The 57,012-nt window shown below is 68.2% G+C and carries 49 protein-coding genes and 1 tRNA gene (1 of these 50 running past the window's edge); 29 read left to right on the top strand and 21 right to left on the bottom strand.

The features are described from left to right. From E6G92_06045 to E6G92_06035, 3 genes are all read left to right on the top strand, one after another. Window positions 1-95: the 3' portion of an alpha/beta hydrolase gene (locus E6G92_06045; GenBank protein TMJ19350.1), read on the top strand. It extends 649 nt beyond the left edge of the window; the window shows 95 of its 744 coding nt (coding positions 650-744); its start codon lies beyond the left edge, outside the window; it ends in the stop codon at window positions 93-95. Between the two features lie 64 nt (window positions 96-159). Further along, window positions 160-2,028: a M2 family metallopeptidase gene (locus E6G92_06040; protein TMJ19349.1), complete on the top strand. Its 1,869-nt coding sequence runs from the start codon at window positions 160-162 to the stop codon at window positions 2,026-2,028. Next, window positions 1,794-2,534: a YbjN domain-containing protein gene (locus E6G92_06035; protein TMJ19348.1), complete on the top strand. Its 741-nt coding sequence runs from the start codon at window positions 1,794-1,796 to the stop codon at window positions 2,532-2,534. Before E6G92_06040 ends, E6G92_06035 begins: the two co-directional genes overlap by 235 nt. Window positions 2,535-2,689: 155 nt before the next feature. Here E6G92_06035 and E6G92_06030 read toward each other — a convergent pair whose 3' ends face one another. After that, a complete protein-coding gene (locus E6G92_06030) occupies window positions 2,690-3,172 on the bottom strand; it encodes a peroxiredoxin (protein ID TMJ19347.1) in 483 nt (160 codons plus the stop codon). Window positions 3,173-3,352: 180 nt separating this feature from the next. Here E6G92_06030 and E6G92_06025 point away from each other — a divergent pair, with 180 nt between their 5' ends. From E6G92_06025 to addB, 8 genes are all read left to right on the top strand, one after another. Further along, a complete protein-coding gene (locus E6G92_06025) occupies window positions 3,353-3,913 on the top strand; it encodes a hypothetical protein (GenBank protein ID TMJ19346.1) in 561 nt (186 codons plus the stop codon). A 63-nt stretch (window positions 3,914-3,976) separates the two neighbouring features. Further along, window positions 3,977-5,443 carry an adenosylhomocysteinase gene (locus tag E6G92_06020; GenBank protein ID TMJ19345.1) on the top strand — a complete coding sequence of 489 codons (1,467 nt, stop codon included), beginning with the start codon at window positions 3,977-3,979 and terminating at the stop codon, window positions 5,441-5,443. Window positions 5,444-5,707: 264 nt separating this feature from the next. Then, window positions 5,708-8,986 (top strand): TonB-dependent receptor, encoded by a 3,279-nt coding sequence (locus E6G92_06015; GenBank protein TMJ19344.1) that lies wholly within the window; start codon window positions 5,708-5,710, stop codon window positions 8,984-8,986. A gap of 149 nt (window positions 8,987-9,135) precedes the next feature. Beyond that, complete coding sequence (locus E6G92_06010; protein ID TMJ19343.1) at window positions 9,136-11,508, top strand: histidine kinase; 2,373 nt, start codon at window positions 9,136-9,138, stop codon at window positions 11,506-11,508. Continuing rightward, window positions 11,505-11,948: a tRNA (adenosine(37)-N6)-threonylcarbamoyltransferase complex ATPase subunit type 1 TsaE gene (gene tsaE, locus E6G92_06005; protein TMJ19342.1), complete on the top strand. Its 444-nt coding sequence runs from the start codon at window positions 11,505-11,507 to the stop codon at window positions 11,946-11,948. The genes E6G92_06010 and tsaE overlap by 4 nt, the downstream gene beginning before the upstream one ends. Further along, window positions 11,945-12,922, top strand: coding sequence for an aminoglycoside phosphotransferase (locus tag E6G92_06000; GenBank protein ID TMJ20731.1), 978 nt, complete (start codon window positions 11,945-11,947; stop codon window positions 12,920-12,922). The genes tsaE and E6G92_06000 overlap by 4 nt, the downstream gene beginning before the upstream one ends. After that, entirely contained in the window at window positions 12,919-13,683 is a 765-nt protein-coding gene (locus E6G92_05995) for a nucleotidyltransferase family protein (protein TMJ19341.1), read from the top strand. Before E6G92_06000 ends, E6G92_05995 begins: the two co-directional genes overlap by 4 nt. Window positions 13,684-13,750: 67 nt before the next feature. Further along, window positions 13,751-16,684: a double-strand break repair protein AddB gene (gene addB / locus E6G92_05990; GenBank protein ID TMJ19340.1), complete on the top strand. Its 2,934-nt coding sequence runs from the start codon at window positions 13,751-13,753 to the stop codon at window positions 16,682-16,684. Window positions 16,685-16,834: 150 nt separating this feature from the next. Here the strand turns inward: addB and E6G92_05985 are convergent, their stop codons facing one another. Continuing rightward, entirely contained in the window at window positions 16,835-17,557 is a 723-nt protein-coding gene (locus E6G92_05985) for a sulfite exporter TauE/SafE family protein (protein ID TMJ20730.1), read from the bottom strand. Window positions 17,558-17,788: 231 nt separating this feature from the next. Here E6G92_05985 and E6G92_05980 point away from each other — a divergent pair, with 231 nt between their 5' ends. Next, window positions 17,789-18,751, top strand: a complete 963-nt coding sequence (locus E6G92_05980) for a PilZ domain-containing protein (protein TMJ19339.1) — start codon at window positions 17,789-17,791, stop codon at window positions 18,749-18,751. On the opposite strand, the gene E6G92_05975 is transcribed toward E6G92_05980, so the two are convergent. After that, on the bottom strand, window positions 18,748-18,930 hold the full coding sequence (locus E6G92_05975; protein ID TMJ19338.1) for a hypothetical protein: 183 nt from the start codon (window positions 18,928-18,930) through the stop codon (window positions 18,748-18,750). The two genes, E6G92_05980 and E6G92_05975, sit on opposite strands and share 4 nt — an antisense overlap. Window positions 18,931-18,994: 64 nt before the next feature. Here E6G92_05975 and E6G92_05970 point away from each other — a divergent pair, with 64 nt between their 5' ends. The 6 genes from E6G92_05970 to secA all read left to right on the top strand — a co-directional run bounded on the left by E6G92_05970 (window position 18,995) and on the right by secA (window position 27,639). Beyond that, window positions 18,995-19,555, top strand: a complete 561-nt coding sequence (locus E6G92_05970; GenBank protein ID TMJ19337.1) for a methylated-DNA--[protein]-cysteine S-methyltransferase — start codon at window positions 18,995-18,997, stop codon at window positions 19,553-19,555. Window positions 19,556-19,731: 176 nt separating this feature from the next. Continuing rightward, window positions 19,732-23,115, top strand: a complete 3,384-nt coding sequence (gene addA, locus E6G92_05965) for a double-strand break repair helicase AddA (GenBank protein TMJ19336.1) — start codon at window positions 19,732-19,734, stop codon at window positions 23,113-23,115. A 52-nt stretch (window positions 23,116-23,167) separates the two neighbouring features. After that, on the top strand, window positions 23,168-23,488 hold the full coding sequence (trxA, locus tag E6G92_05960; protein ID TMJ19335.1) for a thioredoxin: 321 nt from the start codon (window positions 23,168-23,170) through the stop codon (window positions 23,486-23,488). Window positions 23,489-23,512: 24 nt separating this feature from the next. Continuing rightward, on the top strand, window positions 23,513-23,851 hold the full coding sequence (locus tag E6G92_05955) for a thiol reductase thioredoxin (GenBank protein TMJ19334.1): 339 nt from the start codon (window positions 23,513-23,515) through the stop codon (window positions 23,849-23,851). A gap of 615 nt (window positions 23,852-24,466) precedes the next feature. After that, complete coding sequence (locus tag E6G92_05950) at window positions 24,467-24,820, top strand: hypothetical protein (GenBank protein TMJ19333.1); 354 nt, start codon at window positions 24,467-24,469, stop codon at window positions 24,818-24,820. 92 nt (window positions 24,821-24,912) lie between these two features. Continuing rightward, the gene (secA, locus tag E6G92_05945; protein TMJ19332.1) at window positions 24,913-27,639 is read left to right on the top strand and encodes a preprotein translocase subunit SecA; all 2,727 of its coding nucleotides are present in this window, start codon (window positions 24,913-24,915) and stop codon (window positions 27,637-27,639) included. 27 nt (window positions 27,640-27,666) lie between these two features. Here the strand turns inward: secA and E6G92_05940 are convergent, their stop codons facing one another. Beyond that, a complete protein-coding gene (locus E6G92_05940; GenBank protein TMJ19331.1) occupies window positions 27,667-28,281 on the bottom strand; it encodes a hemerythrin domain-containing protein in 615 nt (204 codons plus the stop codon). A gap of 326 nt (window positions 28,282-28,607) precedes the next feature. On the opposite strand from E6G92_05940, the gene E6G92_05935 reads away from it, so the two are divergent. Then, window positions 28,608-29,075, top strand: coding sequence for a hypothetical protein (locus tag E6G92_05935; protein ID TMJ19330.1), 468 nt, complete (start codon window positions 28,608-28,610; stop codon window positions 29,073-29,075). A 27-nt stretch (window positions 29,076-29,102) separates the two neighbouring features. After that, the gene (locus E6G92_05930; protein ID TMJ19329.1) at window positions 29,103-30,395 is read left to right on the top strand and encodes a hypothetical protein; all 1,293 of its coding nucleotides are present in this window, start codon (window positions 29,103-29,105) and stop codon (window positions 30,393-30,395) included. A 99-nt stretch (window positions 30,396-30,494) separates the two neighbouring features. Here the strand turns inward: E6G92_05930 and E6G92_05925 are convergent. Together E6G92_05925 and E6G92_05920 are read right to left on the bottom strand one after the other, a co-directional pair. Then, a tRNA-Asn gene (locus E6G92_05925) sits at window positions 30,495-30,569 on the bottom strand. A gap of 66 nt (window positions 30,570-30,635) precedes the next feature. Further along, window positions 30,636-31,418: an NAD kinase gene (locus E6G92_05920; GenBank protein ID TMJ19328.1), complete on the bottom strand. Its 783-nt coding sequence runs from the start codon at window positions 31,416-31,418 to the stop codon at window positions 30,636-30,638. A 93-nt stretch (window positions 31,419-31,511) separates the two neighbouring features. On the opposite strand from E6G92_05920, the gene E6G92_05915 reads away from it, so the two are divergent. The 3 genes from E6G92_05915 to E6G92_05905 all read left to right on the top strand — a co-directional run bounded on the left by E6G92_05915 (window position 31,512) and on the right by E6G92_05905 (window position 34,214). Then, complete coding sequence (locus E6G92_05915; protein TMJ20729.1) at window positions 31,512-31,715, top strand: type II toxin-antitoxin system VapB family antitoxin; 204 nt, start codon at window positions 31,512-31,514, stop codon at window positions 31,713-31,715. Between the two features lie 10 nt (window positions 31,716-31,725). After that, the gene (locus tag E6G92_05910) at window positions 31,726-32,121 is read left to right on the top strand and encodes a PIN domain nuclease (GenBank protein ID TMJ19327.1); all 396 of its coding nucleotides are present in this window, start codon (window positions 31,726-31,728) and stop codon (window positions 32,119-32,121) included. 68 nt (window positions 32,122-32,189) lie between these two features. Next, window positions 32,190-34,214, top strand: coding sequence for an EAL domain-containing protein (locus E6G92_05905; protein ID TMJ19326.1), 2,025 nt, complete (start codon window positions 32,190-32,192; stop codon window positions 34,212-34,214). Between the two features lie 76 nt (window positions 34,215-34,290). On the opposite strand, the gene E6G92_05900 is transcribed toward E6G92_05905, so the two are convergent. The 3 genes from E6G92_05900 to E6G92_05890 all read right to left on the bottom strand — a co-directional run bounded on the left by E6G92_05900 (window position 34,291) and on the right by E6G92_05890 (window position 38,713). Then, the gene (locus E6G92_05900) at window positions 34,291-34,851 is read right to left on the bottom strand and encodes a CHAP domain-containing protein (protein TMJ19325.1); all 561 of its coding nucleotides are present in this window, start codon (window positions 34,849-34,851) and stop codon (window positions 34,291-34,293) included. Window positions 34,852-35,000: 149 nt separating this feature from the next. Beyond that, complete coding sequence (gene mfd, locus E6G92_05895; protein TMJ19324.1) at window positions 35,001-38,453, bottom strand: transcription-repair coupling factor; 3,453 nt, start codon at window positions 38,451-38,453, stop codon at window positions 35,001-35,003. Continuing rightward, on the bottom strand, window positions 38,450-38,713 hold the full coding sequence (locus tag E6G92_05890) for a succinate dehydrogenase assembly factor 2 (protein ID TMJ19323.1): 264 nt from the start codon (window positions 38,711-38,713) through the stop codon (window positions 38,450-38,452). The genes mfd and E6G92_05890 overlap by 4 nt, the downstream gene beginning before the upstream one ends. Before the next feature lie 247 nt (window positions 38,714-38,960). Here E6G92_05890 and recG point away from each other — a divergent pair, with 247 nt between their 5' ends. Continuing rightward, window positions 38,961-41,018 (top strand): ATP-dependent DNA helicase RecG, encoded by a 2,058-nt coding sequence (recG, locus tag E6G92_05885; protein ID TMJ19322.1) that lies wholly within the window; start codon window positions 38,961-38,963, stop codon window positions 41,016-41,018. Window positions 41,019-41,432: 414 nt separating this feature from the next. Here recG and E6G92_05880 read toward each other — a convergent pair whose 3' ends face one another. After that, window positions 41,433-42,665, bottom strand: a complete 1,233-nt coding sequence (locus E6G92_05880) for a tyrosine--tRNA ligase (GenBank protein TMJ19321.1) — start codon at window positions 42,663-42,665, stop codon at window positions 41,433-41,435. Between the two features lie 130 nt (window positions 42,666-42,795). Between E6G92_05880 and E6G92_05875 the strand changes: the two genes are divergently transcribed. Further along, window positions 42,796-43,329 (top strand): DOMON-like domain-containing protein, encoded by a 534-nt coding sequence (locus tag E6G92_05875; GenBank protein TMJ19320.1) that lies wholly within the window; start codon window positions 42,796-42,798, stop codon window positions 43,327-43,329. A 2-nt stretch (window positions 43,330-43,331) separates the two neighbouring features. Further along, the gene (locus E6G92_05870) at window positions 43,332-44,531 is read left to right on the top strand and encodes a DUF1343 domain-containing protein (protein TMJ19319.1); all 1,200 of its coding nucleotides are present in this window, start codon (window positions 43,332-43,334) and stop codon (window positions 44,529-44,531) included. 148 nt (window positions 44,532-44,679) lie between these two features. Here the strand turns inward: E6G92_05870 and galK are convergent, their stop codons facing one another. Genes galK through E6G92_05855 form a run of 3 tightly spaced genes read right to left on the bottom strand, consistent with a single transcriptional unit; the run spans window position 44,680 to window position 48,050 of the window. Then, complete coding sequence (gene galK / locus E6G92_05865; GenBank protein ID TMJ19318.1) at window positions 44,680-45,825, bottom strand: galactokinase; 1,146 nt, start codon at window positions 45,823-45,825, stop codon at window positions 44,680-44,682. Next, window positions 45,822-46,865: a UDP-glucose--hexose-1-phosphate uridylyltransferase gene (locus E6G92_05860; GenBank protein ID TMJ19317.1), complete on the bottom strand. Its 1,044-nt coding sequence runs from the start codon at window positions 46,863-46,865 to the stop codon at window positions 45,822-45,824. Before E6G92_05860 ends, galK begins: the two co-directional genes overlap by 4 nt. Window positions 46,866-46,919: 54 nt before the next feature. Further along, the gene (locus tag E6G92_05855; protein TMJ19316.1) at window positions 46,920-48,050 is read right to left on the bottom strand and encodes a 1,4-beta-xylanase; all 1,131 of its coding nucleotides are present in this window, start codon (window positions 48,048-48,050) and stop codon (window positions 46,920-46,922) included. 266 nt (window positions 48,051-48,316) lie between these two features. On the opposite strand from E6G92_05855, the gene E6G92_05850 reads away from it, so the two are divergent. Continuing rightward, window positions 48,317-49,054 (top strand): hypothetical protein, encoded by a 738-nt coding sequence (locus E6G92_05850; GenBank protein ID TMJ19315.1) that lies wholly within the window; start codon window positions 48,317-48,319, stop codon window positions 49,052-49,054. A gap of 17 nt (window positions 49,055-49,071) precedes the next feature. Here the strand turns inward: E6G92_05850 and E6G92_05845 are convergent, their stop codons facing one another. Together E6G92_05845 and E6G92_05840 are read right to left on the bottom strand one after the other, a co-directional pair. After that, window positions 49,072-50,250, bottom strand: a complete 1,179-nt coding sequence (locus E6G92_05845) for a VWA domain-containing protein (GenBank protein TMJ19314.1) — start codon at window positions 50,248-50,250, stop codon at window positions 49,072-49,074. 27 nt (window positions 50,251-50,277) lie between these two features. Then, on the bottom strand, window positions 50,278-50,562 hold the full coding sequence (locus E6G92_05840) for an osmoprotectant transporter permease (protein TMJ19313.1): 285 nt from the start codon (window positions 50,560-50,562) through the stop codon (window positions 50,278-50,280). Window positions 50,563-50,823: 261 nt separating this feature from the next. Here E6G92_05840 and E6G92_05835 point away from each other — a divergent pair, with 261 nt between their 5' ends. Next, window positions 50,824-52,092, top strand: coding sequence for a chemotaxis protein (locus E6G92_05835; protein TMJ20728.1), 1,269 nt, complete (start codon window positions 50,824-50,826; stop codon window positions 52,090-52,092). 57 nt (window positions 52,093-52,149) lie between these two features. Next, a complete protein-coding gene (locus E6G92_05830; GenBank protein TMJ19312.1) occupies window positions 52,150-52,710 on the top strand; it encodes a hypothetical protein in 561 nt (186 codons plus the stop codon). A gap of 11 nt (window positions 52,711-52,721) precedes the next feature. On the opposite strand, the gene E6G92_05825 is transcribed toward E6G92_05830, so the two are convergent. From E6G92_05825 to E6G92_05800, 6 genes are all read right to left on the bottom strand, one after another. Continuing rightward, the gene (locus tag E6G92_05825; GenBank protein ID TMJ20727.1) at window positions 52,722-53,630 is read right to left on the bottom strand and encodes a DUF817 domain-containing protein; all 909 of its coding nucleotides are present in this window, start codon (window positions 53,628-53,630) and stop codon (window positions 52,722-52,724) included. Beyond that, a complete protein-coding gene (locus tag E6G92_05820) occupies window positions 53,627-53,980 on the bottom strand; it encodes a DUF559 domain-containing protein (protein ID TMJ19311.1) in 354 nt (117 codons plus the stop codon). The genes E6G92_05825 and E6G92_05820 overlap by 4 nt, the downstream gene beginning before the upstream one ends. A 46-nt stretch (window positions 53,981-54,026) precedes the next feature. Then, window positions 54,027-54,872, bottom strand: coding sequence for a MoxR family ATPase (locus E6G92_05815; protein TMJ19310.1), 846 nt, complete (start codon window positions 54,870-54,872; stop codon window positions 54,027-54,029). Window positions 54,873-55,098: 226 nt separating this feature from the next. Beyond that, window positions 55,099-55,758: a hypothetical protein gene (locus E6G92_05810; protein TMJ19309.1), complete on the bottom strand. Its 660-nt coding sequence runs from the start codon at window positions 55,756-55,758 to the stop codon at window positions 55,099-55,101. Between the two features lie 275 nt (window positions 55,759-56,033). Beyond that, window positions 56,034-56,417, bottom strand: a complete 384-nt coding sequence (locus tag E6G92_05805) for a hypothetical protein (protein TMJ19308.1) — start codon at window positions 56,415-56,417, stop codon at window positions 56,034-56,036. A gap of 127 nt (window positions 56,418-56,544) precedes the next feature. Next, window positions 56,545-56,835, bottom strand: coding sequence for a PspC domain-containing protein (locus tag E6G92_05800; protein ID TMJ19307.1), 291 nt, complete (start codon window positions 56,833-56,835; stop codon window positions 56,545-56,547). Between the last annotated feature and the right edge of the window lie 177 nt (window positions 56,836-57,012).

The following is a 57,012-nucleotide window of genomic DNA, read 5'->3' as shown; positions in this document are numbered from 1 at the left end:
CGGCGGGCGAATATGTCGAGGTTCCCGGCAATCACATGAGCGCCGTCACGAAGCCGGAACTCGGGCAGGCGATCGCGGATTTTCTCGCCCGTTGACCCTGTGTTTTCGCAGGTCCATGAGCGCCGCACGCCAGATGACATTGCGAGGAGTGCCGACCCGATGAAAAGCAGCGTATCCCTGCTCGCCCTGACCCTTTCCGCCTGCCTCGCCGCCGGCTGCACGACGGCCGCGGCCGACCAGAGCGCAGCCGCCGGTGCGCCGCCCGCGGCAGCGTCCGCACCGGCGGCCGCTCCGACCGCCGCCGAGGCCGACGCGTTCATCGCCCGGGCGGAGCGGGAGCTCAGCGAATTCGGCGCCATTTCGGCCCGCGCGCAATGGGTCAACGCGACCTACATCACGCCGGACACCGACGCGCTCGCCGCGCATTTCGGAACGATCGGGACGGAGATGGGCGTTCGCTACGCGACCGAGGCGGCGCGCTACGCCAACGTCCCCGGCCTCAGCCCGGACACGCGGCGCAAGCTCAACATCCTTCGCAACGGCCTCGTCCTCGCCGCTCCGGCCACGCCGGGCGCCGCGGCCGAGCTCAACCGGATCTCGACCGACCTTTCGTCGCAATATGGCCGCGGCCGCGGGACGATGGGCGGCGAACAGCTCACCGGCAACGAGATCGAGGCGCGGATGGGAACGGTCCGCAACCCGGCCCAGCTTCAGGAGATGTGGAAGAGCTGGAACGACAATGTCGGATCGCCGATGCGCCAGCCCTACCAGCGCATGGTCGAGATCGCCAATGCCGGGGCACGCGAGCTCGGCTTCGCCGACACCGGCGCGATGTGGCGCTCCAAATACGACATGAGCCCGGACGAGTTCGCGGCGCTGACCGAGCGGCTGTGGACCGAGGTCCGCCCGCTCTATGTCGAGCTTCACTGCTTCACCCGCGCCGGCCTCAACCGCCGTTACGGCGACGCCGTTCAGTCCGCCGACGGCCCGATCCGCGCCGATTTGCTCGGCAATCTGTGGGCCCAGGAATGGGGCAATATCTACGACGTCGTCGCGCCCGCCGGATCGGGCCGGCCGGCTTACGATCTCACCAACCTGCTCGAGCGCGCGCATTACACGCCCGAGCGGATAATCCGCACCGCCGAGGGCTTCTTCACCTCGCTCGGATTCGAATCGCTGCCGCAGACCTTCTGGGAGCGATCGATGATCACCCAGCCGCGCGACCGCGAAGTGATCTGCCACGCCTCGGCCTGGGACGTCGACAACGTCAACGACCTCAGGATCAAGATGTGCACGCGGGTCAACGCCGACGACTTCGTCACCGCGCACCACGAACTCGGCCACAATTTCTACCAGCGCGCCTACAATAGGCAGCCGTTCCTTTATCTCGACAGCGCCAATGACGGCTTCCACGAGGCGATCGGCGACACGATCGCGCTTTCGGTCACTCCCGAATATCTGCAGCAGATCGGCCTGCTCCAGGCGAACCAGATGCCGACCCCGGACCAGGATCGCGCGCTTCTGCTTCGCCAGGCGCTCGACAAGATCGCCTTCCTGCCCTTCGGCCTGCTCGTCGACCGCTATCGCTGGGGAATCTTCTCCGGCCAGATCGCGCCCGGCGAATATCAGGCGGCTTGGGACCGGATGCGGCTCGAATATCAGGGCATCCGCCCGCCGGTGGCGCGGAGCGAGACGAACTTCGACGCCGGCGCCAAATATCACGTTCCGGCGAGCGTGCCCTACACGCGCTATTTCCTCGCCCGGATCCTCCAGTTCCAGTTCTTCAAGGCGGCGTGCGACATTGCCGGCTGGCAGGGGCCGCTTCACCGCTGCTCCTTCTACGGCAACCGCGAGGTCGGCCGGCGGCTCAACGAGATGCTCGCCATGGGCGCTTCGCGGCCCTGGCCCGACGCGCTCCAGGCCTTCACCGGCACGCGCGAGATTTCGGCCGAGCCGATGGTCGAATATTTCCGGCCGCTGCTCGGCTGGCTGCGGGAGCAGAACCGGGGACGGCGGTGCGGCTGGTAGCATCGACCGCATTGGCGCTGGCGGCGTCGTCCGCCGGCGCCCAGGCGCCGCCGCCCTGGAATCCGGCAGCGCCCGAAAACCGGCAGGTGCTTTCGACCTTCAACTACGAGACGGTCGAAAGCGTGCTGACCCAGATCCGCGCGCAGTTCGTCCGGCGGGGGACGGCCGAGCGGCCCGCGCTGGACGTCACCTTTCCCAACCGCCGGCGCGCGGCGATCCTGTTCGGCAATTGCGAGCGGGCAGGGGCGGCGTGCAAGGCGATCAGCATCCAGGCGCTGTGGAACCGGCCTACGGGGCCGGCCGCGGCGCGGCTGCCGGCGGCGGTCCAGGCTTTCAACCAGCGCTACGCTTTCTCGCGTGCCTATCTCACCGCCGACGGGCGCCCGGCGCTGCAGCGCTATTTGACCGCCGATTTCGGCTTCATCCGCGGCAATCTCGCGGTCAACCTGCTGGTCTTCGCCAACCAGAGCGACCGCTTCGCCGCCGAGGTGATCGCGGCGCGCTGAACGCGTGACGTTGGTGGTGAAGGTCGTCACGGCACCATTGTGCCGTGACGTCGATCGGGTTCGGCGTGCGCCGACCCGTCGGCCGGCCGGGCCGACTCCTTCGGCAGCTCCGGGGCCGCTTCGCGTCCGCGGTGCTGCCGTGGGGACGGCCTCGACTACAGCTGCCCGACCAGGAACTCCGCGCTCGACACGTTGAACGCGCCGGGCTCCTCGACGTTGAGCCGGGCGACCACGCCGTCGTCGACGATCGCCGACCAGCGCTGGCCGCGCTTGCCCATGCCGAACTTGGAAAAGTCCGCCGAGAGGCCGAGCGCGTCGGCGAAATCGCCGTTGCCGTCGGCGAGCATCGTCACCTTCCCGTCGGCGCCGGCCTGCTTGCCCCAGGCGCCCATCACGGAGGCGTCGTTGACCGAGACGCAGGCGACCTCGTCGACGCCCTTGTCGCGAAGCTCCTCGGCGCGCTCGACGAAACCGGGCAGGTGGCGGGCCGAGCAGGTCGGCGTGAAGGCTCCGGGCACGGAGAAGAGAGCGACCTTGCGGCCGGCGAAGAAGTCGCGGGTCTCGACCGGCTGCGGGCCTTCGTCCGTCGCCTTGGTCAGGGTCATGTCCGGAATACGGTCGCCGACCTGGATCGTCATGTCACTCTCTCCTCGAAATTCGTTCGGGCCGGGGCCTTAGAGCATGATCCACTTCGATTGAAGCGGATCATGCTCTAAAGTTTTTTGTCGCCGCATTTTCCGAGCCGTCAGGCGATCCGCCTGACTGGAAAATGCTTCAGGCAATTGTCCGCGCCTTCGCCAAACGCCTATAGCGCGGCCATGGACGCCCCCCGATTCCTCAGCGGCCAGTTCCTGCTCGCCATGCCGGGCATCGGCGATCCGCGCTTCGAGAAGGCGGTGATCGCCATGTGCGTGCATGACGAGGAAGGCGCGCTCGGCATCGGGCTCGGGCGGGTGGTGCCGCGGCTCGGCTTCCACGATCTGCTCAAGCAGCTCGACATCGAGCCGGGGGAGGCGCCGAACGTCCCGATCCACCTCGGCGGCCCGGTCGAGCCGCAGCGCGGCTTCATCCTCCATTCGAAGGACTGGAGCGGAAGCGAAAGCGTCTATGTCGGCGAGCGCTGGATCCTGTCGGGGACGATCGACGTGCTGAAGGCGATCGCCGAGGGCAAGGGGCCGGAGCGGTGGGTCGCGGCGCTCGGCTATGCCGGATGGGGCCCGGGCCAGCTCGAGCAGGAGCTGGCGCGCCACGGCTGGTTCGCGACTCCGGGCGACGAGGCTTTGCTCTACGGCTGCGACGTCGACACCCGCTGGGCCGCGGCGTTCCAGGCGGCGGGCATCGATTCGCGGCTGCTCACCGCCGATTTTGGGACCGCCTGAACTTCACATATAAAGATATCTTTATATTTGCATTTGCCTCCTTCCCCGGTTAGTGGGCCTGCCATGCGACCGCCTGCCTCGCCGGGCGGTCTTTTCGCTTTTTCAAGGAGACACGCCGTGGCCACCCAGCCCAAGCCCGACTTCAGCGACTATGTCGTCGCCGACATCAACCTCGCCGCGTTCGGCCGCAAGGAGATCGAGATCGCCGAGACCGAGATGCCCGGCCTGATGGCGCTGCGCTCGGAATTCGGCGCGTCGCAGCCGCTGAAGGGTGCCCGCATCACCGGCTCGCTCCACATGACGATCCAGACCGCGGTGCTGATCGAGACCCTGACCGCGCTCGGCGCCCAGGTCCGCTGGGCCTCGTGCAACATCTTCTCGACCCAGGACCACGCCGCGGCGGCGATCGCCGCCACCGCCGTGCCGGTCTTCGCGACCAAGGGCGAGACGCTCGAGGAATATTGGGATTACGTCGTGCGCATCTTCGACTGGGGTCAGGACCAGACCTGCAACATGATCCTCGACGACGGCGGCGACGCGACGATGTTCGCCTTGTGGGGCGCGCGAGTCGAGGCCGGCGAGGCTCTGTTCGCGCCGACCAACGAGGAAGAGGAGGTGTTCGTCGCGACCCTCAACCGCTTCCTCGCCGAGCGCCCGGGCTACCTGACCAAGACCGTTCAGAACATCAAGGGCGTCTCCGAGGAGACCACGACCGGAGTCCACCGGCTCTACGAGCTGGCCAAGAAGGGCAAGCTTCCGTTCCCGGCGATCAACGTCAACGACAGCGTGACCAAGTCGAAGTTCGACAATCTCTACGGCTGCAAGGAGAGCCTGGTCGACGCGATCCGCCGCGCGACCGACGTCATGCTCGCGGGCAAGGTCGCGACGGTCGCCGGCTTCGGCGACGTCGGCAAGGGCAGCGCCGCGAGCCTGCGCAACGGCGGCGCGCGCGTTCTCGTCACGGAGGTCGACCCGATCTGCGCGCTCCAGGCGGCGATGGAAGGCTATGAGGTCGTGACCATGGAGGAGGCGGTCACCCGCTCCGACCTCTTCGTCACCGCCACCGGCAATGCCGACGTGATCACGGTCGATCACATGCGCTCGATGAAGAACATGGCGATCGTCTGCAACATCGGCCATTTCGACAGCGAGATCCAGATCGCGGCGCTCCAGAACATGAAGTGGACCGAGATCAAGCCGCAGGTCGACGAGGTCGAGTTCCCGGACGGCAAGAAGATCATCGTTCTCGCCAAGGGCCGCCTGGTGAACCTCGGCTGCGCCACCGGCCATCCGAGCTTCGTGATGAGCTCAAGCTTCACCAACCAGACTCTGGCGCAGATCGAGCTGTGGACCAAGGCGGACTCGTACAAGAACGACGTCTACGTCCTGCCCAAGCATCTCGACGAGAAGGTCGCCGCGCTCCACCTCGACAAGCTGGGCGTAAAGCTCTCGAAGCTCAGCCAGAAGCAGGCCGATTATATCGGCGTTCCGGTCGAAGGCCCGTTCAAGCCCGACCATTACCGCTACTGATCGCCACGGGCGAGACGACGGCCGCCGGGGCAAGCGCCCCGGCGGCGTTTTTTTTGGTCCGGCAGGCTCGATGGCGGCGCGAGCCGCGCTTTGCGCCCCATGATCTCAGTTGCTTAAGGCGAGAGGGGGGCGGGCGATGAATGTGGCATTAATGTAACAGGTTTGACATTATCCGGAGGACGGCTCGCAAGCGCATTTCCTTTTGCTGACAAGCCGATAATGAGAGCCACAGCCAAAAACCTGCACTTTTGGGGGATTCTCCGTATGCGCCGTCTCCAAGCTTCCATTCTCGGCTCCGCTTCCGTAGCCGCCCTTGCCATCGCCGGCTTCGCAACGCCGGCCGCCGCGCAGGACACGCCGTCCGCGGGCCAGAATTGCTCCAGCCTTCCGACCCAGGCCGAGCGCGACGCCTGCGCCGCCGGCGAAGTCGGCACGCAGGGGACCGCCCCGGCGACCGAAGGCGGCGCCATCACCGTCACCGGTTCGCGCATCCGCCGCCCCAACCTCGAATCGACGGTTCCGATCACCTCGGTCGGCATCCAGGAGCTGACCGACACGGGTGACGTCAACCTCGGCGACAACCTCAACGACCTGCCGTCGCTGCGCTCCTCGTTCAGCTCGGGCAACTCGACCCGCTTCATCGGCACCGCCGGCCTCAACCTGCTCGACCTTCGCGGCCTGGGCACGAGCCGCACCCTGGTGCTGGTCAACAACCGCCGCCACATCACCGGCTCGCCGGGCGACTATCTGGTCGACGTCAACACGATCCCGCTGACGCTCGTCGAGCGCGTCGACATCGTGACCGGCGGCAACTCGGCGATCTACGGCTCGGACGCCGTCGCCGGCGTCGTCAACTTCATCCTCCGCCGCGATTTCGACGGCCTGCGCTTCCGCGCCCAGGCCGGCGTCTCCGATCAGGGCGATCGTCCGCAATATTTCGCGGGCCTCACCTGGGGTCGTAACTTCGCCGAGGATCGCGGCAACGTCGCCGTGGCGCTCGAATATACCCGCGCCGAGGCGCTCTACTTCACCGATCGTCCCGACCTCACGGGCGCTTATGACGGCCGCTGCCAGTACGACCTGGTCGAACCGCAGGGCGCGGCCGGCGGCGAAACCGGCCTGAGCAACTCGGACGGCACGCCGGACACCCAGTTCCTCTGCGGTATCCGCAACGCCGGCATCTACAACGGCGGCAGCGTCGCCCCGGCGCTTCCGACCGGCCAGACCTGCGCCCTCGGCCTTGCCAACAGCATCCCCGCCGGCCCGATCCGCACCGCGCGCTGCGAAGCCAACGGCCAGCCGAGCATCTTCTACTTCAACGATCGCGGCGAGCTCGTCCGCGACGTGATCGGCAACGATCTCCGCCTCAACGGTTCGGGCAACGTCCAGGGCAGCCACGGCTCGACCCTGCGCGACACCGGCCAGCTCGCGGCGGGCATCACGCGCTACGCGGCGAACCTCCTGGCGCGCTTCGAAGTGTCCCGCGCCTTCCAGCCGTTCCTCGAAGCCAAATACGTCCACATCGACGCCACCCAGGAAGGGCAGCCGAGCTTCGTCCAGGGCGGCACGCTCGGCACGCTTCGCTGCACCAACGCGTTCGTCACGCCGCAGATCCTGGCCCAGCTCCAGGCGGTCGGCCGTTGCACCACTCCGGCGACCGGCACCTTCCCGATCAGCCGCTTCAACGTCGACTTCGGCGGCCGCGGCGAGATCCACGATCGCGACACCTATCGCATCGTCGCCGGCTTCGAAGGCGATTTCATGGACGACTGGCACTATGAGGTCGCCTTCAACTACGGCCACCTCAAGACGCACATGCGTTCGCTGAACAACCTCGTCATCGCCGACCCGACGGGCAATTTCTTCGCCCGCTACGTCGATGCGCTCGACGCCGTGCAGACCTCGTCGGGCCCGCAGTGCCGGATCAACACCGACGCCGATCCGACCAACAACGATCCGGCCTGCGTGCCGATCAACCTGTTCGGCGCGGGCGCCCCGAGCGCCGCGGCGCTGGGCTACGTCAACACCACCGCCATTCGCCGCGAGACGGCGTCGGAGCTCCAGGCGACCGCCTTCGTGTCGGGCGACTCTTCGCAGTGGTTCGAGCTGCCCGGCGGTCCGGTCGGCTTCGCGCTCGGCGTCGAATACCGGCGTGAGGAGGCCTATTCGGCCTTCGATCAGCTGACTCAGAACGGCGCGACCTTCCTGAACGCGATCCAGACGTTCGATCCGCCGGCGCTGGAAGTGAAGGAAGCCTATGGCGAAATTCGCTTCCCGATCCTTCGCGACATGCCGTTCGCCCAGGAGCTGACGATCGAAGGCGCGGCCCGCGTCTCCGATTACAACCAGGGCAGCACCGGGACGACCTGGTCGTACAATCTCGGCGGCACCTGGGCTCCGATCCGCGACATTCGCTTCCGGGCGAATTACTCGCAGTCGGTGCGCGCCCCGACCCAGTCGGACCTGTTCTCGCCGCTGTCGGAGAACTTCAACCAGCTCGCCGATCCGTGCGACGTCGCCAATATCGGCATCGGCAGCCGTGCATCCAACTGCGCCGCGGCCGGCGTTCCGGCGACGGCCACGGCAGCCCTGGTCGCGGCCTGCTCGGGCACGGCCTTCCCGGCCACCCTCGGCGGGCCGTTCATCAACTGCCTCGCACGCTCGTCCTCGACCAGCTTCCTTCAGGGCGGCAACGAGAACCTGCGCGAAGAAACCGGCAAGAGCTACACGATCGGTGCGGTGATCGAGCCGCGCTTCCTGCCCGGCTTCTCGATGACCGCCGATTACTACCACATCAAGGTCGAGAACCTGATCTCGGTCCTGGGCGCCCAGCAGATCCTCAACGGCTGCTACGACCAGGCTCCGGGCAACTCGCTCTGCACCTCGATCAACCGCGATCCGGCGACCGGCCTGTTCACTCCTCCGGCACTGCTCGCCGCGGGCGTGAACTTCGCCCGCCAGGTGACCGAAGGCCTCGACGTCGAGCTGGCCTATCGCCGGACCTTCGAAAACGGCCATCGCCTCACGGCGCGCGCGATCGGCACCTACGTGTTCGAGCTGACCAACTACATCGATCCGTCGTTCCCGAACGTTCCGAACCGTCAGCTTTCCGAGCTCGGCGATCCGGTCTTCTCGGCGAACCTCAACCTGAACTACGATTTCGGCGCGTTCGATGTGACCTACAACATGCGCTACATCGGCAAGCAGACGATCACGGCCTACGAGACGATGCACTCCTATCCGGGCCTGTGCACCGCCGCTTATGCCGCCGCTCCGCCGGCCGGCCTCGGTTGCTCGCTGAACTCGGTGGCCCTGCTGCCGCCGACCAATGCCGACAGCCGTCCGCGCATCCACTATCCGGACGTGTTCTACCACAGCATCCGGCTCGGCTACCAAGTCAACGAGCAGTTCAGCTTCTACGGCGGCGTCGACAACATCCTCGATCGCCTGCCGCCGCTGGGCCTGCTGGGCACCGCCGGTGGCGACCCGTTCGACTCGATCGGCCGCTACATCTACGCTGGCGTGAACGTGAACTTCCGCTAAGCGCAAGGCAGCTTACGAGAAACTGGGGGCGGGCCGTTCGGTCCGCCCCTTTTCTTTTGCCCGCGCCCCGCCTTCCGAAAGCGCGCCGCCGCCGCTAGACAGACTCTCATGAGCGAAGGGCGCGGGACTTGGTAACGCTGACGCCGGCAATGGCGGGCTTGATCGCGCTCCTCGCCGGGGCGTGGCTCGCCGTGGCCTTGTGGTTCACGATCGCCGGCGCGCGCCGTTCCGCCGCGGCGCGGGCCGTGATCGACGAACATGGCCGGCTCGGCGCGCTGATCGAGGCCGGCCCCGCCGCGCCGCTGCTTGTGGCGCCCGACGGCGCGATCTCCGGCTCGGGCCGGCTCGCGGGGGCGCTCGGCCTCACCGAGCTTCCGCCCCGCTGGCTCGCCTTGTTCGGCGACGACAAGCCCTTTCCGGCCGAGGCCGCGGCGCCGCTGGGGCGGGTGCTCGCGGAGGCGGCGGCCGGCGGCCGTTCCAGCCTGACCGTGCGCCCGGCGGGCTCGGCGCGGATATTCAGGGTCGATGGCAGCCCCGCTCCGCCCGGCTTCGGCGAGCGAAGCGCCGTGCTCTGGTTCGTCGACGTGACCGCGTCCGAGGAGGAGAAGGCGCGCCTGACCGCCCAGCTCGAGCGCCGCTCCGAAGCGCTCGACGCGCTTTCGGTGCTGATCGAGGCCGCGCCCTTCCCGATGTGGCACCGCGGGCCGGACCTCAGGATGGTGATGGTCAACGGCGCCTATGTCGACGCGGTCGAAGGCGAGAACGCCGCTTCGGTCGTCGCCGAAGGAACGGAGCTGATCGACGAGGCGGAAGGCCGAAGCCCGCTCGCCGACGCCGCCTGGGTGCGCGATCGCCAGGAGGCCTCGTTCCGCACCGTCCCGGCGACCGTCGCCGGGGAGCGGCGGATGATGCAGGTGGTCGAGATCCCGCTCGGGCCGAACGGCGTCGCGGGCTACGCGATCGACGTCGAGGACCAGGAACGCGCCCGCTCCGACCTCGACCGCTTCGTCCGCGCCCAACGCGACATGCTCGACCGCCTGTCCGCGGGAGTGGCCCAGTTCGGCCGCGACCGCTCGCTGATCTTCTTCAACGAGCCCTTCGCCCAGATGTTCGCCCTGCCGGCCGACTTCCTCGGCGACCGCCCCGAATTCGACCGCGTGATCGAGGCGATGCGCGAGGCCGGAAACTTGCCCGAGGTGCGCGACTTTCCGGACTGGAAGGAAGCGCACCGGGCGTGGTTCACGAGCGGGCTGGAGGCGGAGGAGGAGGACTGGCTGCTTGCGGGCGGGAGGCATTTGCGAGTCGTCGCCCAGCCGCTGCCCGACGGAGGCCTGCTGACGATCTTCGAGGATCGCACCGAGCAGATCCAGCTCGCCTCGGCGCGCGACACCCTGCTTCGGGTCCGCTCGGCGACCTTCGACAATCTGTTCGAAGCGGTCGGCGTGTTCGCCGCGGACGGGCGGCTGAATCTTTGGAACAACCGCTTTCGCGAGGTGTGGGGCTTTGAGGAGGAGCAGCTCGCCAAGCACCCGCGGGTGGACGCGCTCGCGCCGCATCTCGCCGGCAAGCTCAAGCGTGCCAGCCATGCGGGGCTCGTGCGCGAGCTGGTGCGCAGCGCGACCGTCGAGCGCAAGCAGCGCGGGGGGCGGGTGTCGATGCTCGACGGGCGCGAGTTCGAGTTCGCCGCGGTGCCGCTGCCCGACGGCAACGCGCTGTTCACCATGCTCGACATATCCGACAGCCGGAAGGTCGAGTCCGCGCTTCGCGACCGCAACGAGGCGCTGGAGGAAGCGGACCGGCTGAAGACCGCCTTCGTCTCCAACATGAGCTACGAGCTGCGCACCCCGCTGACCTCGATCGCCGGCTTCGCCGAGATGCTGTCGGCGGGCTATGCCGGCGATCTGCCGTCGGTGGCGTCCGAATATGTCACCGCAATCCTGGACAGCGTCGTCCGGCTCGGCGCGCTGATCGACAACGTGCTCGATCTCACGCAGAGCGAGACCGGCGGCCTTCTGCTCGCCGAGGAGGAGGTCGACCTCGGAGACCTCTGCAATGAGATCGCCGAAGACACCCGCCGCCTCGCCGACCGCCAAGGTATCGAGCTCGCGGTGCAGTCCAAGGGGTCTGCGGGAGTGATCACCGGCGACAGGCGGCGGCTCGCCCAGGCAGTCGGCAACGTCGTTCGCAACGCGATCGCCTACACCGACAAAGGCGGACGCGTGCTGCTGCGCGTGGAAGGCGGGCGCGATGCGGCGAAGATCATCATATCGGACAATGGCCGCGGAATCGCTCCGGCCGATCAGGCGCGAGTCTTCGACCGCTTCCAGCGCACGGTTGAGGGGCGCGGAGACGAGCAGGCGTCGCTCGGCCTCGGCCTTCCGCTCGCGCGCCAGTTCGTCGAGGCGCACGGCGGCGTTCTTCAACTTCAATCCAAGCCAGGCGAGGGGACGACGGTCACCATCCGCCTGCCGCGCACCGCCGACCAGCGCGCGGGCTACGCCGCCGCCCGCGCCGCGGGATGATCCGCCTTCCGGACGAGGCGGCGACCGAGGCCCTCGGCGCTGCGCTGGCGCGCGTGCTGGCGCCCGGCGACGCGATCGCGCTCTATGGCACGCTCGGCGCGGGGAAGACGACCCTGGCTCGGGGACTGCTGCGTGCCCTCGGCCACGAGGGCGACGTCGCCAGCCCCACCTTCCCGATCGTCCAGGCCTACGATCCGCCCGATACGCATATTCCCGTCTGGCACGTCGATCTCTACCGGATCGAGCATCCGTCGGAGCTCGACGAGATCGGGCTCGACGAGGCGCGGGGCGAAGCGGCCTTGCTGATCGAATGGCCGGAGCGGCTGCCCGCCTTGTGGGCCGATGCGCTCCGCCTGACCCTGGCGGTGGAGCCGGGCGGCGCGCGCGCCTTGACTTCGCAGGTGCCGCCCGCTTGGGGAGGGCGATGGCCGCCGAGATGATTCCGCCGCCGGGCGCGCCCGATTTCCTCGCCGCGCACGGCTGGGACGGCTGCAAGATCCTCCCTTTGGCCGGCGACGCGAGCTTCCGCCGCTATTTCCGGGTCCATCGCGGCTCGGAGCGCGCGGTGCTGATGGACGCGCCTCCGCCGCACGAAGATCCGCGCCCGTTCATCGCCGCCGCCGAATGGCTCGCGAAGGCGGGGCTTTCCGCCCCGGCGATCCTGGCCCGCGACCTCGATCAGGGCCTGCTGCTGATCGACGATTTCGGCGACGCCCGGCTGCGGGAGACGCTCGACGAAGCGCCCGGGCGCGAGGCCGAGCTCTACGCCATCGCCACCGACCTGCTCGTCCACCTCCACGCCCGGCCGCCCATGCCCGGGCTGAGGCCGCACGGGCTGGAGCAATGGATCGAGGAGCTGCAGCTTTTCCCAGACTGGTATTGCGAAGCCCTCGGCCTGTCCGTCGACCGCGCCGCCTACGATGAAGCCTGGCGTCAGGTGCTGGGCGCCGTGGCGGCGGACGGCCTCGGCCCGGTCACCGTCCTTCGCGACTATCATGCCGAGAATATCATGCTGATCGAAGGGCGCAGCGGCGTCGCCCATCTCGGCCTGCTCGATTTCCAGGACGCGGTCGCCGGCCATCCGGCCTACGATCTCGCCTCGGTGCTGGAGGATGCGCGCCGCGACGTCTCCCCCGAAATCGAGCGGGTGATGATCGATCGCTATGCGGAGGCGGCGGGGAAGGGACCGGAGTTCGAGCGCGCTTATTGGGCGCTCGCCGCCCAGCGCAACACGCGAATCCTGGGAGTCTTCACCCGCCTGTGGAAACGCGACGGCAAGCCCGGCTATCGCCGCTTCCAGCCGCGCATGTGGGGCCTGCTGGAACGCGATCTGGAGCGCGAGACGCTCGCCCCGATCAGGGCCTGGTTCGACTCGAACGTGCCGACCGATAAGCGCGCGGCGGCCTGGGCATGAGCCGGTACCGAAAGCCGCTGTCGCTCCGTCCCGATCCGGCCGCGGCGGTCCCCAGGACCGCGATGGTGATGGCCGCGGGCCTCGGCAAGCGCATGCGCCCTTTGACCGCCACGCGCCCCAAGCCTTTGGTCCAGATCGCCGGGAAGGCGCTGATCGACCATACCCTCGAACATCTGCGCGCGGCGGGCGTCGAGAAAGCGGTGGTCAACGTCCATTATCTCGCGAGCGCCCTCGAAGCTCATCTCAAGCACAATGTTCAAGGCATTGAGATCGTTGTCTCAGATGAGCGGAAACAATTGCTCGAAACGGGCGGGGGCCTGAAGCGGGCGATGCCGCTGATCGACGCCGATCCGTTCCTCGCGGTCAATTCGGACAATCTCTGGGTGGATGGGCCGGTCGACGCCCTGCGCCTGCTCGCCTCCCATTGGGACGAGGCGCGAATGGACGTGCTACTCCTGCTGGTGCCCCAGGCGCGGGCGCATTGCCATCTGGGGCCGGGCGACTTTCATATGAGCGCCGGCGGCGCCCTCCGCCGCCGCAAGCCGCGCACGGTGGCGCCATTCGTCTTCATCGGCATCCAGATGATCTCCAAGCGCCTGTTCGAGGAAGAGACGCCGGAGGGCCCCTTCTCGACCAACCTGCTGTGGGACCGCGCCATCGCCCGCGGCCGCTGCTACGGCACCGTCCACCAGGGCCTGTGGTTCGACATCGGGCGGCCGCAGAGCATCGCCAAGGCCGAGGCGATACTGCAAAGCATCTGAGCTCAGCCTTGCCCCATCGAGGGGAGGGGGCTTTCAAGCCGGGTGGCCGACCGTTACCGTCGTCCCTGTGCATCCCAGCGTCTTCACCATCCCCCTGCACCGCGCCTTCGCCGATGCGCTCGCGGCGGGGCTGATCGCGCTTCACGGCCGAACGAAGACCGGGCTGGCCTCGGGCATCGTCCTCGTCCCCAACAGCCGCGCGGCGCGCGCCATCCAGGACGCGTTCGTTCGCCGCTCGGGGGGCGGGCTGCTTCTGCCGCGGCTGGTTCCGGTCGGCGATCCGGAGCTCGACGAGCGCATCGGCGGGACTCTCGAGCCGCTCGACGCCGAGCCGGTGCCGCAAGCGATCGATCCGGCGCTGAGGCTGATGCTGCTGGCGCGGCTGGTCCAGATGCATTTGGGCGGCGACGCCGCGGAGGCGGTGCGGCTGGCGGAGGATCTGGCGCGCACGCTCGATCAATTGCTGATCGAGGAGGTCGATCCCGCGCGCCTGGCCGATTTCGCCGCCGACCAGCCGGAGCTCTCTCTGCACTGGCAAAAGTCGCTCGCGCAGCTCGAGCTGATCCTCGAGGACTGGCCGGCGATTCTACAGGACCGGGGAATGATCGACCTGTCGGACCGGCGAAACAGGCTGTTGAACGCGGCCGCCGCGCGATGGCGGGCGCGGTCGCCCGGCGGCTTCGTCTGCGCCGCCGGAATCACCACCGGCGCGCCGGCGGTGGCGCGGTTGCTCGCCACAGTCGCGCGGCTCGAAAAGGGAATGGTCGTCCTGCCCGGAGTGGACCTCGATCTGCCGCAGGAGGAGTGGGAGTCGCTCGGGCCGCACCGGCCGGACCAGGTTCACGGCCGCCGCGCACCGGCGATCGAGACTCATCCGCAATTCCACCTCAAGCTGCTGCTCGACCGGATGGGCGTCGCGCGCGGCGAGGTCCAGCGCTGGCGGCGAGGCGGCGGCCGCGATTCCCCCGCCGCGCGCAGCCGCGCCATCCAGAACGCGATGACCGCCGCCGCTTTCACCCGGCGGTGGCAGGGCCTGGAGCCGGCGGAGCGGCGCCTCAGCGGCGTCCGGGCGCTGGAGGTGCCCGATCCGGCAGCCGAGGCCCAGGCCATCGCTCTGGCCCTGCGCGAGGCCCTGGAGCAGCCGGGGCGAACCGCGGCGCTGGTGACTCCGGACCGGAACCTCGCCCGGCGAGTCTCGGCCCACCTTCGCCGCTGGGGAATCGTCGCCGACGACAGCGCCGGCCAGCCGCTCTCGCAGACTCCGCCGGGAACCCTGCTCCTCGCCGCGGCCAATGCCGCCGCGGAGCGATTCGCCCCGGTGCCGTTGCTTGCCCTGCTCAAGCATCCGCTGGTGATGGCGGGGCCGGGGCGCCTCGATTGGCTCGACGGCGTTCGCGCGCTCGACCTCGCTCTGCGCGGCCCCCGGCCGGGCGCGGGCTTAGCCGGAATCGTCGCTCATCTCGCCGACCGCGGCGGCCGCGATTCGGCGCTGAAGGAGCAGGCGGCGATCTGGTGGGGCGAGGCCGCGCCGCTGCTGGCCCCGCTGGAGCGGACGTTCGAGGGCGAGCCTTCGCTCCCCGCTTTGCTCGCCGCGCTGCGCGAAGGGGTTGACCGACTGGCGGGCGACGGCGCCTGGGCCGGGCCGGCGGGCCGGGCCGCGGCGGCGCTTTTCGCCGACGTCGAGGCGGTGGCGGGGCAGGGGCCGGAACGGGCGGAGCCGCGCGACCTCCCGGCCATGATCGAGCGGCTGATGTCCGGCGTGGCGGTGAGGCCGCCTTACGGCCAGCATCCGCGTCTTTCCATCTGGGGCTTGATCGAGGCGCGGCTGCAGCATGCCGACCTGCTGGTGCTCGGCGGGCTGAACGAGGGCTCATGGCCCGCTTTGCCCGCCCCGGATCCATGGCTCGCGCCGCGGCTTCGCGCCGAGCTCGGCCTGCCCTCGCTGGAGCGCCGCATCGGCCTTGCCGCCCACGATTTCTCGAGCGCTCTCGGCGCCCCCCGAGTGCTCGTCACCCGCGCCCGGCGCGATGCGCGCGCGCCGGCCATCGCTTCGCGCTTCTGGCTGCGGCTCGAGGCGATGACGGGCGGGCTGACGCGCGCGCCGCAGCTCGCCAAATGGGCCGCGGCGATCGACCGGCCGGGCGAATTCGCTCCCGCAAGCCAGCCGGCGCCTGCGCCGCCCGCCGAAATCCGGCCGCGGAGCATCTCGGTCACCGAGGTCGACCGGCTCAAGGCGGATCCCTACGCCTTCTACGCCCGCAAGATGCTGAAGCTCAGTCCTCTCGATCCGGTCGACGCCGATCCCAGCGCGGCATGGCGCGGAAGCGCGGTTCACGAAGTCCTCGAGGGATGGATGAAGGAGGACGATTGCGATCCGGACAAGCTGTTGGCGCGGGCCGAAGCGCTGTTGACCAGCCAGGCCGCACACCCGCTGATGCGCGCGCTCTGGCAGCCGCGCCTCGCCGAGGCGGTGGAGTTCATCGCCGGGCAGGTCGAGGAAAACAGAGCAGGAGGGCGACGCCCACTCGCCGCGGAGATCCGCGGCAGGGCCGTTGTCGCCGGGGTCGCCCTGGGCGGCACGGCGGACCGGATCGACAGGATGGCGGACGGGAGCCTCGCCATCGTCGACTACAAGACGGGCGCGCCGCCGAGCGCCAAGGCGGTGCAGAACGGCTTCTCGCTCCAGCTCGGCCTGCTGGGCCTGATCGCGGACAAGCGCGGCTTCGATGGGATCGAGGGCGCCACCGCCTGCTTCGAATATTGGAGCCTGGCGCGCGACCGGTCGGGCGCGCTCGGCTATGTGAAGAGCCCGGTCGGCGGGCGCAGCGGGATCGACCCGGCGGAGTTCACGGAAATGGCCGAGCGCAACTTCGCCGCCGCGGCCGCGCGCTGGCTGACGGGCAGCGAGCCGTTCACCGCCAAGCTCAACCCGGCCTACGCGCCCTACGGGGACTACGACCAGCTGATGCGGCTCGACGAATGGTACGGCCGCGAAGATTAGGGCGGATCAGCTTATGCTGAACCGCTCATCCTGAGGAGGGACCGAGCTTGTCGAGGGCCCGTCTCGAAGGACCGTCCTTCGAGACGCCGTTTCGACAAGCTCAACGGCTCCTCAGGATGAGCGGAGCAAAGCAGTCAGGGCGATCATTCTCTAAATCCAGTGAATTGCCTTCAATATCCCGTAAATGCTGGTCGCCACGAGCACGATTCCGACCATGATCAACAGGCCGCGCGCGGGGACGCGCTTGGCCACGTAGCCGCCGAGCGGCGCGGCCAGCAGGCCGCCGATGAGCAGGCCGACCATCGCCTTGGTGAAGGCGTCGAAGCCGAGGGAAGCGATGAAGGTTGCCGAGATGGTGACCGAAAGGAAGAATTCGGCCGTGTTGACGGTTCCGATCACCTTCCTCGGGTGAGCGCCCTGGACGAGAAGGTTGCTGGTCACGACCGGCCCCCAGCCGCCGCCGCCCGCCGCGTCGAGGAAGCCGCCGACGAAGCCCAGGGGCTCGACGATTCGCGGCTTCTTCTCCTGGTGGCCGTGGCGCACGCCGCGCCAGAGCAGGTAAAGGCCGATAGCGGCGAGATAGGCCAGCACCAGCGGTCGCGCTTTCTCGGCCGGGATTTGCGTCAGTACATAGGCGCCGAGAACGCCGCCGATCACACCGGGAATGACGATCCGGCGAAACAGCTTCCAGCTCACATTCTTGTGCAACGTGTGGCTGATTCCCGACGCGCCGGTGGTGAACACCTCCACCGCATGAACGCTCGCCGAAGCCGCCGCCGGAGGAACGCCGAGGCTGACCAGCAAGGTGCTCGAGATCACGCCGAACGCCATTCCGAGCGCTCCGTCGACCAGCTGGGCGGCGAATCCGACCATCACGAACGGCAGAAATTCGCTGAAGGTTGCGGCGCTTAGGTCCAACGGGAGCTACCTCCGGCAGCGCGGGGGCGCGCCCGATCCGCACATAGCGCGGCGCCGCGCCGCTGCAAATGGTTCGAACATCGCGCCGAACCGAGCTCGCGGTTAGGAATTCGTAAACCTGCGGGGCCGAAAATGCGCGCATTCGGCCCAGTCTTGAGGGGCCGTCAGTTGCGCGAGTAAGCGGTGTTGGACACGATCTATTCCCTGTCGGGCGAGGTTCCGGCGGCGCTCGGCGCCGGTGACGGCCAGGACGACGGCGCTCTGCGCGAAGGCGCGCTGACCTCGGGCAGCGTTCGCAGCGCCTGCTGGGTGCGGAAGGTCAGCGCCGGCGGGGCGATCCTTCACTGCACGCACGACGTCGCGATCGGCGAGCGGCTCGAACTGGAGCTTCTGAACGGCGAACGGCTGGGCGGCCGCGTGATCTGGCAGAGCGGCGCCGACATCGGCCTCAGCTTCGACATGCCGGTGGACGTGTTCGCGATCATCGCCCGCGACATCGTCAACCAGCCCGGCGAGCGCAGGCGCATGCCGCGGGTCGAGATCGTCAGCCACGCATTGCTCGAAACGCCGGGCGGAACCGAGCTCGTCACCACCCGAGATATCTCGCAGGGGGGCGTCAAGATCGATGTGCCCTTTCCGCTTGCGGCCGACCAGAAGGTGACGGTGACGCTGGACGGGCTTCACCCGGTTCCGGGCGTGGTGCGCTGGTCCAAGGGCAACGTCGCCGGAATCGCCTTCCAGCCCGAGCTCGGCTGGCAGGACCTGATGCTGTGGATCAAGGAGCAGCGGCACGCCGCCCGGAACGAGCCCCCGGCCAAGCTCGCTTCGCCGCCGGCCGCGGATGCCCCGCCGGCTCCACCGCCGGAGATCGAGGACGGCCTTGCGCTCAACCTCCCGGCGCGCGTGCGCGACGGCAACCGGCGCTGGGCGATCGACGTCGTCTCGATCACAACCCGCTCGGTCGCGTTCGATTCCTATGCCGCGCTGCGCATCGGCGCGTTGCTGTGGATCGTGCTGCCCGGCCTCGAAGGCTGGCCGGCGCGGATCGTCTCGGTCGACGGCTACCGTTTCAATTGCGAGTTCACCCAGCCGCTCCACCCGGCGGTGCTGGAGCGGATCCTGGCGCTGGCCAAGGAAGGCGGCGCCTAGTCTTCCTTGCGTGCCCGCTTCGAACGGGCCGAGCGGTTGGCGTAGAGAAGGGCGGCGACGATCGCCGCCGATCCGATCCCGATCGCCGCGCCCTTGACGATGCGGCTTTTGCGGCCGGGATGAGGCTTGTTTACCTCGGCTTCGGAAGCCTCGGCGGGCTCGGCTGGTTCGCTCGACATGCAAGGTCCCTTAGCCGCTTTGGCGCGGATGTGAAGCGTCGCCGCAAAGGCTTATGGTGCCTGCGTGACGAGTCGTTCGGGATGGGCGGTGTTCGAGACCGCGATAGGCGCCTGCGGGCTCGCCTGGGGGCCGAAAGGCCTGCTCGGCGTACTTCTGCCGGAAGGCGAGGCGGGCCGCACGCGCACGCGCCTGATGCGGCAATTTCCCGAACTGGCCGAAGCCGGGCCGCCGGATGAGATATCGGAGGGGATCCGACGGATCGCGGGGCTTCTCGGCGGCGCCCGGGACGATCTGCGCGATCTCGCGCTCGATCTCAGCCTCGTCGGCCGGTTCGACGCCGATGTCTACGAGGAGGCGCGGGCGATCCCCCTCGGCGAGACCATCACCTACGGAACGCTCGCCGCCAGGATCGGCGATCCGGCCCAGGCGCGCGCCGTCGGCCAGGCGCTCGGCCGCAACCCTTGGCCGATCGTCGTTCCCTGCCACCGGATCACGGCCGCCGAAGGCAAGACAGGCGGCTTCTCCGCCCCCGGCGGCGCGGCGACCAAGCTCAGGATACTCGAAATCGAAGGGGCGCTGGACGCGGACAGGCTGCCCCTCTTCGCCCATCCGCCAGCCCCTTGAAACGCCTTCGATGTGTATTACATCGATAATACACATCGAAGGGAGAGCGAAATGAACGTGCTCAGGAATATCGAAGCCCGAGACTGGGTGATCGGCGTCGTGGCGTTCCTAGCGGGAGCCTGGATCTTCTGATCCTGCCGTGGTGACGGGGGCGGCGCTGTGCGTTAGCGTCCGGTGTGTCCAATCGCCTGAAGCCCCTCGCACGACTTGAAGGCGACCAGCTGCGCGCCTCGGCGCCGAGCGACCATGCCGCTCTTTCGGCCTCGGCCGGAACCGGCAAGACTCACGTGCTCACCGCGCGGGTCCTTCGGCTGCTGCTGGCGGGGGCCGATCCCTCGTCGATCCTCTGCCTGACCTTCACCAAAGCCGGGGCCGCCGAGATGGCCCAGCGAATCCACGAGCGGCTCGCCTTCTGGGTAAGGCTCAAGGATTCGGAGCTTCGCAAGGAGCTGTTCAGCCTGGGCGAGGCGAACGATCCCGACAGCCTCGATAAGGCGCGCACCCTGTTCGCCAGCGTGCTCGAGGCGCGGGGCGGGGGCTTGCGCATCCAGACCATCCACGCCTTCGCACAGAGCCTGCTCGCCGCCTTTCCCGCCGAGGCGGGACTCGCCCCGGGCTTCCGCCCGCTGGAGGGCCGCGAGGAGCAATTGCTCGCCCGCGCGACTCTGGCCGATCTGCTGGTCCGCGCCGAGGAGCAAGGAGATCTGGGCCTGATCCGCGACCTGCAGGCGCTCAGCCTGCGCCTCGGCGAAAGCGGCGCCGAGCGCTTCCTCAAGGCCTGCGCCCGTGCGCCGTCGGCGATGGACTGGCTCGGGCCGCGCCAAGGCATAGAGGCGAAGCTGCGGCTGGGCTTCGGCCTGCCGCTCGGCGACGTCGGCGAGATCCTGGCGCGGGAATGCGAGGCTTTCGACCTTGATTTGCTGGAGAGCATAACGGCGGCCAACCGCGCCTGGGGGACGTCCACCGGCCTTGCCTGCTGCGACTCGATCGCGGCCTGGCTTTCAGGCGACGGCCCGGCCCGCGCCGGCGCTCTGGCCGATTTGGCCGGAGTGGTGCTGACCAAGTCGGGCGACCCGCGCAAGACCCCGGCGGGCCTGCTCAAGGCCGAGCCGGGCTACGAAGCGCTCGCCGCCCGCCTCGCCGAGTGCTGCAGCCGTCTGACGACGCTGGCGCGGCTGGCGGCGCTGGTCGAGACGCTCGCCGCGGGCCTGCGCGCGGGGCAGGCATTCGCCGACGCCTATGCCGACGCCAAGCGCGGCGCCGGAGCGGTGGATTTCGACGACCTTATCGCCCGCGCCGAGGCGCTGCTGCTGACCCCCGGCATGGGCGACTGGGTCCGCTACAAGCTCGACCAGCAGACCGATCACGTCCTCGTCGACGAGGCGCAGGACACCAACGAGCGCCAGTGGAATATCGTCCGGGCGCTGGCTGGGGAGTTCTTCGCCGGCGAGGGGGCGTCGCCGCGGCACCGGACGATCTTCACCGTCGGCGACTACAAGCAGGCGATCTTCGGCTTCCAGGGAACCGATCCGCAAAGCTTCGACGTAGCCCGGGCCTGGTTCGCGCGCGAGGCTGGGGCGATCGAACGCGATTTCCTCGATCTTTCGATGGACCGCAGCTTCCGCTCCGCGCCGCCGATCCTCGCCGTGGTCGACCGGGTGATCGACGATCTCGGCCATGAGGCGCTCGGCTTGCCGCGCCGGCCCAACCCTCATGAGAGCCATCACGCGACGCGCCCCGGCTCGGTGACGCTCTGGCTGCCCTTCTCCGAGGAAAGTGAAGCCGACGAGGATGCCGGCGACGAGGGCTGGATCAGCGACTCCGTGCGGCGCTACGCGGCGCGGCTCGCCAGGCAGGTGAGGACGTGGCTCGCCAATCCCTTCTTCCTCGAAAGCAGGGGGCGCCCGCTCCGGCCCGAGGACATATTGATCCTGGTCCGGCGCAGGGGCGAGCTCGCGGCCCTGATCGTCGCCCGGCTCCACGCCGAGGGGGTGCCGGTGGCCGGGGTCGACCGCCTGCTGCTCTCCGCGCCGCTGGCCGTCCAGGACCTGCTCGCCGCCGCCCGCTTCGCCGCGCAGCCGCTCGACGATCTCAACCTCGCCGGCCTGCTCGTCTCGCCGCTGATCGGGTGGAGCCAGGACCAATTGTTCGAGGCCGCGTTCGGCCGCGAGGGACCGCTCTGGCCGCATATCCGCGGCAGGGCGCCGGAGGGGCTGCACGAGATCCTGGCGATGGCCGATTACGCCACGCCGCACGGCTTTTTCGAAACGATCCTCTCCGGGCCGCTCGATGGGCGGCGCAAGCTGCTTCGGCGGCTCGGAGCCGAGGCGCGCGATCCGATCGAGGAATTGCTGTCCTCGGCTCTGGAGTTCGAAAGCAGCCAGGGCGCCTCGCTCCAGGCCTTCCTCGACTGGTTCGTGCGCGGCGACGTCGAGATCGTCCGCGATCCTTCCGCGCCCCTCGACGCGGTCCGGGTAATGACCGTCCACGGCGCGAAGGGGCTTCAGGCGCCGGTGCTGATCCTCGCGGATGCCTGCGCCAATCCGGACAATATGGGACCGGGCGGCGGCATCGCCGGGCTGCGGCTGGGCGAGGATGCGCCCGTGATCCCCGCCTTCCGCCCGCGCAAGGACGAGGTCGCCGAGCCGCTCAAGAGCCAGATCGAGCGGCAGGACCGCCTCGACCGCGAGGAGCATTGGCGGTTGCTCTACGTCGCCCTGACCCGGGCCGAGGAGCGCGCTTATGTCGGCGGCGCCCTGGGCGTGCGCGACCGCGGCCAGCCGGCCGAGGCGAGCTGGTACCGCGCCCTGCAGACGGCGCTCTCCGGCCTCGGTGCCGATTGGGCGGACGAGCCGCTTTGGGGCCGCGCGATGCGCTTCGGCGACCTCGAAATGCCTGCGAAGGCGAAGCCTCCAGCCATTCGTGAGCAAGCCTTGCTTCCGGACTGGCTGCGCAGGGCTGCCCCGGCCGAGGAGCGCCCGCCGCGGCCGCTCGCGCCCTCCTCGCTGGGCGAGGACGATGTCGCCGATCCGCCGCCTGGCCCGGAGCTGCGCCAGGCCGCGCTTCGCGGGCGCCTGCTTCACGCCTTGTTCGAGCGGCTGCCGGGCGCTCCGGCCGCGGACCGCCCGGCGCTGGCCGATCGCTGGCTCGAGCATTCGGCGGGAATCGACGACGCGGCGCTCCGTTCGTCGCTCGCGCAGGACGCCTGCCGGATCATCGATCATCCGGACTTCGCCGGCCTGTTCGGACCCGAGGCGCTCGCCGAGGCGCCGATCGCCGCCGTCATACCCGGCGGCGCGGTGATCGCCGGCACGGTCGACCGGCTTCTGGTCGCCGACGGCCGAATCCTGATCGCCGATTTCAAGACTGGCCGCAGGGCGCCCGCCGGTGTCGCGGACATTCCCGCCGCGCACCTGCGCCAGATGGCGGCCTATCGCGCGGCGCTTCGGGTCATCTTCCCCGGCCGCACGATCGAGGCCGCCTTGCTCTACACCGCCGCCCCTGTGCTTCACGCGCTCCCCGACGCGCTATTGGACACGCACGCCCCCGCCGGTGGTTGAGGACCGGCCTGTCCCGCCCTACATCGGCACAAAGCCAGATCAGGAGATTCTCATGGCCACCAATTCCGTCACCGATTCCTCCTTCCAGGCCGACGTGCTCGACGCGTCGAAGCCGGTGCTCGTCGATTTCTGGGCGGAATGGTGCGGGCCGTGCCGGATGATCGCGCCGGCGCTCGAGGAGCTCAGTGCCGAGCTCGGCGACCGGGTGAACATCGTCAAGCTCAACATCGACGAGAATCCCGAGGCGCCCGGCAAATATGGCGTTCGCGGCATCCCGACGATGATCCTGTTCAAGGACGGGGCCCCGGCCGCGACCAAGGTCGGCGCCGAGCCCAAGAGCCGTATCCAGGCCTGGCTCGAAAGCGCTCTTTAAGTCGTCTCGAGAGGGGGGCGAGCGGTGGGCGCGGGCTTCGTGCGGATCTGCACGGACGCGAATTTCGAGCGGGACGTGCTGGGCTCCAGCCGTCCCGTCCTCGTCGCGTTCGGCACGTCGTGGTGCGGCCCCTGCCGGCTGCTCGGCCCCGGCCTGCGTGCGCTGGCGGCGACCGAGAAGGAACGGCTGATGGTCGCCAAGCTCGACGTCGACGCCAATCCCGCGACCGCCGAGCGCTACGAGGTCGAGACCTTTCCGGTCTGCATCCTTTTCAGCGACGGCAAGGAGATCGAGCGGCTCGACGGCTACATGCCGCTGCGCAAGATCGAGACGCTCCTCGCGCCGCATTTGGCGGCTGCCTGAAACCTGTTCGAGGGCTCCGCTCCCCTTGGAGTTGGGCAAATTAACCGCAAGGGAACGGGTGCGTGGCTAGACCGAGGGAATGAAGGCCATTCCTTCCCTATCTATCGTATGCTGTCTTGCCGCTTGCGCGCCGCGGCAGGTGGACGTGTCCGAATATCGCGGTCGTTGGACTTGGGAGGGCACCGACTGTGGAACGGCCCACCTTGAGATCGAGGAGAGGCAAATCACCTATAAGGATTTCGCCGGCGAGCGCGGAGCGCTTTTCCGCATTCGGGCAGATGCGACGTCCAATCGGTGGAACGAGCACATCTTCAGTCTGCAGACGGTTCCTCACGCGTCCATGCCCCGATGGATGCGAGAAAGAGTAGCGAGAGGCGAAGCAGACTATGCGATCTTGCTCAAACTCGACGGAGAGGAGATTACCCCCCTTATCATCGTTGGTCGCGCAGGAACGCGCGTGTTGAGGCCTGAAGACTACCAATATGGACTCTTCCACGTTCGGCGGTGTGCCTGACCAACGTTCACGCGAATGCCATGGTCGCAGCGCCCGAAAAGGGCTGGCAGTGGCCCAGCCCACGCTGCCGCAGGCACACAGCCGCCTTCCATCGTCTTTCCATGCTCGCCGGCCAGGCAAATGCCGCCGATTTTTCAACGCGTGCGCCGCTTGAAGGCATGGACCTCCGCGCGCTTCGTCCCTATGTCGCGCGGGTGACGGAATTTCTGCTGATCCTGTCGGCGATGCTGAGCGCGGTGACGGGCGCCTTTTCGGGCGTTCGTGCGCCCGACGTGCGTCCGCATCACGCGGCGTCGATGGAGGCGCAGGCGCCCTGCGTCGAGCAGGTCCAGCGGGTCGCACGGCTGCAAGTGCCGGCGGCCAGTTTCGCGCCCCGTATCCGGGCGATCTTCCTTGCGCCCCGCTTCGATCTCAAGGCGGCGGTGGCTCTCTACGCGGACCGCCTGATCGAGTGAGCCCGCGGCGCATCTTCCGCGCCCTCCCGATCCCGCTTTCCCAAGCTCCGGCCGCCGGCCGGGCTGCACCGCACAAATTTCAGGATTCCAACATGCTCGCCGGATTCGCCAAAGCCATTTTCGGGTCGTCGAACGACCGCTACGTCCGCTCGCTCCGCAAGATCGTCGACAAGATCAACGCGTTCGAGCCCTCCATCCAGGCGCTGAGCGACGAGGAGCTCCAGGGCCAGACCGCCAGGTTCAAGGAACGCCTCGCGGCCGGCGAGACTCTCGACGACATCCTTCCCGAAGCCTTCGCGACGGTCCGTGAGGCCGCGCAGCGCACGCTCGGCCAGCGCCATTACGACGTTCAGCTGATCGGCGGAATCGTCCTCCACCGCGGCGAGATCGCCGAGATGCGCACCGGCGAGGGCAAGACGCTGGTCGCGACCCTGGCGGTCTATCTCAACGCGCTCGAGGGCAAGGGCGTCCACGTCGTTACCGTCAACGATTATCTCGCCAAGCGCGACGCCGACTGGATGGGCCAGATCTACCGCTTCCTCGGCCTCACCGTGGGCGTGATCGTCCCCAACATCGCCGATTTCCAGCGCCGGGACGCCTACCACGCGGACATCACCTACGGCACCAACAACGAGCTCGGCTTCGATTATCTGCGCGACAACATGAAGTTCGACCGCCAGCAGATGGTCCAAAGGCCGTTCAGCTATGCGATCGTCGACGAGGTGGATTCGATCCTGATCGACGAGGCGCGCACGCCGCTGATCATCTCGGGGCCGACCGACGACAAGTCCGAGCTCTACATCTCGCTCGACCGGATCGTGAAGACGATTCCGGCCGAGGATTACGAATATGACGAGAAGGACAAGCGCGTCCTTCTGACCGAGGACGGCACCGAGCGGATGGAGCGCCTGCTGGAGACGGAAGGCCTTCTGGTCGGCTCCAACCTCTACGATTTCGAGAACACCCAGGTGGTCCACCACCTCAACCAGGCGCTGAAGGCCAACGTCGCCTTCAAGCGGGACATCGATTATATCGTCAAGGAAGGGAAGGTGGTGATCATCGACCCCTTCACCGGGCGGATGATGGACGGCCGCCGCTGGTCCGACGGCCTTCACCAGGCGGTCGAGGCCAAGGAAGGCGTCAACATCGAGCCGGAGAACCAGACTCTGGCCTCGATCACCTTCCAGAATTATTTCCGTATGTATCCGAAGCTTTCGGGCATGACCGGCACCGCGGCCACCGAGGCGGCCGAATTCTACGACATCTACAAGATGAACGTGGTCTCGATCCCGACCCACCGCCCGGTCAGGCGAAGCGACGACGACGACGAATTCTACAAGAACCAGGACGACAAGTTCGGGGCTATCGTCGAGGCGATCCGCGAGAAGCAAAAGAGCGGCCAGCCGATCCTCGTCGGCACCGTCTCGATCGAGAAATCCGAGCTCCTCTCCGAATGGCTCAAGAAGGAGAAGATCAAGCACGCCGTGCTGAACGCGCGCGAGCATGAGAGCGAGGCCCATATCGTCGCCCAGGCCGGCCGGCCCGGGGCGGTGACGGTCGCCACCAACATGGCCGGCCGAGGCACCGACATCCAGCTCGGCGGCAATATCGAATTCCGCATCAACGACGAGCTCTCGGCAATGGAGCCGGGCCCCGCGCGCGAGAAGGCGGAGGAGAAGATCCGGCAGGAGGTGGCCGAGGAGAAGGAGCGCGTGATCGCCGCCGGCGGCCTGTTCGTGCTCGGCACCGAGCGCCACGAGAGCCGCCGGATCGACAACCAGCTGCGCGGCCGCTCGGGCCGCCAGGGCGATCCGGGCCTCAGCCGCTTCTACCTGAGCCTCGACGACGACCTGCTGCGCATCTTCGGCCCGCAGACGATGTTCGCGCGCCTGATGAACAAGAACCTCGCCGACGGCGAGGCGATCATCAGCCCATGGATCTCCAAAGCGATCGAGACCGCGCAGAAGAAGGTCGAGGCGCGCAACTACGACATCCGCAAGCAGGTCGTCGAATATGACGACGTGATGAACGACCAGCGCAAGGTCATCTACGAGCAGCGCGCGGACATCATGGACGCCGCGACGGTCGGCGACGTCGTCACCGACATGCGCGCCGAGACGGTCAACACGATCGTCGGCGAGGCGATCCCGCCCAATAGCTATCCCGAGCAGTGGGATCTCGCTTTGCTGACCGAGCGGGTCGAGAAGGTGTTCGCCCTGACGCCGCCGTTCGAGGCGTGGGTCAAGGAAGAAGCGGTCGAGCCCGAGATGTTCGTCGAACGGCTCCAGGCGCTGGCGGATTCGCAGGTCGAGGAGAAATCGCGCGAGATTCCCGAGGACAGCTGGATCCAGCTCGAGAAGGAGATCCTGCTCCAGAGCCTCGATCACCACTGGAAGGAGCATCTTTCGATGCTCGACGCGCTACGCCAGGTCGTGCACCTGCGCGCCTACGCCCAGAAAAAGCCGATCGACGAATACAAGCACGAGGCCTTCGCGATGTTCGAGCGGATGCTCGGACTGATCCGGGAGGACGTCACGCGCACGCTCGCGCTGGCGCAATTCAGCATGTCCCCGGCGGACCTGCCGCCGATGCCCGATTTCGTCACCCACCATATCGATCCATTCACCGGCGACGACGACACCTACGACATCGACGCGGGGACCGGCGCGATCCTCTCGCGCCTGCCGCCGCTCCAGACCGCGCCGCCGGAAATGCCGTTCATGGCCGGCGGCGACGTGCCCGTGCCGGAGAGCCGCAACGCGCCCTGCCCGTGCGGCTCGGGGCGCAAGTACAAGCATTGCCACGGGATGGTCGCCTGAGCGCGACCATCGCCGTGGCCTGCCCGGTCAGGCGAGCTTCATTCCCTCGCGCTGCATCGCCGTGGTGAGCCTGTCGCTCTGCTCCTCGCTGAGCGCGGCGCGGAAGGCGGGGAAGACCTGCTCCTCCTCCATCCGCATATGCTCGTCGAGCATGGCGCGGAACTCGCGCGCCTTTTCGAGCCAGGCGGCGCCTTCCTTGGGCATGGTGTCGAGTTCGTAGAGGTAGGTCTTGATGTAGCCGTGCTCGCCGTTGAGCGCGTCGGCGTCGTGCGCCTGGTTCGCCTCGCGGAGCGCGGGGTAGATGACGTTCTCCTCCTGGAGCGCGTGCTTGCCGAGCGCGTTCTTGATCTTGGTGAGCGTGTGGGCGCGGATCCAGGTCTGGCCGTCCTCGGTCGCTTCAAGCTTGTCGAACAGGGCGCGGACCATGTCGTGCTCGGCCTCCAGCATCTCCTGCCAATCGCCGGTCATGCTCTGGACGACCATCTTGCGCCCGTAATTGGCGGCGAGCCCGACCGCCGCTCCGGCCACCGCCGCGGCCGCGAGCACGCCGGCCTGGCCGCCCGACCAGCCGGAGGATGTCCGGCCGCCGCCGCCGCTTTCGCTGTTCTCGTTGGTCGATCTGGAACGGGTACGGGTCGCCATGTTCGCCTCCTCTTTTCTTTGTCCCTGCAAACACATCGCCGGGCGGAGCGGTTCCCGAACCATGCCCTCCGTTCACCGCGTTCGCGCTACGGCCCGAGCCGCGCCTGCGGGTTAGTTGCCTCGGGATGTACCCGGAGCCGGCCATGGGCAATGAACCCGACTATCGCCGCCTGACCGCAGGCCTATGACCGTTCCGGCCGCTCCACTCGCGCGCCGCATTCGATCTTCGGAACCGCACAGGTCGCCTGGAACCCTCTCCAGGCGCCGGCGCCGGGCCGCGAGCGAATGACCCCGTTCGAGGAGCGCATCCGCAACTGGAGACTGTCATGCCCACAAATGACGAAGCCGCCCCGGCCGACCCCAAGGCCGCCGCACCCGACAAGCGCAAGCCGAAGGCGCCCGAGCCGCAGGTGACCCCGCCGGACCTCTTCGCCTTGACGATCGACGCCGCCAATGGGCGGATCGTGAAGCTCGAGCGGCTGGACGCGACGGGCGCGCACCAGGCGCTGTCGGCCGAGGACAAGGCCCGTCTTGCCAGGATCAAGGCGGGCGCCACGGTCCGCCGGCTCGTCGAGCAGGCGTTCGAAGCCGGAATCGAGTGCGTCCTCGGCGACGACGGCGAGGCGCACCCCACCGAATCCAGGGCCGACGACGAGCTCAGCGCGATGCTGCTGCAATCGCTCCTCGAGCGAAGCCGCGCCCGGCAGCTGACCGAGAGCGAGGTCCTCAACCGCGCCATCGTCGGCACGCTGATCGCACAGGCCGCGACCACCGCAGGCACCACGCCGCACTGATCCACCGTCCCAACGAGGAGAGTGAAGATGACTTATGCAGCTCATAACGGCGCCGGCCGGTTCGGCGGGCGAGACGACGACGATCTGGCCAGGATCCTCGCAGGGGGCAGGATGGCCAAGGGCAAGCGCCTGCGCCGTCTGCTGATCGCCCGGCTGCTTCGCGACCGGCAGGGGGACGACTGCGACACGGTCGGCGACATCGACGAAGATGAGGACGAAGGCGGCGAGGATCATCGCCTCGCGGCCCTCCTGCTCGGCAGCGCGGCCCGGCGCCGGCGACTGCGCCGGTTGTTCGTCGCCCACCTGATCCGTCAGCGCGACGACGGCGATAACGGCGAGGAGGTGGACGACGAGGACGATGACGGCGACGGCCGGCTGGTCCGCTTCCTGCTCGGCCGCAAGATGCGCCGCCGGAGGATCGGCCGCGCTGCCCTCATTGCCCGCCTGCTGGAGGCCCGCTCGAGCGATGAGGATGATGGGGACGAGATCGACGACGAGGAGGAGGGCGGCGAGGAGCATCGCCTGGCCCGCCTCCTCTTCGCCAGGAAGATGCGCCGCCGCCGGTTCGCCCGTGCCGCGCTGATCGCGCGCTTCCTGCGCGCGCGATCGGATGAAGACGACGAGGACATCGACGACGAGGATGAGGAGGGCGGCGGCGAGCATCGCCTGGCGAAGCTGCTACTGGCCAGACGGATGCGTCGCCGCAGGTTCGGACGCGCGGCGATGATCGCCCGTTATCTGCGGTCCGATGCCGACGACGACGACGATGACGACGGCATCGACATCGACGACGAGGGCGGCGGCGAAGAGCACCGGCTCGCGCAGTTCCTGTTCGCCAGAAAGCTGCGTCGCCGCCGGTTCGCCCGTGCCGCGATGCTGGCGCGCCATCTGCGCGCCGATACCGATGACGATGACGACGATCTCGACATCGACGATGACGGGGAAGGCGGCGAGGAGCACCGCCTGGCGAAGCTGCTGATGGCCAAAAGGATGCGCCGCCGCCGGTTCGGAAGCGCGGCTCTGGTGGCCCGCCGCATGGACTCGGACGATGAAGACGACGACGACATCGGGGAGGAGGGCGGCGACGACAATCGCCTCGCCAAGCTCTTCTTCGCCAAGGGCGTCCGCCGCCGGCGGCTGCGCCGGCTGATCCTCACCAAGCTCTTCCACGAGCGCGGCGAAGGGGACGATGATGGTGCGGATGAGGACGAAGGCGAGGGGGCCGGCCCGGGCCGGCGACTGGCGCGGGCGGCGGTCGCCAAGCGTGCAGTGGGTCGCCGCCGGATGCGCAAGGTCGCGCTCGCCGACGCGGCAAGCTGATCCGACACATCCGTCTTAGGGCGCAAGGTGCGGCCGGGGCCAAAGCTCCGGCCGCGCTCGCGATTCGGCGGCGGGTGGAGGAAGCGGAAATGTTGGAAATGGCTCCCCGGGCCGGATTCGAACCAGCGACCATTCGATTAACAGTCGAACGCTCTACCACTGAGCTACCGGGGAGCAGCCTTTCGGCGAGGCGCGGCTATAGCAAGGCGCCGCCGCGATGCAACCCACGGCGGCCTCTTTTCAGACGGCGAACTGCTCCATCGTGATCCGCTCGTCGAGCGCGTGCTCGGGATCGAACATCAAGGTCAGGTTCTCGATTGCGTCGATGCCGACCTCGACCGTCGCCACGTCGCGCACCTCGATCTGGTCGGCGACCGCGGAGATCGGGCGCTTCTGCGGATCGAGCACCCGGAACGAGATTTTGAGATTGTCGGGGATCAGCGCGCCGCGCCAGCGCCGCGGGCGGAACGGGCTGATCGGGGTCAGAGCGACGAGCTTCGAGCCGAGCGGGAGGATCGGCCCGTTGGCGGACAGGTTGTAGGCGGTCGAGCCGGCCGGAGTCGCCACCAGCACCCCGTCGCAGACCAGCTGGGGCAGCACCACGCGGCCGCCCACCGAAACCTCGATCCAAGCCGTCTCGCGAGTCTCGCGAAGCAGGGAGACCTCGTTGATCGCATGGTGGCGGAAGCTCTGCCCGTCGGCCGTCACCACCTTCATCTCCAGGGGGGAGACGGTGAAGGTCTTGGCGCGCGCGAGCCGCTCGATCAGCCCGTCGAGCCGCCATTCGTTCATCAGGAAACCGACCGTGCCGCGGTTCATCCCGAAGACCGGGCAGACATGGCCGTCGCCGAGGCGTTCCCTGAGGGTGTGCAGCAGGAACCCGTCGCCGCCCAGTGCGACGATCAGCTCCGCCTCCTCCATCGGGACGAACTCGTAGCGCTTGCGCAGCATGACTTCGGCCGCCTGCGCCGCCTCCGCATTGGAAGCGACCAGCGCCATCGGCTTGTGCGGAGCCCCTGTCATAGCCCTAGCTAGGGGGCGGGGGCGGGGGGCGTCAATGCGCCATGCGGTTGCGCTCCGAGTAGGAGATGTGTATAAATGGGGGCGGAGATACACATGCGGACAAATATCGTCATTAACGACGCGCTGATGGACGCGGCGATGAAAGCCAGCGGCGCGGCGACCAAGCGAGAAACGGTCGAGCTTGGCCTGCGCGCGCTGGTGCGGTTGCGGCGGCAGGCAAGCATCCGGGAGCATCGCGGCAAGCTGACCTCGTGGACCGGCGATCTGGAGGCGATGCGGACGGATGGCGCCGAGTGATCCCGCAGGCATGATCTTCGTCGATTCGAGCGTGTGGATCGACTATTTCCGCGGCGCCCCGACGCCGGAGGCCGACCGGCTCGACGCGCTCCTCGGCGAAGACGAGTTGGTCACCGGCGACGTGGTCCTGACCGAAGTTCTGCAAGGGTTCGACTCGGAGCGCGATTTCCGAACGGCGCTTCGCCTGTTCGACACGCTCACGATCGTCGAAGTGGGCGGGCGCGACGCCGCGGTCGAGGCCGCTCGCAATTACCGGCTGCTACGCGCCAAGGGCGTGATAGTGCGCAAGACGATCGATACTTTGATCGCGACCTGGTGCCTCCGCAACGGCGCCGCCTTGCTCTCCGCCGGCCGCGATTTCGCGCCCTTCGTCGCGCATGTGGGTCTGCAATCCGCGATGGCCTGAACGTCCCAAGGCGGGAAACACAGGTTAAGCCGATTGGCGGGGCTTCGCGGCGCGGTTAGACACGCGGGATGGGAGCACCGCTCTTCATTCTTTCCTTTCGCCATCGCGACGAATTGTCGCGCCTTGCCGAGGGCGCCGGGTGGCAGCCGATCGCGGCGCGGCGGGCGGACAATGCCGAGGCGCGGTTCGTCGCTTCGGGCGCCTCGGTGGCGGTGATCGATGCGCGCGGCGCTCTGGCCGAGGGGCAGGAAGCGGTGCGGGCGATCGCCGACGCGGCCGAGGCCAATGCCGCGGCCCTGCTGGTGCTGCTCTCCAGGGGCGATGCCGCGGCGCTCGAGACCTTCCACCGCCACGGCGCGACCCATTTCCTCGTCAGCCCGTTTCCCGATGTCCAGCTCGTCCAGGCCCTGCAGTTCGCCCGGCGCCATGCCGAGCGGGTCGGCGGCGACCTGCGCACGACCCGGCGGGCAGGCGAGGCGGCCGATTCCGCCTCGTGGCGCTGGCAGCCGGGATCGCGCACCGTCGAGCTTTCGCCGGCGCTCGCCCGGCAGGTCGGCTTCGGCGCCGGCGAAGGCGGCCGGATCAGCCTGATGGACCTGTTCCGAAAGCTCGACCCCGCCGGAAGGCGCGCGGCGCGCGACGCGGTCGACCGGCTGCTGGAAACCGGCGAGGCGACCGCCTTCGCCCATGACGAGGAGGGCGGTGAGCGGATCGCCCATCACCTGCGGCGAAGCGAGGGCGACGTGGTCGGTCGCGCCGAGGCGATCAGACGCGGGCCGCAGGGCCGCGACCCGCTCACAGGGCTCGCCGACGGCCGGACCGCGCGCGCCTGGATCGCCGAGCAATTGGCCGCCGAGAAAGCGGGGACAGTTACTAGTGAGAAAGCGGGGACAGTTACTAGTAACTGTCCCCTGGTCGCAGTGCTCCTCTCGGTCAGCCGCTACGACGCGATCAACGCCGCCTTCGGCCGCCAGACGGGCGACGCGGTGCTTCAGGCGGTGGGGCGGCGGATCGAGCGCCATGTCGGCGGCGCGGCGCGGCCGCGGCTGGTCGCGCGCATGGCGGGCGCCGAGTTCGCCGTGTTGCTCGCCGCGCCCGCCAGCCTCGCAGACGGCCAGTTCCTCGCCGGCGAGCTGATCGAGGCGATCGGCCGGCCGTTCGTCTCCGGCGATCATGTCATCAACCTCGGCAGCCGCGCCGGGATCGCCGCCGCGGCGCCGGGCGACGACGCGGCCGCCTTCCTTCGCCGGGCAAGCGCCGCGCTCGCCGAAGCGGGGGGCGAGGGCGCGCCGGTCCATGTGATCGAGGCAGGCGCCGAAAGCGCCACCGCGCGCGGCGACCGGCTCGAGGTCGACCTCAGGCGTGCGCTCGACCAGGACGAGATCGAGATCCGCTTCCAGCCGCAGGTCTCGGTAACGAGCGGCGCGATCAGCGGGGTCGAGGCGCTCGCGCGCTGGCGGCACCCGCAATATGGCGAATTGGGCGCTGCGACCCTGTTCGGAGTGGCCGAGGGCTCGGACTATCTCGCCCAGCTTTCGGACCATGTGCAGCGCAAGGCGATCGCCGCCGCGGCCGCCTGGCCCGAGGCGCTCGGCCACCTGAGGCTCGCGGTCAACATCACCGCCGCCGACATCGCCCGCCCGGGCTTCGCCGGCCAGTTCCTCGCCTCGGTGCGCGAGAGCGGCTTCGCGCCCGAGCGGCTGACGGTCGAGGTCACCGAGAGCGGGCTGATCGAGGATCTGGCGGCGGCGGCGGCTTTGCTGGCGGAGCTGAGGAGCGGGGGCCTTCGCGCGGCGATCGACGATTTCGGCACCGGCTATTCGAGCCTCGCTTATCTGAAGGCGCTTCCGCTCGACTATCTCAAGCTCGACAAGAGGCTCTCGCAGGACATCGCCGGATCGGCCCGCGACCGGGTGGTGGTGAGGAGCGTGATCGAGATGGCGCGCTCGCTCGGCCTCGACGTGATCGCCGAGGGGGTGGAGACCGAGGAGCAGCTGGCCCTGCTCGCCGAGGAGGGCTGCACGATGTACCAGGGGTTCCTGTGCGCTCCGCCTGTTGCAACCGACGAACTCATCAGCTTGATCGCAGGCTGATTCAAACAAAAAAGGGCTTTCAGCCCAATATCGTTGTCAGTCCCTTGGAGCGCTCACAGGCGGAAGCCGAAGCCGGTTAGCGCAGGCGGGCGGTTACGTCGGTGCCGGCCGAGGCGGCGAAGGTGGCCGCGGCGATTGCCATGGTGGGCGCGGTGGCGGGAGCGGCATCGCCCGGCGCCTCGTTGTAGATGAAGCCGGCCGCCCGGTTTGAGCGCAGCCCCAGCGAGCGCTGCGGCGCGTACCAGACGCGGACCTCGCTCCAGTCGCCGTTCGGAGAAACGTCCTCGGCCAGCGCCCGGCGCTCGATCCGGCCGGGGCCGGACCAGTTGGCGTGGTTGAGATAGACGTGACGCCCGTCGACGATCTCGGCGACGACGGCGACGTGCCCGATCGGCATGGCGCGCGAGGGCTGGAAGGCGAGCACCGCGCCGACGCGGGGCTCCGAGCCGCGGCGGTAGCGTCCCGCCGCCTGGTCCCACCAGGTACCGGCATTGCCGTGGATCTCGATTCCGGACTGGGCCCGCGCATAAGGCGCGCATTGCAGCGCCGCGGCGGCGGGAGCCGCGGCAGCGGTGGCCAGCCCCACGGCTAGCAGAATGCGAAGCGCCAAGCGCGTGATGGACGGCGAAAACGTCATGAATCCCCCCGGACCCCGGAATGAGGTCACCCTACAGGGATTCCCTGAAGCAAATAGCCACGGCCGGGTCGGCGTATCCCGGCGGGTGAACGGTTCGTCCCGGACGTTGGCTGAAGCGTGGAACGAAGTTAACGCGGTGGCCCGCCGGCCTACCCCAGAATCTTCGCCAGCCCCTTCGACAATTGCAGTGCACCGTTGAGGCGAGATTCGGCATCCGGCCAGCCGCGGGTGATCACCAGCTTCGAATCCGGGCGCAGCTTGGCCGTGCCCTTGAGGTGCTCGACATAGGTGAGCAGGCCCGGCAGGTCGGGGAAGCTGTCGTTGTGAAACGCGACCAGAGCGCCCTTGGGCCCCACATCGAGCTTGGCGACCATCGCCTGCTTCGCGTTCATCTTGATCTCGATGATCTTGAGCAGGTTCGCGGTCTCGGGCGGGAGCTTGCCGAAGCGGTCGATCATCTCGGCGGCGAAGGGCTCGATGTCGTCGCGGGTCTCGAGCTCGTTGAGGCGGCGGTAGAGGCCCATGCGAAGGTCGAGATCGGGGACGTAGGCCTCGGGGATGAGGATCGGGGCGTCGACCGTGATCTGCGGCGAGAAGGCTTCGACGCGCGGCGCGAGGCCGCCCGCCTTGGCTTCCAAAATCGCCTCCTCGAGCATCGACTGGTAGAGCTCGAAGCCGACCTCCCTGATGTGGCCCGATTGCTCGTCGCCGAGGAGGTTGCCGGCGCCGCGAATGTCGAGATCGTGGGTGGCGAGCTGGAAGCCGGCGCCGAGGCTGTCCAATGCGGCGAGCACCTGGAGGCGCTTGTCGGCGGTCTCGGTGAGCAGCCGGTTCGCGGGGGTGGTGAAATAAGCGTAGGCGCGGGTTTTGGCCCGGCCGACTCGGCCGCGCAGCTGATAGAGCTGGGCGAGGCCGAAGCGGTCGGCGCGGTGGATGATCATCGTGTTGGCGCTGGGGATGTCGAGGCCGGATTCGACGATCGTGGTCGACAGCAGCACCTCATATTTGCGGTCGTAGAAGGCGCTCATCCGTTCCTCGACCTCGGTCGGCGACATCTGGCCGTGGGCGACGACGTAGCGGACCTCGGGAACCTCGCCCCGGAGGAACTCCTCGATGTCGGGTAGGTCCTTGATCCGCGGAACGACAAAGAAGCTTTGCCCGCCGCGATAATGTTCGCGCAGCAGCGCCTCGCGGATGACGACCGGATCCCAGGGCATGACGTAGGTGCGCACTGCCAGGCGGTCGACAGGCGGCGTCTGGATCACGCTGAGCTCGCGAAGGCCAGACATCGCCATTTGCAGCGTGCGCGGGATCGGGGTGGCGGTGAGGGTGAGGACGTGGACGTCGGCGCGCAGCGCCTTGAGCCGCTCCTTGTGGGTGACTCCGAAGCGCTGCTCCTCGTCGACGACGACCAGGCCGAGATTGCGGAACTCGACCGATTTGGAAAGGATCGCGTGGGTGCCGACGACGATGTCGATCTTGCCCGCCTTGAGGCCTTCTCTGGTCACCTTGGCTTCCGCCACCGGGACGAGGCGCGACAGGCGTCCGATCTCGATCGGGAAGCCCTGGAAGCGCTCCTTGAAGGTCGTGAAATGCTGGCGGGCGAGGAGGGTGGTGGGTGCGATGAGCGCCACTTGCAGCCCCGACATCGCGGCGATGAAGGCGGCGCGCAGAGCCACCTCGGTCTTGCCGAAGCCGACGTCGCCGCAGACCAGGCGGTCCATCGGCCGGCCGGCGGAGAGATCATTCACCACGTCGGAGATCGCGCGGTCCTGGTCGTCGGTCTCCTCATAGGGGAAGCGGTCGGCGAAGGCGGCGTAACCGGTGTCGGGCTCCGCCACCGCGCCTGGGCGCAGAGCGCGCTCGGCGGCGATCTTGATGAGGTCGCCGGCGATCTCGCGGATTCGCTCCTTCATCCGCGACTTGCGCCGCTGCCAGGCCTCGCCGCCCAGCTTGTCGAGCGCCACGCCCTCGCTCTCGGAGCCGTAGCGCGAGAGGATGTCGATATTCTCGACCGGCACGTAGAGCTTGTCGCCGCCGGCATATTCGACCGCGACGCAATCGTGCGGCGCCTTCTGCACGGGGATCTGGGTCAGCCCCTCGTAGCGGCCGATGCCGTGATCGGCGTGGACGACGAGGTCGCCGGGCGAGAGCGTTGCCAGCTCGGCGAGGAAGGCGTCGGCGCCCTTCTTCTTGCGGCGGCGGCGCACCAGGCGGTCGCCGAGCATGTCCTGCTCGGTCAGCAGCGCGACGTCGCGGCCGGTGAAGCCGTGATCGAGCTGGATGACGGCGAGAGCGACAATGGCCGAGGCCCCCAGCGCTTCCTGCCAACTCTCCGCTTCCTCGACCTTGGTCAGCCCATGGTCCGCCAGCAGCCCCTTGAGCCGCTCGCGCGAGCCGGCGGTGTAGGAAGCGAGCACGACCTTCTTCTTCGCCCGCCTGAGCGCGGTGATGTGCTCGACGACCGCCTCGTAGACGTTGGTCCCCTGCGCCCGCTCCGGCGCGAAGTCGCGCGGGGCCTCGACCGCGAAGTCGATGACGGCGGCGCTCTCCGGTTCGCGGAAAGGAGTGACGAGGTGCATCGGCCGGGCGGCGACCAAGGCGTCCCATTCCTCGCGCGGCAGATAAAGGGCGTCGGGCGCGAGCGGGCGGTAGGAGCCGGCGTCGCTGCTCTGCGCGCGCTTGCGGTTTTCGTAATAATCGGCGACCGCCTCGAACCGCGCCTCGATCGCGCCCGCGTCGCCCGGATCGCGGACGATCACGTCGTCGTCGGCGAGATGGTCGAACAGGGTCGAAAGACGCTCCTCGAACAAGGGCAGCCAGTGATCGACGCCGGCGATCCGCCGCCCGTCCGACACCGCCTGGTAGAGCGGATCGCCGGTCGCGTTGGCGCCGAACAATTCGCGGTAGCGCGAGCGGAAGCGCTTCACGCTCTCCTCGTCGAGCAGGGTTTCGGAGGCGGGCAGGAGGGTGAAGCCCTCGATCCGGTCGATGCTTCGCTGGGTGGCAGGATCGAAGCGGCGGACGCTCTCGATCTCGTCGCCGAAGAAATCGAGGCGCAGCGCCTGCTCCTCCCCCGCCGGGAAAAGGTCGACGAGGCCGCCCCGCACCGCGAACTCGCCGGGGTCGCGGACGGTCTCGGTGCGCCCGTAGCCGTTGGCCTGCAACAATGTGCTCAGCCGGTCGCGGTCGATCCGCTCGCCCGGCGCGAGGCGGGCGACGAGCTGGCGCACGCGGAACGGAGTCAGCGTCCGCTGCGTCGCGGCGTTGACGGTGGTGACGAGGAGCTGGGGCTTCGTCGCGGGCCGCTGCAGCGCGTGGAGCGTCGCCAGCCGTTCGGATGTGCTGCGCAGGGAGGGCGAGGACCGGTCGTAGGGCAGGCAATCCCAGGCTGGGAAACTCAGCACTTCGAGCTCGGGCGCGAAATAACCGGCAGCGTCGGCCAGCGCCCGCATCGCCGCCTCGTCGGGAGCGACGAACACGGCACGGCCTTTCGCGGCGCGTGCGAGGTCCGCGGCCAGCCACGGCATGAATCCGCCGGGCACGCCGGCTAGGGTGATCGGCTTCGCGGCCGTCAGGATCTTCTGGAGGTCGTCGCTCATGGGTGCTGGATATAATCGAGGGCTTGAAGGCGGTTCATCATCGTGCCCCGCCAGCGCTCCGGCGCATCGGCGGTTCCCATCGCCCAGCCGAGAATGTCGACGTCCTGCTCCTCGAGCAAAGCCTCGAACCAGGCCATGTCATCGTCGCTCCACGCCTCGTGCCAGCGGTCGAAATAGCCGCCGACCAGCATGTCCGCCTCCCGCACGCCGCGGTGCCAGGCGCGGAATCTGAGGCGTTTGAGGCGGTCTCTGCGGTCCATAAGCTCCACGCGGAAAAGGCCGCGCTGGAAATCCAGGCGGCTTCGATGGGCCGCTGTAGGGCTCTCCCTTTCGCCATGCCAGCGAAAGCTGGGCTCTTATTTCTTCTTCGCGTTCTTCGCGCCTTCGCGTGAAAGAAAAAGGAAGTTGGTTTCACGCGAAGGCGCGAAGGACGCGAAGGAAGAAGGGAAGGAAATGCGATTCCAGCTTTCGCTGGAACGACGATCTGGGGCAGACCAATGAGCGATCATGCGCCCAGACATTCTCAACCCATTGTTCGCCGAGGTGGAGGTGCTGAAGGGCATCGGGCCGGCGCTTGGCCGTCCGTTGCACCGGCTGAAGCTCGACCGGGTGGTCGATATCCTGTTCCACCTGCCGACCGGCTGGATCGACCGCAAGAAGGTGGAGCGGCTGGACGAGGCGGACGTCGGGCGGACGATCACGGTGGAGCTGACCGCGCGCGACTATCGCCAGAGCGGCGGGCGCGGGCCGTTCCGAATCTTCGCTCAGGATGCCGGCGGCGATTATGTGACTTTGACCTATTTCAACAATCCCGGCTGGGGGAAGAAGCAACTGCCGATCGGCGAGCCGCGAATCGTCTCCGGACGGCTGGATCGCTACGGCCAGGAATTGCAGATGGTCCATCCGGACCATGTGATGGCGCCCGAGGACGCGGCGGCGATCCCGGAGCGCGAGCCGGTCTATCCGCTGTCCGAAGGCCTGACCAACCATCGCCTGTCGGACCTCGCCGGGCAGGCCCTGGCCCGCCGGCCGGAGCTGGCCGAATGGATCGAGCCGAGCCTCAAGGCGCAGCAGGACTGGCCCGGCTGGGCCGAGGCGCTGGAGACCGCGCACCGCGATCCGGCCGCGGCCAAGGCGCGCGAGCGGCTCGCTTATGACGAGGTGTTCGCCAACCAGCTCGCGCTCAACCTCGTCCGCGCCTCGTCGCGCAGGCGCAAGGGCGTGCCCCTGAAGGGCGACGGCCGGCTGCGCGACCGCTTGAAGCTCCCCTATGCACCGACCTCGGCCCAGCGCGGCGCGGTGGCGGAAATCGAGGGGGACCTCCAGCAGGAGGTGCCGATGCTCCGCCTGCTCCAGGGCGACGTCGGCTCGGGCAAGACCCTGGTCGCCTTGATGGCGATGCTGGCCGCGGTCGAGGCCGGCGCCCAGGCGGCCTTGCTCGCGCCGACCGAGATCCTCGCCCGCCAGCATTACGACACGCTTTCGCGGCAGCTTTCAGGGCTCGGCGTCAATGTCGCCATCCTCACCGGGCGGGAGAAGGGGAGGGCGCGGGAATCCTGCCTGATGGGCCTCGCCGACGGCTCGATCGACATTCTCGTCGGCACCCACGCCATCTTCCAGCAGGCGGTCGCCTACAAGAGGCTCGGCCTTGCCGTGGTCGACGAGCAGCACCGCTTCGGCGTCGCCCAGCGGATGATGCTGGCGGCGAAAGCGGAGCGGCCGCCCCATCTCCTGGTGATGACCGCGACTCCGATCCCGCGAACGCTGACGCTGACCCATTATGGCGAGATGGACGTCAGCCGGCTCGACGAGATGCCGCCGGGCCGCCAGCCGATCGAAACCCGGGTCGTCAGCGAGGAGCGCCTGCCGGACGTGATCGACGGCCTCGGCCGTCATCTTTCGGCGGGAAGGCAGGCTTATTGGGTCTGCCCCTTGGTCGAGGAGAGCGAGACGAGCGACCTCGCCGCGGCCGAGGAGCGCGCGAGCGTGCTTCGCCTGCGCTTCGGATCGAAGGTCGGGGTCGTCCACGGCCGAATGAAGGGCCCGGACAAGGACGCGGTGATGGAGGCGTTCGCACGCGGCGAAATCGGCGTGCTGGTGGCGACGACGGTGATCGAGGTCGGGGTCGACGTTCCCAACGCGACCTTGATGATCGTCGAGCATGCCGACCGCTTCGGCCTCGCCCAGCTGCATCAGCTCAGGGGCAGGGTGGGGCGCGGCGACCAGCACAGCATCTGCCTGCTGCTGCGCGGCAACACGCTGAGCGAGACGGCGCGCGCGCGCCTCAGCCTAATGCGCGAGACCAATGACGGCTTCCGGATCGCCGAGGAGGACCTGCGCCTGCGCGGCGCCGGCGAGATTCTGGGGACTCGGCAAAGCGGCGAAGCCCAGTTCCGCCTCGCCGGCCCCGAGCAGATCGCAGAGCTGGCCCCGATGGCGATGGACGACGCGCGCCTGCTGGTCGACCGCGATGGGGGGCTGGAGGGTGAGCGCGGCCGGGCGGCGCGGATCCTGCTTTATCTGATGGAGCGCGACGCGGCGGTGGGATTGCTAAGAGGCGGCTAAATTCCTCCCCGGAACGGGGAGGGGGACCATGCGAAGCATGGTGGTGGGGCCGACGGCATCTGGATGGCCACGAAAGGCTGGCTCTGCATAATTATGCAGCCTTATGCAGTCGGCGCGTCGCCGAAATCACGTCAGGAGGCGCGAAAACATCGTTTTGCGCCGCCCGGAACGCTATCCGGCGGCGAGGCTCCCGGCGATTTTCAGCGGTGCTCCCCGTGATTTTTCTGCGGCGCTCCCCGTGATTTTTCTGCGGTGCCCCGCAAATTCCGCAGGGAGGTGCGCGTGACTGTTGAAATCCTCCCCGGAACGGGGAGGGGGACCGCGGCGCGAAGCGTCGTGGTGGTGGGGCCGATCCGAGGCCGTCGACCCCTCCACCATGCTTCGCATGGTCCCCCTCCCCGTTCCGGGGAGGAATTAGGGAACCAGCAGCCCGTGCTTCTTTTTGCCGGCTGAAACCCGGACTTCGCCGGAAACGGCGATGCTCTGGTCCTCACTCACCGCCTCGCCATCCACCCGCGCTCCGCCCTGGGCGATCAGCCGCCGCGCCTCGTTCTTGGAGGCGACGAGGCCAAGGCCGATCAGCGCGTCGATAAGGCCGATCTCGCCGGTCACCTTGAGCGTGGGAAGCGCTTCCCCCGCGGCGCCTTCCTCGAAGGTCTTGCGCGCCGTCTCCGCCGCGCCCGCCGCCGCCTCCTCGCCGTGCAGGAGCGCCGTCGCCGCATCGGCCAGAACCTTCTTGGCCTCATTGATCTCCTGCCCTTGCAACGCCTCAAGGCGCGCGATCTCGTCGAGCGGCAGATCGGTGAACAGCCGCAGGAACTTGCCGACGTCGGCATCCTGCGTGTTCCGCCAGAATTGCCAGTAATCGTAAGGGCCAAGCTGCTCCGCGTTGAGCCAGACGGCACCCGCTGCGGTCTTGCCCATCTTGCCGCCGTCGGCGGTGGTGATCAGCGGGGTGGTGAGGCCGTAGAGCTGGGTGCCGTCTACGCGCCGCGCCAGCTCCATGCCGTTGACGATGTTGCCCCACTGGTCCGATCCGCCCATCTGCAGCCGGCACGCCACCCGGCGCGACAGTTCGAGGAAGTCGTAGGCCTGGAGGATCATGTAGTTGAACTCGAGGAAGGTCAGCGGCTGCTCGCGCTCGAGCCTGAGGCGCACGCTGTCGAAGGTCAGCATCCGGTTGATCGTGAAATGCGGGCCGATGTCGCGCAGCAGCGGAATGTAATCGAGATGGTCCAGCCAGTCGGCATTGTTGACCATGATCGCGTCGGTCGGGGTCCCCTCCTCACCCTGGGGCGCGAAGGTGAGGAAATGCTGGAAAGTGCGGAAGATGGACTGGATGTTGGCCTCGATCGTCTCGCTCGTGAGCAATTTGCGGCTCTCGTCCTTGCCCGATGGATCGCCGATCTTGGTCGTTCCCCCGCCCATCACCACGATCGGCTTGTGCCCGGCCCGCTGCAGGCGGCGGAGCATCATGATCTGGACGAGGCTGCCGACGTGGAGCGAGGGCGCGGTGGCGTCGAAGCCGACATAGCCCGGCACGATCTCCTTGGCCGCGAGCGCATCCAAGCCCGCGGCGTCGGTCACCTGGTGGATGTAGCCGCGCTCGGAGAGGGAGCGGAGGAGATCGGATTTGTAGTCGGTCATGACGGCGTGTGCTTACCGAGACACGTGCGCCACGTCATCCCCGCGCAAGCGGGGATCCAGCTTCTTTCTTGCTGGCGCGGGGCAGAGAAGCTGGATTCCCGCTTGCGCGGGAATGACGTAGGGGGAGGCGATGCACGTCGATCTGATTTGTCATCCGGATACGCCTGCCCGGTCGGTCGAGCGAATCCGCGCCACCTTCGCGCCAAGTGGCTATCGCCCGACGATGCTCGAATATCGGGTGTTCGCAAGCGGTGGGCTGGCCGTGCCGACCCCTGGCCGCGTCGAGCGAAGCGGCGAGCTTTGGAAGACGACATGCTTCGAGCTCTTCACGCGGGAAGTGCCGGACGATTCCTATTTCGAATTCAACTTCTCGCCGTCCCGCGCCTGGGCCGCCTACAGGTTCGATTCCTATCGCAAAGGCATGCGCGACTTGCCGCTCGCTCCGCCGAAGATCGACTTCTGGAGCGACGTGACCGGCTGCTCGCTGCGCGTCGCGCTCGATTTGATCGCGCCGTGGACTGGTCCCAGTCGTTCCGGCCTGTCGGCGGTGATTGAGGAAGTCGACGGGACAAAGTCTTACTGGGCGCTCGCCAACCCCAATCCTGAGAAGCCCGATTTTCATCATCCGGATTGCTTTGCGATCGAACTCCCGCCACTCGTCTGACCATGAAATTCGGTATCGACCGCCTGCTCGCCGACCCCGCCTTGCGCAAGCCGCTGGAGGGGAGGCGAGTCGCCTTGCTCGCCCATCCGGCCTCGGTGACCGAGGATCTGACCCACTCGATCGACGCGCTCGCCGCCGTAGGACTCGATCTCACCGCCGCCTTCGGCCCGCAGCACGGCCTCAGGGGCGACAAGCAGGACAATATGGTCGAATCGCCGGATTTCACCGATCCGGAGCACGGAATCCCGGTGTTCAGCCTCTACGGCGAGGTGCGGCGGCCGAGCGGGCAATCGATGGGGACGTTCGACGTGATCCTGGTCGATCTCCAGGACCTCGGCTGCCGGATCTACACCTTCATCACCACCTTGCTCTACGTGATCGAGGCGGCGGCGAAGCACGGCAAGTCGGTCTGGGTGCTCGACCGGCCCAATCCCGCGGGCCGCCCGATCGAGGGGCTGACCCTGCGGCCGGGCTGGGAAAGCTTCGTCGGCGCGGGGCCCTTGCCGATGCGCCACGGCCTGACCCTCGGCGAGCTCGGGGCGTGGTTCGTCGACAAGCTCGGGCTCGACGTCGATTACCGGGTGATCGAGATGGAGGGCTACGCGCCCGAGGAAGGTCCCGGCTTCGGCTGGCCGCTGGCCGAGCGGGTGTGGATCAACCCCAGCCCCAACGCGCCCAACCTCAACATGGCGCGCGCTTATGCGGGGACGGTGATGCTCGAAGGGACGACGCTCTCGGAAGGGCGGGGGACGACCCGGCCGCTCGAACTGTTCGGCGCGCCCGACATCGACGCCCGCCGGGTCATCGCCGAGATGCGCGCGCTCGCGCCGGAATGGCTCGAGGGATGCATCCTTCGCGACATCTCGTTCGAGCCGACCTTCCACAAGCATGTCGGCCACTTATGCAGCGGCGTGCATATTCATGCGGAAGGGCGCTTCTACGACCATGAGGCGTTCAAGCCGTGGCGGCTCCAGGCGCTGGCCTTCAAGGCGATCCGGCGGATCTATCCCGGCTACGCCTTGTGGCGCGACTTCGCCTACGAATATGAGCACGGCAAGCTGGCGATCGACGTGATCAACGGCTCTCCGCTGCTGCGCGAATGGGTCGACGACGCCGGCGCGGAGCCGGGCGACCTGGATGCGCTGACGGTGCCGGACGAGGCGGCCTGGGCGGAAGAGCGCCGCCGCTATCTGCGCTACTAGAGCCTGATTGCCATTAACTGCCTTGCCGCTCATCCTGAGGAGCCGTTGAGCTTGTCGAAACGGCGTCTCGAAGGACGGTCCTTCGAGACGGGCCCTCGACAAGCTCGGTCCCTCCTCAGGATGAGCGGTTCAGCAAGCTGAGCAGGCCTTAGACCGGCCCTGCGCCCGCCGAAGCCCGGCAGACCATGAACCGGGCCGGACGGTCGTCGGGAGAGCGATAGCCGCGCTCGACTGCTTCCCGGACCCGCTCGACCAGCGCTTGCGGCGCCAGAGCGACGATGCAGCCGCCGAAGCCGCCGCCGGTCATCCGAGCGCCGCCCTCGCCGCCGATCGCCTCCGCGGCGATCTCGGCCAGCCGGTCGATGGCGGGGAGGGTGATCTCGAAATCGTCGCGCATCGAGGCGTGCGATTGCGCCATCAGCAGGCCGAGCCGGGGAAGATCGCCGCTTGCCAGCGCCTCGGCGGCGGCGAGCGTGCGCGCATTCTCCGTGACCACATGGCGCGCCCTTCGAAAGGCGACTGGATCGAGTCCTTTGCGGCCCGCCAGCAGCGCCTCCTCGTCGAGGTCGCGCAACGCGGCGACGCCGTAATGGCGCGCCGCCGCCTCGCACTGCCGCCGCCGCTCGTTATAGGCGCCGTCGACCAGCCCGCGCTCGATCCCGGAGTGGATCACGATCACCGCCAGCCCCTCGGGCATCGGCACCGGGCGGCAATCGAGCGAGCGGCAGTCGATCAGCAAAGCCTGGCCTTCGCCGGCCCTGGCCGAGACGAGCTGATCCATGATTCCGCAGGCGCATCCGACGAAATCGTTTTCGGCTTTCTGGGCGAGCAGGGCGATTCGGGTCGGGCCCAGTTCCAGCCCTTGGAGGCGCGCCAGCGTCGTGGCGAGCGCTACTTCCAGCGAGGCCGACGAGGAGAGGCCGGCGCCCTGCGGCACGTCGCCGGCTATCGCGACCTCGGCCCCGCGCGCCAGGCCTTCGCGTCGCAGCACCTCCGCGACTCCGCGGACATAATCGCGCCAGCCGCCGGCCCGCGCGATCGGCGAGTCGAGCGCGATCCGGTCCTCTTCGCCAAAATCGGCGGCGACCGCAGCCAGGACGGCGTCGCTCCGGCGGCGCGCGGCGATCACCGTGCCGGAATCGATCGCGCAGGGCAGGACGAAGCCGTCATTGTAATCGGTATGCTCGCCGATCAGGTTCACCCGCCCGGGCGCCTGCACGACCAGGTCCGGCGCGCCGCCGAACGCCGCGGCGAACGCCGCTTCGGCGCGGCTCCCCGTGCCCCCCCCGCTCATCGCCTCTCGCGATAATGGATCGGGCTCACGGCGCGCAGCCGCTCGGCCGCCTGCTCCGGGGTCAGGTCGCGCTGCGCTTCGGCCAGCAGCTCGAAGCCGACCATGAACTTGCGCACGCTCGCCGAGCGAAGCAGCGGCGGATAGAAATGCGCGTGCAGCTGCCACGGGGCGTCGTCCGCGTCGCTGGGAGCGCCGTGCCAGCCCATCGAATAAGGAAAGCTGGTCTCGAACAGATTGTCGTAGCGGATCGTCAATTCCTTCAGCGCGGCCGCGAGATCCGCGCGCGCCGCCTCGTCCAGATCCTGCAGCCGGGCCACGCGGAAGCGCGGGAGCAACAGCGTCTCGAACGGCCAGGCCGCCCAATAGGGCACGATCGCAAGCCAGAGCGGAGTCTCGACCACGACCCGCTCGCGGGCCGCCCGTTCGCGCGCGGCGAGATCGAGCAGCATGCTGGCGCCGTGCCGAGCCAGCCAATCGCTCTGGTTGAGCGACTCGCGCGCGATCTCGTCCGGGACATAGTCCGTCGCCCAGATCTGGCCGTGCGGGTGCGGGTTGGAGCAACCCATCGCCGCGCCCTTGTTCTCGAATATCTGCACCGAGGGGAAGCGCTCGCCGAGCCGGGCCGCCTCGCCGCACCACAGGTCGATCACGGCCCGGACCGATTCGAGCGGCAGCTCCGGGATCGAGAGCGAATGATCGGGCGAGAAGCAGATCACCCGGGCAGCGCCGGTCACCGGCTCCGCGACCTGAAAGGGATCGCTTTGCTCCGGTCCGTCCGGCGCGCGGTCGGGGACGGCCGCGAAGTCGTTGTCGAACGCGAATGCCGAGGAATAATCGGGATTGCGAACGCCCGACGCGCGCTCGACTCCGGGACACAGGTAGCAGGAGGGATCGAAGGAGGGCGCCGCTTGCGCCGCCCTCTCGCTGGCGCCGGACCAGGGACGCAAGGCCCGGTGCGGAGAGACCAGCACGTGGCGGCCGCTCAGGGGATCGAAGCGCCGGTGCGGGTGCAATGCGGGGTCGAAGGCGGTCGGTGTCATCGGACTCGGGCAGGTGCTGCTTGCGCCGCTCGCTACACCAGCGCGGCGGGCCGCTCAAAGGTCATTCGACCCCGCGCCTTGCGCCGCGGCGTCCCGGCCGGTGATCCGGCGAAGGAATGCGACCTCGTCGGGCAGATGCGGGGTACCGTCCGGATGGAGGATATCGTGGAACCAGGGCATCGACCCTTCGCAGATCAGCGGATTCTCCTCCGCATTCCAGGCGAGGTTGGTCTGGGTCCGCCCGCGCACCAGGCCCCAGCAGAACGCCGCCACCCGCTCTTCCTTGGCGCTGGGAAGGATCGCCTCGAACGTGCTGCCGGTCGAGCGCGCCATATATTCGGTGCACATCGTCGGCCGGCCAAAGCCCTTCAGCCAGCGAACGCGCTGATCGAAATCGGCGGTGGCGCCGTAATTGTGGAACGAGATGAAATCCGAATGGGCGGTCTGCGCCCGCTGGATCGGGCTCAGCAGATCGGGCGCCGACCAGTCTCCAAGCCAGATTCCGCTGGTCAGCGGCTGTTCGGGCGCCGCCGAGCGCGCCCAGCCAAAGGCAGCGATCAGCAGAGGGGCGACGAGCGACGCCTTCGCGGCGAGCAGCCTCGGATCGCACAGGGCGACCTCCGGGCCGTTGTCGGGCTCGTTCCAGATATCCCAGGCGAGCACCCGCTCGTCCCGGGCGAAGGCGGCGACGATGCCCGCCACATAGTCGCGCAGCCGGTCGTGCTGGGAGGGGTCGGACAGGGCCGGATCGCCCGGCGACTGGACCCAGCCGGAATTGTGGACTCCGGGCCGCGGGTCGCCCTGGGGACCCAGCGCAGGATGCGGGTCCCAGCACGAATCGAACAGCACCAGCATGGTGCGAATGCCGTGGCGGCTGGCGGTCGCCAGAAAGGCGTGGATGCGCTCCACGAAGCCCTCGGCATCGTGGTGCCAGAGCAAATCGTGCAGGTAGACCCGAGCAGCGTTCATGCCCAGCTCCGCGGCCCATTGGAGCTCGCGGTCGATCACCGCGAGATCGAACGTCTCGGCCTGCCAGAATTCGAGTTGGTTGATCGCATAAGAAGGCGTGAAGTTGCAGCCGACCAGCCACGGCAGCGCCGAATACCAGCCATGCGCGGCTTCGGACGTCCAGCGCTCGTGCGCGGCGGCACGCAGTTCGAAGCGTTCAGCCGCGGCGGCCGGCATCTTCTTCCCCCCCGATACGCATACAAGGCCAAGACACGCCTCCGGTTATGGGGGCGCATTGCGATAATTCCAAGAAATTATCATAGGTTATCCCCAGAAGATTCGGTCTTTCGCGCGCGCTGGCGGCCCGGCGGCGACCGGTCAGCGAGGCGCGGCGAAGCGCACTTGCGCCTCGCCGGCGACTTCATCGTCTGCCCCGCCCGGCACATGATCCTGGAGGCTAGCCCGATGCGCCCAGTTCCTGTGAAGCGACGCCGACTCGCCGGATGAGGCCGAGCCGCTCCTGGCCGCTCCCCGCGCTGCTCCCGCTGGCGGCGGCGGCCGCGCAGCCGGCGTCCGATCGCGCCGGGAATGGCGTCGCCTCTCCGCCGCCCGACGCGCTCGAAACGATCGTCGTGACCGCGCGGCCGGGCCCGTTGCCGCCGTTGCGCGATGCGATCGATTATTTCCGCCTGTTCTGCTTCGAAGCGAACCGGCTTACCGGCCGATCGGCGGCGCCGGAGGACCGCGACTGGCAGCCCCTCGACTCGGCGGCCCGCGAGCGGCTCGGAATCGCGGATCCGCAGGCCGGCGCATTCGGCCTCGCGGACCGCGCGCGCCGGCGCACCTTGCTGTTGAAGATCGAGCGGATCGATCGGCCCGGGCGGCTGGTGGAAAGCCGGTGCACGCTGATCGTGATCGGCGGCGACGAGCACGCCCGGCTCGCAAGCGGCATGGCGGCGCTTTTTCGCGGTCCCGGCACGCAGCGTCACGTCGGCGAGGCGGACGGCGTGCCTTCGCTGCCGGGCTGGCGGCAATGGCTCTGGACCGGAATGCCGGCGCGCGGCTCGCGCAGCTGGCGGGTCGTCGCGCCGCCGCGCGGCAGCGGCCCGACCTCGCTGGTGGTCACCGACCTGCGCTTCTACGATCAATATGACTTCCTGATTGGCGACCTCAAGACCCGCGACGACGGCCGCCCGCTGAGCATTCTGAGCTTCGCCTATACGACGCGCGCGGGGCATTAACCGCGTTCGCCCGGGCTTCAGTTCTTCCGGCTGAGCGTCCGCATCGCCTCGTCCAGCCCCTCCAGGGTCAGCGGGTACATGCGGTCCTGCATCAGGGTGCGGACGACCTGGATCGAGCCGGTGTAGCTCCAATATTTCTCGGGCACCGGGTTGAGCCAGACCGCGGCGGGATAGGTGTTCGTCAGCCGCTGCAGCCAGGCCGCGCCCGCTTCCTCGTTATAATGCTCGACCGAGCCGCCCGGGTGGGTGATCTCGTAGGGGCTCATGGAGGCGTCGCCGACGAACACCAACTTATAGTCGTGGCCGTATTTGTGAAGCACGTCCCACGTCGGCGTGCGCTCGTTGAAGCGGCGGCGATTGTCCTTCCAAAGCGCCTCGTAGGGGCAGTTGTGGAAATAGAAGAATTCGAGATTCTTGAACTCGCTGGTCGCCGCGCTGAACAATTCCTCGCAAAGCTTGATGTGCGGATCCATCGATCCGCCGACGTCGAGGAAGAGGAGCAATTTCACGGCGTTGTGCCGCTCGGGCCGCATGGCGATGTCGAGCCAGCCCTTGCGCGCGGTGCCGGCGATCGTCTCGTCGAGGTCGAGCTCCTCGGCCGCGCCCTCGCGGGCGAAACGGCGCAGGCGACGGAGCGCCACCTTGATGTTGCGCGTGCCGAGCTCCTTGCTGCTGTCGAGGTTGCGGAACTCGCGTTTGTCCCAGACCTTGATCGCTCGCCCCTGGCCGCCTTCTCCGCCGATCCTGACACCTTCGGGATTGTAGCCCGAATTGCCGTAGGGCGAGGTGCCGCCGGTGCCGATCCATTTGGAGCCGCCCTGGTGACGGCCCTGCTGCTCCTCGAGCCGCTTCTTCAGCGTCTTCATGATCTCTTCCCACGAGCCCAGCGCCTTGATCTCGGCCATCTGCTCGGGCGTGAGGTAGAGCTCGGCGACCTTCTTCAGCCATTCCTCGGGGATGGGGACCGCCTCGGCGCCGTAGCTCGTCTCGATCCCCTTGAAGACCTTTCCGAACACCTGGTCGAACCGGTCGAGCAGCCCCTCGTCCTTCACGAAGATGGCGCGGGCGAGATAGTAGAATTCCTCCGGCCGACTCCCGATCACCGCGGCGTCGAGCGCCTCCAGCAGAGTCAGGTGCTCCTTCATCGAGGCGGGAATGCCCGCGGCGCGAAGCTCGTCGACGAAGGAGAAGAACATGGTTTCGCGTCTAACCCGCGCGCGGGCTCAGTTCCAGCGCGGGTGGCTGAGGATCAGCAGGCCGAAGAATAGCACGAAGGCGATTGCGGGGAGAGCCAGGAGCGCCAGCACGGCGGTGGCCGCTCCGCGTTGCCCGCGCCGGGCCAGATACAGTCCTCCGCCCAGAATGGCCCCGGCGCCGCCCACGAGGGCGAGCCAAATGCCGATATTGAACGACGAGACGCTGCCGTCCGACAGGCCCCACAGGAAGAAATAGCCGAGCACCGCGGCCGCGATCGCCGCAACAACCAGAAAAAATGGATAAAGGATCATTGCAGGACCATAACGAACGGGAAGGGCGCGGGACAGCGCTCTTCCGCGAGCGGTGGTTAACGCGCTTTCAACGAATTCCGATTAGCCACCGTGCGACAAGCGAAGAGGTTGGGGATCAAAGTGGCTACAAGCGCGACGGAGCGGACCGACGGGGAAGCGATCAACCAGGTGGCGCGCAATTGCGGGTCGCTGGCGATCGAGTGCAGCGACGTTGCGGGCTACGTGTCCGGAGTCAACGAGCGCATCTCCGCCAACCTCGCCATGCTCGACCAGCTCGAGGACGTCACCACCCGGCTGATGGCCGATCAGGCCCAGGTCTCCGATTCCACCGACGAGGCGCGGGTGCTCGCCGAGCAGGCCCGCGACAAGCTCAACCAGGGCCGCGCTGCGGTCGGCGACACGATCCAGGTGTTCAGCACGCTCACCGACCTCGTCGTCCAGCTGGGCGAGCGGATGGCCGGCTTCGCCGAGGCGATGGCCCAGGTGCAGAAAGTCTCCTCGGCGATCGAGACGATCGCGTCGAAGACCAACATGCTCGCGCTCAACGCCACGATCGAGGCCGCCCGCGCCGGCGAGGCCGGCCGCTCGTTCGCGGTGGTCGCGGCCGAGGTCAAGAAGCTCGCCCACGATACGCGCGCGGCGACCGGCGAGATCGCCGGAACGATCGCCTCGCTGACCCGCGAGGCCGAGGCGGTGACCAGCGAGATCAGGAGCGGAGTCGAGCAGAGCCGGGTTGCCCAATCCTCCTTCTCGCGGATCAACGACACCGTCCGCGACGTCGCCGACATCGTCGCCCTGGTCGACCGCCAGACCGACGGCATCGCCCAGTCCACCAGCCACATCCAGGCGAGCGTCGACAGCGTGAAGAGCGGCCTTTCCTCCTTCGCCGCCGACGCGCGCGCGAACGGCGGCCAGCTCCAGGAGACCCAGGAGCGGCTGTCCAAGCTCGAATTGCTCTCCAACGAGATGCTCGACCGGCTCGCCTCGTCGGGCGTCAGGATCGACGACACGCCGTTCATCGAATACGCCCAGCGCGCCGAGCGCGAAATCCAGACTCTGATCGAGGACGGAATCGAGCGCGGCGAGATCAGTTTCGAGGACGTGTTCGACACCGATTATGTCGAGATGCCGGGGACCAACCCGGTCCAGTACGAAGTGCGCTTCTGCGATTTCGCCGACGCTCACGTCCGGCCCGTTCTCGACCGGCTGATGCGCGAGGAGACGCGGCTCATCGCCACCGCGATCACGGACATGAACGGCTATCTGCCGACCCATATTTCCGAGCGCTCGCAGCCGCAGAGCGACGATCCCGAATGGAACGCGGCCTATTGCCGCAACCGCCGCAACTTCCTCGACGACACGACCAGGCGGGCGATCGCCAGCGACAAGGAGGCGATGCTCGCCACCTACTCGATGGGCTTCAGCAAGGGCCGGCATCTGGCGGTCAAGAACGTCTTCGTGCCGCTCTACGTGCGCGGCCGCCGCTGGGGCAATTTCGAGCTCGCCTATCGCGACGAGGAAGTGCGCTAGGCGAAGGCCGCGCCGCTGGCTGGACGAAGGCGCACCCGCCGCATTATTCCCGTTCGAATGCCGGACTCCGATTACGGAACGCCTTTCGCCGAGGATTCGAACGACCCGATCGACGATTGGTCGCGGGCGGTGTTCGAGGCATGCCGCAGCTGGCCCCTTGCCGGCTCGGGACGCTGGTTCCGGGTGGAGGAAGGCTGGCTTCGGCTGCGCATCGAAGAGGCGGATGGGGAGCCGCTCGAGCCGCTCTTCGCGATCGACGTCGATCTGCCGGACGGCCATATCCTGCTCGATTTCGGAAGCTGGGCCACGCCGATCCATCCCCTGCACGGCCCGCTTGCCGAGACCGCCCCCCAGTCGGTGGCGACGGCCCGCTCGGTGGTCGAGGGATGGCTCCGAGGCGCGACCAGGATCGTCGTCTATAGCGACGAAAGCGGCCCGCGCGGCCACAGGCTCATAGAAGGCGGAGATCTTCCGGATGCGCTCGAGCCGGCCCCGATCGGGAGCGACGAATTCGCCAAGGCGGTGGTGAAGGCCCCGCGGCGATCGGATTGGCGGTATTTCCACCATTACGGCAACGGCATCTGGATCGAGCAGGCCGCGGGCGAAGAGGGGATTTGACCCCTGCCGGCCTAGCCGTCTTGCCGTTGAGCCCGGGTTTCGCTCGCAAGGGGCTGGGGCTTCTGGACCAGGCTTACGAGCACCACCGAGATGATCATCAACAGGTACCAGGAAACGAGCTTGGCGAAGGGGACCATCGTCCAGCCGTGGCGCTGGCTGGGATAGGTCCAGGCCTGCGAGAGCGTGCCGAGATTCTCCGCGATCCAGATGAACAGGGCGACGAGCAGGAAGCCGAGCAGGACCGGCATCGGCCGGTAGCGGCGGAACGGGCGGAACCAGAAGACGGCGCGGCCGAAGATCAAGGCGGTGGCGATCAGCAGCGGGACGCGTGCGTCGGGCAGCCAGTGATGGGCGAAGAAGTTGACGTAGATCGCCGCCGCCAGCGCCCAGGTCGTCCACAGCGGCGGATAATGAGTGAAGCGGATGTCGAAGATCCGCCAGATGCGCGCGATGTAGGAGCCGACCGAGGCGTACATGAAGCCCGAGAAGAGCGGCACGCCGGCGATGCGCAGGACGCTCGGCTCGGGATAGAGCCACGAGCCGGCCGAGGTCTTGAACAATTCCATCAGCGTGCCGGCGACGTGAAAGGCGAGGATCACCTTCGCCTCGTCCCAGGTTTCGAGCCGGAAGCGCAGCATCAGGATCTGAATGACGAGCGCCGCGAGAGTCAGGAAATCGTAGCGCGGCAGCCAGGCGCCTCGCGGATAGACGAGGTGGGTGACGACCAGCAGCGCGAGCATCAACGCGCCGAACAGGCACGCCCAGCCCTGCTTGAAGCCGAACAGGAGGAATTCGTAGGCGTGAGAGCGCCACCCCGAGCGCGGCTCGAACGACTCGAGCGCGAGGCGGACCCGCTCGAAGCGGGTGTGCGAATTCCCCCTCTCCCCTCTGGGGAGAGGGCCGGGGAGAGGGGGAGTCAGAAACTCCTCCCGAGCGTTGCGAGAATTGCGAGTGCCACGCCCTCCGGATTGGTCATCACCTCGCCGTTGGTGAAGCGGATCACCTGCCAGCCCTGGCATTCTAAGAACGCCGTACGGTGCGCATCTTCATCGGCCCGTCTCGCGTGCGTTTCTCCATCCAGCTCGATCGCCAGCCGCGGCATGCGAGCGGCGAAGTCGATGTAAAAGGGCCCGCATTCGACCTGGCGGGTGAACTTGATGTCCTGGAGCCGGTGCGCACGCAGAATCCGCCACAGCGCGTGCTCGGGCGGGGACATGTTGGCGCGCAACTCGCGGGCTCGTCTTAATTTCTCAGGGTCCCTGCGCGGCATCGACTCCCCCTCTCCCCGACCCTCTCCCCGGAGGGGAGAGGGGGAGCTAGACTCCCTGCCGCCGGCTCATGAACGCCAGCCGCTCGAACAGCATCACGTCCTGCTCGTTCTTGAGCAAGGCGCCGTGCAGCGGCGGGATGGCCTTGGCGGGGTCCTTCGACTGGAGCACGTCGAGCGGCAGGTCCTCGTGGAGAAGGAGCTTCAGCCAGTCGATCAGCTCGCTGGTCGACGGCTTCTTCTTGAGGCCGGGCACGTCGCGCACCTGGTAGAAGATGTCCATCGCGCGCGAGACGAGGATTTTCTGGATGCCGGGGAAGTGGACGTCGACGATCGCCTGCATCGTCTCGCGATCGGGGAATTTGATATAGTGGAAGAAGCAGCGGCGAAGGAAGGCGTCGGGAAGCTCCTTCTCGTCGTTCGAGGTGATGACGACGATCGGGCGCTCGGCGGCGCGGACGGTCTCCTTCGTCTCGTAGACGTGGAACTCCATCCGGTCGAGCTCCTGGAGGAGATCGTTGGGGAATTCGATGTCGGCCTTGTCGATCTCGTCGATCAGAAGGACCGGGAGGGCGGGCGAGGTGAACGCCTCCCACAGCTTGCCCTTGCGGATGTAGTTGGAAATGTCGTGGACTCGCGGATCGCCGAGCTGGCCGTCGCGAAGCCGCGCGACGGCGTCATATTCGTAGAGCCCCTGATGCGCCTTGGTCGTCGACTTGACGTGCCATTCGATCAGCGGCGCGCCCAGGGCGGCGGCGATCTCGTGCGCGAGGATGGTCTTGCCGGTGCCCGGCTCCCCCTTGACGAGCAAAGGCCGGCGCAAGGTGACCGCGGCGTTGACCGCGACCTTGAGATCGTCGGTCGCGACATAGGATTTTGTGCCTTCGAAGCGCATGGCCGCAGGGCATAGGTGCGCGCCTGGAGGGGCGCAAGGCGCTTGGGGTCCGTACTCAGTACCCGCAATGGCCTTCTCCGGGCGACCCCAAAGGGGCGGGCGGCTTTTGGGCCAGGGTTACGTCGCAGCGTCGGTCACGATGCGTCAGCATCGCTCCCTCCTCGCTCCTTGCCCTGACCCAAAATCCGCTCCGTCACGGCCGTTGCGGGTACTGAGTACGGACCCCTTAGAGGGCGCGGGCCTGCGCTCTCGCCTCTAGAAGGTCCCACAGCGCGCGATGCTGGAGGGCCAGCTGCTGGCCGCCGAACAGGAGGGCGCGCTCGGATGCGCTGGCGCTGTCGGCGACCTCGCGAACCAGTTCGCGCGGGCCGAAGGTGAGGGGGCGGGGCTCGACCGCGAAGCGACGGGCGGCGGCGTCGAGCACGGCGCGGATCGAGAGCCAGTCGGCGGCGAAGGCGAGCGCGGCGCCGAGCGCGCAGCCGCGCCGGTCGGATTGGGCGAGGGTGGCGAGCGCGGCGCGCTGGGCGACGATCGCCGCCTCGCTTCCGTGGGCGCCCGGAGTCGACGGAATCGGGCCGGCCGCGACGGACAGGCGGGTGAGATAGAGCCGCTCGTCGGTCATCGCTTCGGCGGTCTGGCCGAGCCAGGCGCGGCCGGCGGCGTCGAGCGTCCGCGCGGCGGCATGATCGATCACGCCCGGGTGGCGGCCGTGCAGAGCGCACAGAAAATGGATCGCGTCGGCGAGATTGCGGGTCGCCTCGGGGCCCTGCCGGAGCGATTCCGCGGAGAACCAGGGATGGGTCACGCTGCCGGAATCGGCGACGCAGGCGAGCAGCAGCGTTCCCGTGCGGATACCGCCTGCCGACTCGAGCGGACGTGATGCCATGCGATCCTCCGGGCGCCCCGCGCGCCTAACGCAAGGGCCGTACACCGCTCGGCGTAAAGAGGAGGTTTACGCGGCCTGAGGCCGGAGTCGGGGCTTTTACGGAGAAAGGGGGGCGGCCAAGACTTCCGTTAGCTTAGCCATGCGTCACGGGACCATTGTCCCGTGACGTCGGACGGGCTCGGCGGACCAGATGTCCGCCGCCCCGCCGGCCGGGGCTGCCGCTTTTTCGGCGTGTAAGCCGCGCTTGCTTCGCAAGCCCGTCTTACTCGCGGGCGTCAGCCCGCCAAATCAAACAAACGGTTGTAGGCCTGGAAGCCTTTTTCCTCGGCGAGGGAGACGACCTGGTCCTCGGTCAGCACCTGGGTGCCGACGACATACTGGCCGCGGAACTCCTTGCCCTCGATGATCCGGTGATAGACCGGACGGTGCGTCTTGCGCAGGAACTGCGCCGCCTCGCTGGCCAGGCCCGGGCTGATCGAGGGGACGAGCTGCTTGGGCAGAGCGGCGGTCGCGAACGGGCGGATCGTGGCGGTGCAGCCGGTTTCCTTGCGCCAGCGGGTGACGGTCTTCTCGCCGACGCCATATTTCTCGGCGAGCTGGCGGTTGGTCTTGGACGGCGCGTGGTCGGTGAAATCGGAAGGGCAGACGAGAACGGGCATGGTTTCGTTTCTATCGATGTGTGGAGGCGCGCATGACGCGCCGGGTCGCACGCCTATCTGGTGCGCCCGGCCCAAGAGTCAAGCTTTGTCTTCGTCAAGCCTTCTTTTGCAGAGGGGAAAAGGCGATTCAGGCGGCCAGCGGAAGGGCCTCATTCTCCTCGGCGACAGGCGCGGCCGGCGCCTGTTCGGCCTCGACCTGAGTCGCCGCGCGGGGATCCGGCAAGGCCCAGCGGGCGGCGGCGAGCAGGACGGCAAGGGTCGCGTAGAGCGTTATCACCGCCACCGGGTTCCACAGCACCGCAGCGCCGAGCGCGACGCGCAGCCAGTTGGGATTGAAGCCGAAATCCTCGCCGAGCGACTGGCAGACCCCGAGCAGGGTGTCGTCGCGAACGATGGGGGCGGAAAATTTGGTCTGCATCGATCGGGCTCCTTTTGCCGCGGGCCTCGAGCCCGCCTCTGCCCGTCTCTCAGCAACAGCTGTGCCAAAAGTTGAAAACACAATTATCCCATATGCTTACGCTAACGCGTGGTTCGGCGGACGCGAAAAGACCAAAGCCGCTGCCGCCAATAATTGGCGGAATTCGCCAAGAGTGAG

The organism is Alphaproteobacteria bacterium (assembly GCA_005883305.1).
In the GTDB taxonomy this organism is placed as follows: Bacteria; Pseudomonadota; Alphaproteobacteria; order Sphingomonadales; family Sphingomonadaceae; genus Allosphingosinicella.
This window is presented reverse-complemented; position numbering and strand designations above follow the sequence as displayed.

Excerpts from the sequence above, each read along its gene's own strand:
- E6G92_05920 (TMJ19328.1), bottom strand. The coding sequence starts at position 31,418 with ATGACAGGGGCTCCGCACAAGCCGATGGCGCTGGTCGCTTCCAATGCG.
- mfd (TMJ19324.1), bottom strand. The coding sequence starts at position 38,453 with ATGAGCGACGACCTCCAGAAGATCCTGACGGCCGCGAAGCCGATCACC.
- E6G92_05860 (TMJ19317.1), bottom strand. The coding sequence starts at position 46,865 with ATGACACCGACCGCCTTCGACCCCGCATTGCACCCGCACCGGCGCTTC.
- E6G92_05875 (TMJ19320.1), top strand. The coding sequence starts at position 42,796 with ATGCACGTCGATCTGATTTGTCATCCGGATACGCCTGCCCGGTCGGTC.
- E6G92_05810 (TMJ19309.1), bottom strand. The coding sequence starts at position 55,758 with ATGGCATCACGTCCGCTCGAGTCGGCAGGCGGTATCCGCACGGGAACG.
- recG (TMJ19322.1), top strand. The coding sequence starts at position 38,961 with ATGCGCCCAGACATTCTCAACCCATTGTTCGCCGAGGTGGAGGTGCTG.
- E6G92_05985 (TMJ20730.1), bottom strand. The coding sequence starts at position 17,557 with ATGGTCGGATTCGCCGCCCAGCTGGTCGACGGAGCGCTCGGAATGGCG.
- E6G92_05940 (TMJ19331.1), bottom strand. The coding sequence starts at position 28,281 with ATGGCGACCCGTACCCGTTCCAGATCGACCAACGAGAACAGCGAAAGC.
- E6G92_05870 (TMJ19319.1), top strand. The coding sequence starts at position 43,332 with ATGAAATTCGGTATCGACCGCCTGCTCGCCGACCCCGCCTTGCGCAAG.
- E6G92_05815 (TMJ19310.1), bottom strand. The coding sequence starts at position 54,872 with ATGCGCTTCGAAGGCACAAAATCCTATGTCGCGACCGACGATCTCAAG.
- E6G92_06040 (TMJ19349.1), top strand. The coding sequence starts at position 160 with ATGAAAAGCAGCGTATCCCTGCTCGCCCTGACCCTTTCCGCCTGCCTC.
- E6G92_05905 (TMJ19326.1), top strand. The coding sequence starts at position 32,190 with ATGGGAGCACCGCTCTTCATTCTTTCCTTTCGCCATCGCGACGAATTG.
- secA (TMJ19332.1), top strand. The coding sequence starts at position 24,913 with ATGCTCGCCGGATTCGCCAAAGCCATTTTCGGGTCGTCGAACGACCGC.
- E6G92_06010 (TMJ19343.1), top strand. The coding sequence starts at position 9,136 with ATGGCGGGCTTGATCGCGCTCCTCGCCGGGGCGTGGCTCGCCGTGGCC.
- E6G92_06015 (TMJ19344.1), top strand. The coding sequence starts at position 5,708 with ATGCGCCGTCTCCAAGCTTCCATTCTCGGCTCCGCTTCCGTAGCCGCC.
- E6G92_06030 (TMJ19347.1), bottom strand. The coding sequence starts at position 3,172 with ATGACGATCCAGGTCGGCGACCGTATTCCGGACATGACCCTGACCAAG.
- E6G92_06020 (TMJ19345.1), top strand. The coding sequence starts at position 3,977 with ATGCGACCGCCTGCCTCGCCGGGCGGTCTTTTCGCTTTTTCAAGGAGA.
- E6G92_06025 (TMJ19346.1), top strand. The coding sequence starts at position 3,353 with ATGGACGCCCCCCGATTCCTCAGCGGCCAGTTCCTGCTCGCCATGCCG.
- E6G92_05855 (TMJ19316.1), bottom strand. The coding sequence starts at position 48,050 with ATGCCGGCCGCCGCGGCTGAACGCTTCGAACTGCGTGCCGCCGCGCAC.
- E6G92_05995 (TMJ19341.1), top strand. The coding sequence starts at position 12,919 with ATGAGCCGGTACCGAAAGCCGCTGTCGCTCCGTCCCGATCCGGCCGCG.
- galK (TMJ19318.1), bottom strand. The coding sequence starts at position 45,825 with ATGAGCGGGGGGGGCACGGGGAGCCGCGCCGAAGCGGCGTTCGCCGCG.
- E6G92_05840 (TMJ19313.1), bottom strand. The coding sequence starts at position 50,562 with ATGATCCTTTATCCATTTTTTCTGGTTGTTGCGGCGATCGCGGCCGCG.
- trxA (TMJ19335.1), top strand. The coding sequence starts at position 23,168 with ATGGCCACCAATTCCGTCACCGATTCCTCCTTCCAGGCCGACGTGCTC.
- E6G92_05835 (TMJ20728.1), top strand. The coding sequence starts at position 50,824 with ATGCTCGACCAGCTCGAGGACGTCACCACCCGGCTGATGGCCGATCAG.
- E6G92_05975 (TMJ19338.1), bottom strand. The coding sequence starts at position 18,930 with ATGTCGAGCGAACCAGCCGAGCCCGCCGAGGCTTCCGAAGCCGAGGTA.
- E6G92_05880 (TMJ19321.1), bottom strand. The coding sequence starts at position 42,665 with ATGACCGACTACAAATCCGATCTCCTCCGCTCCCTCTCCGAGCGCGGC.
- E6G92_05850 (TMJ19315.1), top strand. The coding sequence starts at position 48,317 with ATGAGGCCGAGCCGCTCCTGGCCGCTCCCCGCGCTGCTCCCGCTGGCG.
- E6G92_05910 (TMJ19327.1), top strand. The coding sequence starts at position 31,726 with ATGATCTTCGTCGATTCGAGCGTGTGGATCGACTATTTCCGCGGCGCC.
- E6G92_06000 (TMJ20731.1), top strand. The coding sequence starts at position 11,945 with ATGATTCCGCCGCCGGGCGCGCCCGATTTCCTCGCCGCGCACGGCTGG.
- E6G92_05950 (TMJ19333.1), top strand. The coding sequence starts at position 24,467 with ATGCTCGCCGGCCAGGCAAATGCCGCCGATTTTTCAACGCGTGCGCCG.
- E6G92_05820 (TMJ19311.1), bottom strand. The coding sequence starts at position 53,980 with ATGCCGCGCAGGGACCCTGAGAAATTAAGACGAGCCCGCGAGTTGCGC.
- tsaE (TMJ19342.1), top strand. The coding sequence starts at position 11,505 with ATGATCCGCCTTCCGGACGAGGCGGCGACCGAGGCCCTCGGCGCTGCG.
- E6G92_05900 (TMJ19325.1), bottom strand. The coding sequence starts at position 34,851 with ATGACGTTTTCGCCGTCCATCACGCGCTTGGCGCTTCGCATTCTGCTA.
- E6G92_05800 (TMJ19307.1), bottom strand. The coding sequence starts at position 56,835 with ATGCAGACCAAATTTTCCGCCCCCATCGTTCGCGACGACACCCTGCTC.
- E6G92_05805 (TMJ19308.1), bottom strand. The coding sequence starts at position 56,417 with ATGCCCGTTCTCGTCTGCCCTTCCGATTTCACCGACCACGCGCCGTCC.
- E6G92_05915 (TMJ20729.1), top strand. The coding sequence starts at position 31,512 with ATGCGGACAAATATCGTCATTAACGACGCGCTGATGGACGCGGCGATG.
- E6G92_05845 (TMJ19314.1), bottom strand. The coding sequence starts at position 50,250 with ATGTTCTTCTCCTTCGTCGACGAGCTTCGCGCCGCGGGCATTCCCGCC.
- E6G92_05890 (TMJ19323.1), bottom strand. The coding sequence starts at position 38,713 with ATGGACCGCAGAGACCGCCTCAAACGCCTCAGATTCCGCGCCTGGCAC.
- E6G92_05935 (TMJ19330.1), top strand. The coding sequence starts at position 28,608 with ATGCCCACAAATGACGAAGCCGCCCCGGCCGACCCCAAGGCCGCCGCA.
- E6G92_05930 (TMJ19329.1), top strand. The coding sequence starts at position 29,103 with ATGACTTATGCAGCTCATAACGGCGCCGGCCGGTTCGGCGGGCGAGAC.
- E6G92_05830 (TMJ19312.1), top strand. The coding sequence starts at position 52,150 with ATGCCGGACTCCGATTACGGAACGCCTTTCGCCGAGGATTCGAACGAC.